Genomic DNA, 57,671 nt, shown 5'->3' with positions numbered 1-57,671 from the left:
CTGTATTTTCTGCGGCGTTATCCTCTGTCCGATCACTGTCTGCACTGCCTGAAGCTTTTTGGTTTTTTTTGTCACGCTTTTCCTGTCTACGCTTTTTCCTGCGTTTTGCCATCTTTTTCACAAGTAATACAATCAGCAGTATTCCCACAGCTACTCCGATGATGCCAATTACGATCATCCGGGTATGGCTGCCTTCTGCCTCCGCGATGCGGAAGCTGCCGGGTACCTCCATGGTGAACTGTCTGTAGCTGCCGATCACCGTAGATTCCACTTCTTGGTATTCGCCATCCTGGTCTACCCAAACTACAGTATTGTCGGCATCCTCACAGTAGACACGTAAGCTTGCTTCTCCGGTATAGTCCGGTGCGTCTTCTTTCATGGAGTTGGTCATGGAGACCTTGTATGTGTCACCCTCTATCTGCAGATGCAATGCAGCATTCGGATAGAAGTTACCCTCTGCCATGACCAGAGGTTTGTTGGCATCATTTTTCTCTGCGGAAGCAATGGATGCGATCCACTCCTGATACTCCGCTTCCAGTACGCGATTGCCGGTAATGTAACTAAAATCATAATCCGGCCATACACCGTAATAGCCTTCCTTCTCCGGTACTTCCGGAATCTGATCTGCAGACAGATGGTCTCCATAATTACATTTATAGGAAGCCACTTCCTCGCCATCTGCCAGGAAAGTAATCGTAAACTGCGAAAAAGCTTCCGGAACTCCATCCTTTGCGCAAAGTTCCTGATAGGACAACGGTGTTGCTCCGCCCTGGTAACCGATGCCGTCTACACCGCCGACACCGCCTTCTACATAATAATTGCCGTACAGGCTGCCGTCATCACTAACTTTACCTGCAATGCTGCCCTGATTTTCTCCGGACATATCCAGATCATTGTATGCATAACTGTAAAAAATATCGCAGCCTTCTCCGGCGATACCGCCGATATTATTTTTACCGGTGATCCTGCCCATGCTATAGCAGCTGCGGATCGCATAGCTGGCAGATCCGGCAATACCACCCACATCACTGCCTCCGGTACTTTCGATGGGTGCATAGGATTCACAGGAGATAATTGCTCCGTATTCCGCCTTGCCGACGATACCTCCCACGTTATCTTTTTTACCGGTGATATCACCGAAATTGCGACTGTCTCTTACGACTGCCTTGATGGTCTGCTCCACATCGAAGCTCTCCGTTCCGGTCAAGGTAATGTCATCCTCCGGGTCAAAATCATATTCCGTTGCCACCTGTCCGACGATACCGCCGACATTGGTATCCGCCTCTACCGTACCACGATTTACACACAGTGTGACTTTACCTTTTTGGAAGCTGGAGGTGTCATATAATGCTTCTTCGGTTCTCTCAGGTTCTGCCTCACCAGCCTCAGCATCAGGATCTCCGGGGTTCACTTCCCCCTTGCTGGCGGATTCATCCGAAGTATCCTCCACAGAAATCCCCTCGTATCGGAAGAGATCATCGCGGATCTCGCTGACCAGTTTCCGCAATACCCTCGCCTGATCCATCAGCTCATCCATATGTGCGCTGGTATTGTCTGACCCTGCCTGTAATACATCTCCCAACTGACCCAGCTGGTCAAAGGCTTTATCCAGGCTCTGCTTCAGTGTATCCAGATTATTCTTAATACCACCACTGCGGTCCGTGGATGCACTAACCATATTATCCAGATGCTTCGTGGCATTTTCACCAAACTTTTTCAGAGCTGTTTTATAACTCTCTGTATCATCCGGTACAGAGATCGTAATATCACCTCCGCTCAGATCATTGCCGCTCAGCGTGATATCGTGTCTGTTGCCGTTATTTTTATCGTTCTCTGCCTGTTTGTTCAGGTCATTATTCAAAACCTTCAGGTCATTGCTGACACCGTTCAGTTCCTGATTATAAATATACCACAAGTCATTCGTGGTTCCGGTAAGGGAATTTCCCGCGCTATTGGCATCCTTCAGATTCGTACTGATACTTTTGGTCAGCGCAGATGCCTGTCTGCTGTAATTGCTGAAATCTTTCTGTGTCGCATCCAGCATATCCAGGAACTTATCTGTCTCTGTGTCCAGTTCTTTCAGTTTATCACTAAGATACTGGATCTCCAGAAAAGGCTCCATCTGGCCTACGATGCCGCCGACATCTTTTCTGCCCTGTACGAAACCTGTATTGGTGCAATTCTGCAGATAACCCTGATGCAGCCTGCCGACGATACCACCGGTGTTGTAACCCACATGCTGGTAACCAATGGCTCCTGAATTGGAGCAGTAATAGATCTTACCATCAGAGATGCCTGCGATACCGCCGGTATCCGTATGAGCAGCCACATTGGAAGTACTGTTGATCTGCTCCAGATTGTCCATGGTAATATCATCCAGTTCATAAGTCACTTCTGTGCTGTAGGTATTGATGCTGCCACTGTTGCTGCAGTTATTTAAGATTCCGTGATTGTTACCGACAATACCGCCTGCAGAATGGTTGCCAATAACATTTGCATTGGATTCACATCTGCGGATCTCGCCGGTCTCTTCATTCACACCCGCAATGCCACCGACTTCATTATCACCGATCACATTACCGGAAAACTTACAATTCTCAATGCTGCCGTAATTCACCCCGACGATACCGCCGACCTGATTCTGGCTTCCTGAGGGAGATATTTCTCCGCTCACCGTGAGATTACGTACTTTGGCGCCTTCCTGCACATAACGGAAAAGACCTGCCGCAGAACCATTCCCCGTAAGCTTTACATTGGAGATCGTAAAACTATTACCATCAAAAATTCCCGCAAATGTTGGGATACTGAATTCACTTTCCATACTCAGAACGATGTCGTTGCGCAGCACTACTTTGATACCTCTGGACCAGCTGTCCAGCACACATTTCTCCGCAAGCCTGCGCAGATCCTCCTCCGTGCTGATCTCTACAATTGCATAATCCTGCTCCTGCGCGGTGCTGCTATAACCGCTGCCGCCCTTATATTGTTCATAGGTTAACGTCTCTTCCGCATAAGCGGTTGCCGGTGTCTGCAGCAGTAATGCTGCTCCCAGCAGGAAACATAATAATCTCTTACTGTTCATCTTCTGTTCCCTCGCTTTCTGCTGTATGATTTGTACCTGACTCATCCCCCTGCTCCAGGGTCACGACATCCTTGGGGCGCACCACTGCTCCCATCTCACCGTCGATGACACCGATGAAATCACCTTCCAGCACACCATTGACATAACCCTTGATATGACCGTTCATCCGGATCCTTCCGGCAGAAGGCAGCGGCTTCGCCAGATCACGCTTTAAGGTAAATGCCGTCTTCTGAATAATGATATCTCCGATCAGCAGCGTCTGGGGCAATGCCAGCAGCACCAGTAAAATAGATGTCAGGGTACCACGTCCCAGCGCCAGTCCGATCGCTGCTACCGCTGCGTTGGAAGATACATAACTGATAATGAATCCGGCAGCCACCAGCATGGAACCACTGGTAACAATCGTGGGGAACGCCTGGTTCAGTGCCTCAATGGCAGCTTCTTTGATCGGCATGTACGTCTTCAGATCCATATAACGGCTGGTGATAACGATAGCGTAGTCGATCGTCGCGCCCATCTGGATCGCGGATACTACCAGATATCCCAGGAAGTATACATTTTCACTCAACAGATATGGCAGTGAGAAGTTCATCCAGATACTACCCTGAATCGTTACTACCAATAGTACCGGCAAGCCGGCAGACTGGAAAGTGAACAACAGGATGATCATAACGAACAATGCCGTCAGTACAGTGATGATCGTATTATCTGTTGCGAAGGAATCCCCCAGATCCTTATCACTGGTGGCATTTCCGACTAACAGGATATCATCTATATTATAGAACTTCGCCACGGTATTGCGTATCTGATCCAGTGCAGCGCTGGTCTCTTCTCCTTCATAAGGTACATTCAGTTCCAGAACGAAACGAGAATTATCTTCTCCCAACAACTGATCCTTTGCAATCATGATCTTGGAATGTGCGTCCGATAAAGTCTCCTCCAGATCATCATCCAGCGTGATGTTGCCGCTTTCTTTCTGATCATAAATGAACAGGAACATATCGATAAAAGGCACTTCGTAATCGTTGACACCGCTGACCAGAGCCCCGTAATCACTCTGATCCAGGGCATATGCCGAATACAGCATATCCGCCACTTCCACATCCAGATCGATCAACTCTGCAAATTGTCTGGGATTCAGTTTGTCGGTCAGCATGTAACCATCCATAGCTTCAATATTGCCAAGTCCCTGAACGGATTTCACCACATCTAACTTTTCCAGTGCCTTCAGGGTCTGTGCCTCTTTTTCATAATCACCGTTGGGCACAATGACCGCCAGCTGATTCACCATGTCAAATTCCTTATTGACCATGCTGACTGAGAATTTATTCTCGCTCATACTGCTGGATTCCAGTGTATTTACATCATATACATAATTCGCCTTGTTGGACAGAAAAAATGCTGCAATAACACCCACGATCAGTACCGGAGGTACAATGTAACGGGTAGCCACACAGAATTTTCCCACTGCCGTGATCTTCGGTACGAAGCTCTTATGATGCGTGTTGTCAATTGCCTTAGAAAAGGTAAGCAGCAGTCCCGGCATCAGGAAGAATACCGCTACCATACTGAAAATAATGGATTTCGCCAGGATAATACCCATATCGTAACCAATTCTGAACTGCATGAACATCATGGCTACCATACCTGAGATCGTGGTCAGGGAGCTGGAAGAAATCTCCGGGATTGCCTTACTCAAAGCCACTATTACAGCCTCTCTGGCATCCTTGTCCTCATGCTCCTCCATAAAACGGTGTGCCAAAATGATGGCATAGTCTACTGCCAGACCTAACTGCAGCACCACTGCGATAGAGTTCGTCACAAAGCTGATAGTACCGAACCAGTAGTTCGTTCCTTTATTTAAAATAGCTGCCACGATAAATGTGGTCAGATATACCGGGATCTCCGCGTAAGTTGTGGAAGTAAATAGCAGCACGGCTACGATAACCACAGCTGCCAGAAGCAGAATAACGATCATATCATTATTCAGGTCATCCGCATCACGCTCTTCCTGACCGATATCTGAAGAATAATAAACATCATAATCAGACAGGGCATCCAGTACCTCAGTCAGATGCTGCTGTGTGGCTTCCGTATCCGCTTCCTCATCAAAAGTGACAGACAATAAAGCCTCCATGTCATGATAATGGTCCTCAGTGTCATCGAAATCCAGCATACTGACACCATCCATTTTTTCCACCTGATCCGCCAGCTTCTGTGCCTCATCAAAAGTCTCATTACAGATCAGGATCCGGGCGGAACCGTAGGTCGTAAACTCCGAATCCATCAGATCCAGTCCCCTTCTGGTCTCTGTCGTATCCGGCAGATATGTGGTCAGGTCATTATTTACTTTGACCTTATTCATGGATAATACGCAAAATATGCATAAAACAATAAAGATCAGATAGAATCCTTTTCGTTTATCTACGATAAGCGTGGCAAGCTTCATCATAAAGGAGTTATCTTTTTTGTCTTTTTCTGTGTTGTCTGCTGCCATAGTTTCCTCCTGCTGTATCTCTTTTTGTACCCTTATTTTATGTATCTGTTTTGTATGTTTCTAGTTTAAAATGTTTTTCCTGGTCTGTAAAGCATTACTACAAAAATGAGAAAATGTATTACTGTCATTTAATGAACTCGTGTTGATTTTCTAACACAAGCAAAATATAATAATGAGAAAGAAAAAGCAAGCTACAAATTGTGTTTATATGTCTGTTTTTGAACATTGCATTGATTTGTGTTCATTGTTTTAGAAAAAATTCAGATTTGCATTAGATACGTATTATATATTATGATCATTTCCCGGAAAGGATGGAGAATTGCCGTATGGAAAAAATGGATCGCCGCGTGCGCAAAACCCGCGCCCTGTTGCTGCAGGGATTAGTCAAAATGATGGAAAACCACGATATTCAAGATATTTCCGTCAAAGAACTCACAGAGCTGGTAGATATCAATCGCGGAACCTTCTATCTGCATTATGATGATATCTACGATATGCTCCATAAAGTGGAAGATGAAATGTTCCGGGAGTTCAATGAGATCATGGAGCAGGAACCGGTAGGTACTTCCACATTGTCCTCTGACGGTCTTCTGTTAGAGTTCTTCCGCTTCTTAGACCGCCACAGAGATCTCGCCAGAGTCATGATCGGTCCCCATGGAGATCTCACCTTCGTTAACCGCCTGAAGGACCAGATCAAAAAGCGCACTCTCCGCTTTCTGGAAAGTGCGCAATCCGATGCTAATTATGAATATCTCTGTTCCTTCATCATTACCGGTTGTGTCGGTGTCGTAGAGACCTGGCTGAAAGAGACCACTCCCCAGTCTCCGGAAGAAATGGCAGGGCTTCTGGGCACCATGCTTATGCGGCAGCTTACTTTTGTTCCGGATCCTGCATAGACTGTCCCAGCTGGGTCGGCTCCGGCATACCTACACTTAAAGAGGTCACGATATCGCCATCCAGGAAGAAAGATACGGTGTCGCCTACCTGTAGATCATCCAGTGTGGCATCCGCTCCGTCAATCGTGATGATCGTATCATCATTGACCGTAATAGTCATGGTATCACCGCTGAGGGTTAATGTCATCTCATCTAACATATCTTTCTCAGGTTTCTGACCGTCCGGGGCTTCTCCGGTAGGTTTTTCGCCGTTCGGTGCCTGAGCATCAGACTTTTCCCCACTGGGTACCTCACCAGCAGGTGCTTCTCCATTAGGAGTGCCTCCGTTGCCGTCAAGAGCCTGACCGTCAGGCTTTTCACCACTGGGTGCCTCACCATCTGGGGCCTCCGGCTTCTCTGCCAGCGCAATGGAGATCACATTGCCGTCAATAGCAGTGATCTGACCGAGATAAGATTCCACCTTCTCTTCACCTGATTCTGTTGCCGTACTTTGCTCCACCGTGCTCTGTTCCGTCGTGCTCTCCGGCGCGATCGTCTCCTTCTGTTCTGCTGATTCACTTGCTGCGCTCTCCGTGCCCGCAGATGTCGTTCCTCCGCATGCTGTAAATCCGGTCATCATCATGGCAGCAGTCAACACTGCGCACATTACTTTTGTATTCACCTGGGGTAAATTCCATCTTCTCATCTTCTCATTCCTCCTGTTCCATTCATTCCTTGAAAAAACTTGTGAATATTTACTTCCCCTTATCTGCCTCTTATGATAAAGGTCATCTGCGAAGGAATTGTGAGAAAAATGTGGTGATTCTGTGAATTTTTCAGGTATGACATTTCTGTCATGTGTACTATGTTGGAAGTGTCAGCTTACGTGTCGATTCTTCCGTTTTGTTGTAAATATCGAAGAAATGCAGTACAGCCTTCCAGGACATCATTGTAGGTCGTCCCAAACTCTCCCGTGTACCACGGATCCGAAATGTCCCGCTCCGAACCGGCATAGGATAAGAGCATGGCTACTTTCCCATCCGGATCTCCGCCGAACATCCGTAGCATGTTACGGATATTTGCACTGTCCATACCGATCAGATAATCATATTCCGCATAATCTGCCTTCGTTACCTGCCTGGCCCGCTTCCCCTCGCAGGAAATCCCGTGTCTGGCAAGCTCTGCCTTCGCCGGCGGATAGACCGGGTTCCCGATGCCATTCCAAATCTCCTCCGTGCTGGTGGCAGCGGAAGCAATCTGGAAGTGATCAGCGAGATTCGCGTCGGATACCAATTTTTTCATAACAAATTCTGCCATGGGGGAACGACAGATGTTGCCGTGGCAGATGAAAAGCACTCTAATCATAAAATTCTCCTGTTCTGAAATGCCCTGTAATGCCGAGTTTTGCGTTGGTTTATCGGCTTTTCCGGGCATCATCTTTTTTCTTGTTTATAACTACACTTTTTGCAAAATAATGCAAAACGGAGCAATTCAATGCCTTGTGTAGTAGTCAAATCGTAGTCAGTTAAGGGGGTTCAGACTACGGATAGGGGTGTGCATTATTTAACAAAAGGGTGTGCTGAAATCAACACACCTTATTTTTATCATTTCTTGTTCTCACAATAAATTATGAATGTTCTCTTTGATATCATTAATAACAGCATAATTATCATGAACGAAAAAATATATACACATATAGTTAAAATTAGTTTTGCTTTCTCGTCACCCGTAATAATAATTGCTATCGAAAGAATAGATGCAATCAAGGAAAGAATATTTGATGTCATAATAGAAACAAATGTTTCACCGACTACCTGTTTTTCAATTTCATTATCACAATCAAGTTTTCCAACCAAAATAGCTGCAAAGCCAAATAATACAGTGAATACAAATGCAAATACTGTTGTCAAAACCCCTGCTAGTGTATCGTCAATTATACTTCCGAATCCAAACGTAATAATGACTGATAAAACAATCGGGAAAAATATAAAACAAACAATATCCCAAACCGATATCTTATCTGTCTTTGCGTTTTTGAAAACTTGTAATTGTTTTATTAATACTGACAATATCCTTACTTTCTTATTTCCAAAGAGCATCATACACACAATTACCATAGCCATCACAATTAATATAATCTTACTTGGCATACTACACCTCCTCAGATTCTATTATATCCTTATAATAGTCGTCAGCCAATTTTGTAAGTTCTCCTACAAAATCATGTGAAAACCTACAGGCCTCATGAAGGGCATTTGATATATCATGAGCTCCCATAATACTTTCAAACTCATTCCACTTTACCTTTTTATAACGATTTCCAAGTCGAAGTTTAATCTCCGCATCATTATAATCATCGGAATCCTTTAACTCCGCTTTAATTTGAGCAAACGCCTCCGCCTGATCTATTTTACCTGCTTGCATATTCTTAAATACACCTAGTATTTTTTTGTTTTCACTAGCCTCAAGATTTAGTCCCAAATCTCGGATAATATTTTTCTTTTTTGATCCTTTTATATTGTCCGCAACATCAGAAGATTTATCATGCTTAACAAACTGTAATGTGATTTTTGTTGCTGTTGCATCCTTGAGCCCATCTGCCATTGGAATAATCAATTCCATTTCCAGTTTCAAACCTTCCGATTTGATAGCTTTATTAGCAGTTTCTAAAAACACGCTCTTACATCCAGAACCATTTTGTCTATGAAAAATAGCATATAGACCATCTTGGCTCTCATAAATAAAAACATGATGCTCATATAGTGCTGCAGAATCAGAACCAAAATCATACTTTTTCCCAGAGTTTCTTTTTACTACTGTGACAGGTTTTCCTTGCTTTCCAGCACTAGGAACAAGATGCCACATTTTTAACCCCTTTTTTTCTTTTTCTGATATTTTATCTTCATCTAAAATAATTGCTCTATCTGTATTCTCACCAATTGCCAAATTTTTCGTATATGTTTGATAAACATCAATAAAATCGGAAAAAGAATATTCCGGATCTTTTCCCTCTTTTATAGCTTCCCTCTGTTTTTCAAGTAAAGGATTATTTCTCTGAAGATAACTAAATTTACATTTATACGCTGTAAGAGTCTCAATCTTTGCCATTTCATCAACCTTCCTAATGTGTTTTTTACTTATTTTCTTCTCTTGTCTCGCTGTTCTCTATTTCCTTAAGAGAATGTCCATCTTCATCCTTCCAGCTTGTCAAACCATTTGCGCTCTTGCCAATCACAAACATAGCAGCATATGATGGACTGGAAAACAAAACATCTTCTTGAAGAACGCCCTCAACAATACTTACCTTTCGTCTCTGCTCTTTAAGTACTGTTGGAATTGTATCATCATCTTCCACAGCAATGCGACTACCTTGTAGCACAACAAAGCCCTCAGAAGTGCGTATTCCATCTGCTTCAACTTTACCCAATCCTTTGATAGTTCTTTCCAAATGCAGATTCAAATCCTCCAAGTTCTTTTTTCCTCTACTATCGTTAGCAAAAGTTACAGGCTTATTTAATGGTTCAAGAACCTTATATCCTAAAGCACTGATAAGCGTTTTTACATTATCCACAAACTCTTCCATAACAGCAATCTGTGATTCCTTCATAACCGTATTCTTATATGTATTCTTTGTAAGTACGGTATACCTTTTGCATACTCTTGCAATCTCAACAAAACGATTTTCAAGATATCGAATCAGTGCTTTGTTTAAATCTCTGCCAATGAATATTACGGCAGTTGTCCAATAATACTTTTCTTTTTCAGCCTGATAATCTCTAAGATGCTGAACTAATCTTTCTTTTACATTCTCAGCTTCTCCAATATAAACTGAATCAGAGCCATCATCTTCCTTGCAAAAAAGGAAATAAACACCTGCTTGTGTGATATCTTCTCTGTTACATGAAGCTACCTCAATCCTAGGTATCTTTATTGCCTTGCCATTCCAGTTTGATAACTCTGCTGTTATCAAACTATCTGCACTTCCATTTACAAGAAATAATTCTATTGATTTACCATATGACATTTTGTTCATCCTCACATTTGTTAAATTTCAATTTCATCTCGCAGATAAAATAATGTAAGCCTATACTAATTTTATCGGCAATTTTACTATCAACAAACACATCGTTGTATATTCTAAAATCCAAAGGTACCTAGGACTCGCTCAAATGCCAATAACAACTCATAGTATTATTTCTCATACTTTATCGTTCAAAAATGGTTATAAAATCCTCAAGTTATATTATATCAGCCAAGGCATATTTTTACCAGTCAAAAAGGCACCCAAGCTATAAGCCTGAGTGCCACAAATCTATATCAATATTCTATTATCAAACCACCTTGAACATATTCTGTTTCAAAGGCTTATCGTCCTTGTCCGAAAGTCCCATCTCTTTTCTTGCATTTTCCAAGAGCCAGATAATTAAGAGCCTCGGCACATTCAGATGCAGAAAACGCTGTCTCAGAACCCATCTTCTTTGCAAGTTCGGACAGCGTTTTCATTGTATTTACAGATTGCCCGTCAACCGTTGACATGGAATCTTTTGTAATTCCCATTGTTGCCTGCACCTGTGACATGGCAGACTCAAAATTGGCTGCCGTAGTAACTGATGCAGTTCCTAGCGCAGTAACCCCGGCTGTAACGGGTAAAAGTTTCTGTCCGGCAGAAGAAATGTTATCTCCTGTGGTCTTTAACTTTTCTCCGGCTGATGCTATCTTCTGAACTGCGGTTGCTGACTGGTTTGCCTGTGTTTCAAGATTTTTTAAGTCCTGTTCCGTTTCTACGATTTCTCTCTGAAGGGCATCGTACTGTTCTTGGGAGATTTCTCCATTGGCAAGTGCTGTGTTAGCCTGTTCTGCTGCAGTTTTTAATGTTGCCAGTTTTTCTTTGGTTTCACTGACAGCCTCTGCAAGCAGCTTATGTTTCTGTGCTAAAAGTTCCGTATTACCAGGATCCAGTTTCAGCAGTTTATTTACATCCTTAAGCTGTGACTGGGTAGACTTAATCTGTCCGTTCACACCCTTAAGGGCATTCTGCAATTTGGTTGTATCTCCACCAATCTCTACGATAATACCCTGTATTCTGCTTGCCATAGGTTTCCTCCTCTCTCCTAAATTTAGGCATAAAAAATGCCCGGATTTCTCCGAGCATGAAAAAAGCACCAACTCTATATGCGAATTGATGCTTATTAGTTAAAATATAATATCTGTTCTGTCTATAAGTGAAATAATATTTTGCGGTTTCATGTAATAATCTATGTGTTCCGGCTTAGATATTTCTACATCACTTAATAGTCTGTGAATATAATTTTCTTTTCTTTTATCTGATGAAGTAAGTTTACTCTCATCTAACGGAGGAATTTCCATTTTGTTAGCTTCGGAAAATGTTTTCATTATCTCAATCCAAACACTACTTGATAACAATATTGCAAATGAATCTTCTATCCAATACTCGATTTTTGTTTTTCGAAGATTTCGTCCTATCTCTTTTACAGCAAAATATGGTGCAATGTCTTCTATGCCAATCCATATATCAGCGAAACAATAATCATAAACTCCATCTTCAATATTGCGAAGATACTCAACTGCATCAGCTTTTACAATCGTAATTTTATCTTTGTTTTCGAACTGAGACAAAATACATTTTTCAAATAAATCAATTACACTCTGCTCCAATTCAATTATGGTAATTGACTCAACATCTTCTTTTATGGATGCCATATAAGCAAAATATCCCATTCCACATCCAAGAGTAAGTACTTTTCCTTTTGCATTTTTTATTGGTTTCTCCATTGTAAACACTTCATTAGGCGACACCGACATCCAAGTGCTATTGATACTTTTTTGGAAGATAACTGGATACTTAAACTCTTCTGTAAAGCAACTTACTCGTGGTATGTCAACGCAAAGTTCATCAATTCGCTTTGGAATATTATAAATATCCAATTCATAAGGACTCAAATCATGATATCTCAATTCATAATCGCCATTTGATTGATTAGCAAAATCAATGTTTTTTATATACGAATTTTTATTAAATTCTGCTACATCAAACACTTTACTCTCTGCTGCAATCCATTTCATAAAGAATTCCATTACTTCTGGTTGAGGCTCTAGGTATGGTCCAACCATTGCTTCTATCATAAGCAACATCATCACTCTATCAACAGAATACTCCGGCATTTCCTTTTGTATCACTATAGCTTCTTTCCTTAGTGCATCTGGATCCTCTGGAACAATTGAATTTGCTGCAATGTTATTTGTAATAATCACATTAACCATAGATGATACTTCTTTTATCTGCATTATCTGCATAAGTTTCTCAGCTATTCGTCTTGTATTTGAAACTTTCAAGCAATCAACTCCTAACAGTTTTTTTCTATTTTACCATTAGGAGTCTTAGTTTTCCATCAAAATCTATCGAAGTCTTCCTGTGTTGCCAGTTCCTTATATCCCTTATAATCATCATTCCCGTGCCTTAAACCTGTTATGGCACATTAAGATTGTTCTGCGATACTTGTCATTAGAATGTTCCGGTTTTGCTCCGTAGAATGCTCCACACTTGCTTCTTAAATTCTTCAAAATTAATATTGGCACCATTTTTTGTTATTCGCATCCATTCAGCATTATCTTGTGAAGACAAATCCACTAGCAACTGTTTTATATTAGTAAAATCCTCTCTTTCATCATCATTATACTTATTATCATCAATTTGCTCTGTTGTAGAAGACTTTACTATATTTGTCTTAAAACCTGAACGTGCTTTTGAATATGATATGCCATAATGCCTAATATCTTCTAAATCATTATTAATGGTTTCTCTATTATTATTTTTATTAGAATAAATCCCCTTTTTCTCTCCTGTTTTTAGTGACTCTCTTTGATGAAAACCTAATTTATGGTTATCTTGATCTCCGTAATATATTCTGAAATCATCATCTTCAATTTTATACTCAATATAATCAAACGGGGTAACAGCTCCCAAATTCAAAAACTCACTTATTGTATCTAAAATTGTAGTTTTTCCAGTACCATTTTCTCCTGCTAAAATTATTGTATTATATATTTTCCCATTATCCTTTGTAAAATCTAGTTCAAGATTTCCCAACACAGAATGATTTTTCCATTTAATTTTTGATATCATATTTTTCCTCCTAAAATTAGTCTTTCTGAAAATCATAATAAATATGTTTTTTATCCGCATACCGTATTATTTCACTGCTCATATATTGATTACATTTATTGCCTATAATTATTCTTGATGTTGTCATCCCGAACTCTGTAAGTGGTTTGGCAATTCCTTTATACCCCCTTCGCTCCTTTATATTGTATTCAACACGTCCTCCGTTAAACTCTGCAAGATCATACGGACAATATAATATTCTTACCTCTTTCTCCCGAGTCGAGTCGAGTCTAGCATTCAAATTATATGAATTTTTAACAACCCAAGGAATAATGGATAATGCCATCCCCTCATTTTTTATTGCCTCAATAATCATCTGCGTAAAATCAATTGCGCTTTTATCACAATACTCAACCGGATACAAAAAGTCATAATCTCCAACATTATATTCTACGCAAACACCATTGCCTCCAGCTGCATACTCTCTCCACATATAATCTTCATATGAATATGTAAGAGAAAAAACGTCATACATCTCTGTGAGATAATTAGTGATTAACTTTATGTAATCTTTACTGCAACCCGTTTTGCTAACAACTTCCTCTATTTTGTAATTAATTTGGAACTCAGTGTCATCATTTAGTGTCTTATAAAATGAAAACCATATCTTCTCTTCTTTTAATGTTTTTAACTTCATCTCACCATGTTCTTTAAATGATATAAATTTGTAAACCTTATTATCTTTTAGAAGCGTTTTTAAGTATTCTATTTTGTATGATGTGGCCAAATCTAGCTTATTTTTTAAATTTCCCATACGTGACAAATATTCATCATAAAATCCTATGTCATACATATAATCCCTCATTTCAATAAAATTAAACACATCTATTATATCGTCATTTCTACCACTTTTCCATAATAAAAACGCCCCAGCCTATGCCAGAGCGTCATCGTTCTACCATATTAAATCGCCTTAAACATCCTCTGCAACACCGGCTTCTCCCCTTGCGTCCGTTCCAGTTCCTTTCTGGCATTCTGCAGGTCCTCCAGCCGCTTCAATTCATCCTCTGCATCCTCAAGGCCCAGATGCGTATTTTTTATTTGTGCTTTTTATTTCCGCTACCAGTTCTTCATACTTACGTTCGTCAATGATATATTTCCGTTTAATCAATATATAAGCAGCTCCTATAGAAATTACCGGAACAGCTACAATTCCAAGACGCAGTATAAATCTTTGTCCGGCATCTGCTGTCTGGATAAATTTATCTGCCTGTACAATTACATTTTCCGAAGTAAGTTCTCCTGTACCAGCTTTTATTTCTAATCCGGATATTTTCTGACTGAATGCATAGATATTGCTTATAATCAGTATTAACGCAACAACCGCCTGATCAACCGCACTGGCCAGCTTTGTTGCAAAAGATCTTACTGCTGAGATAATACTGTCATGTCGTTCATGAAACCGGACTTCATCATACTCTATGGTATTATTTAACATGACAATCATCGTCATATTGAATGCTCCCTGCGAAAAGAAGATTAGAAAACCGATGACATTCAGTAAAACAACACTTTTGGGTAAAATGTAGCCTACACTCATAAAAAGCATATACCCAATGACTGTAATGATGGTAGCTGCAGTTATAATCTGATTTCGTGTGAATTTTGAGGAAAGCCACGCAAAAGATGCCTCTGATATCAGCGTTCCTAATCCATACATAATTGTAAACCAAAATACAAGGCTGCCACCTACAGAATATCCAAATTCAAAATAAAAGAAATTCATTCCAATCATAATCAGAAGACCATTTCCGATTTGGAATAATAAACATGCAATTCCAATCACTATCAACTGATCATTTCTCAGGAATATATGAAACATATCTTTTAATGACAGTGTTCTCTTCTTTTCCGGTCGTTTTCTCTCTTTTACTCCAAACATTGTAAGTAGCTGGAAACCAATAAAACAAAAAGCAATCACAATCGCAGCCGTCCGATATGCCATAATCGCATTTCCAGCTACCATATCAGGGAGCAGACCTGCAACAGAAAACTGTCCGATACAGATAAAAATTCCCTGTACGGTTACCAGCCAGTTCCGTTCTCCCGGATCTGATGTAAGACTCGGCAGCATTCCCCAATAGGCAATATCATTCATTGTGTAAGTCATTCCCCATAAAAGATATCCCACTCCAAAAAATGCAACAAATCCCCATCCTTCCGGCCTTACTGTAAACAAGCAGATAATTATCAGGCTGTTTAAAATTACTCCTATAAAAATCCAAGGTTTAAATTTTCCGGCTTTCAAATGCGAATTTTCAATAATAATTCCCATCATTGGATCATTAATGGCATCCCACAGCAGACACACTACCATAATTGCTGATATTACTGCATATTGGGCAACTGTCAGTTTCATCGTATATTGAATATATGTAAGAAGAAACATAGAGACGAGTGCATACGCCATATCTCTTCCGGTTGCTCCTATACAATAGCTCCATTTTGTGCGTTTATCCAATTTATTGTTTTCCATATACGACTCCCCTCTCTCTATTTCTTCAGCAGTCTTTTAAAAGCCTGCAAATATTTTTTATTTGCATTGTAAACTAACATATCGATTAACTTCGGAGTTGCAATTCCACCACTGGTTGCAATCAGTCCTTCCAGATTTCCTTCTTCGACTCCCATTTTTACCATTTTAAAGGCCGGGTCCCGCTCTGATTTTCCCCGAAGTATAATCTTAAGTCCGATATGTACGACTCCACGAACAAATTTTCCAAACATTGAGACATTTACCACATCCTGATAGGAATCGTAAACCGTATACTCTCCACGCTTTTTTTCTTTGTCATGTTTCGGTTCACCGCCTAATAGCTGATAAAATTGTTCTGCACTGATTTCCATTCCATGTGGCTGCTCTCTAAAATAATCCGGAAACAGTTCTCTTTCATTTCTAAAATAACTATTTCCTACTACTTCCATATTCGCCTTTAATTGCAAATCATGTACCGATGCTCCGATACAGATCTGATATTTGCCGCTTAACATGGAAAAGGCTTTTTTCTCTACATCATAGACGGAAAAACTTCTTTCATCCAGCTCTAGTATAACTTCTTTTTCTTCTCCCGGATGCAGATATATTTTTTGAAATCCCTTTAGTTCTATATGGCTTCTGATAACATCTGATTCAATCGGGCAGATATATAACTGTGCTATTTCTGCTCCACTCACTTTTCCGATATTTTTAATTTTAAAACGAATTTGTATCTTTCCACCACTATATACTTCCGGTACATTCAATTCCGAATAGGAAAAAGAAGTATAGGAAAGTCCATAACCAAACGGATATTTTACCGGAACATGGAATGTCTCATAGTAACGATAACCTACAAAAATGCTTTCCCTGTATTCTACATCATCATTCGGAGGTGCAAAATATCTCCATGCCGGAGTATCTTTTTCTGAAAACGGAATTGTCTCTGCCAATTTACCGGATGGATTCACCTCTCCACTGATTAAGTCAGCAACAGATTCCCCTACAGCCTGTCCTCCGAGGTACATGTGAAGAATTGCTCCTACATTCTTTTCAAAACTAAAATCCATAGGCGCACCACCGAAACTAATTGCTGCAATATGATCTTTTCCGACAGTTTCTGCAATTTCAGCCAACAGCTCTTCCTGATTTTGAGGGATTTTAAGATTTTTCCTGTCGTATCCTTCTCCTTCGTAAGATTCTGTAAGACCGATAAAATATAGAATCACACAATCCTTTTTTCTATATTCCTGTTTCAGTTTTTCTATCGTATCCTGTAGTTGCTTTTCTCCTAATTCTTCCTTTTCATTCTGATATCCCTGTATATAAGTTACCTGATATCCTTTTTCACGTATTGCTTCAATCGCATTTGTCATCTTCGTCGGCTGGATATGACTGCTCCCACCTCCCTGAAATCGCATCTGCCTGGCAAGCTCTCCAATAATGATTACCTTCTTCTCTTTTCCAATTGGCAAAACACTATTATTTTTCAAAAGCACTGCACTTTCATTTTCTAGTTTACGTGCCACCTGATTCTGTTCTTCCATATCTACCTCATAATTTTCTTCTATATTTTTATGAAGTGATACAAAATTCTGCAGAACATTCTTAGTCCAGTTATCCAGTTCCTGATCCGTAATCCGGCCATCCTTATACGCTTCTTTTAACACATCTGTGTGGAAGCCTTTCGGATCTGGCATTTCCAGTGTCAGACCATTTTTCATACAGCTTACAATATCATTTGCTGCTCCCCAATCCGACACCACACCACCTTGATATTTCCATTCTTTTCTCAGAACATCTGTCAGTAAGTATTTATTTCTTGCTCCAAATTCGCCATTAATCCTGTTGTATGAAGCCATTACAGAAGTCGGTTTTGCTTTTTTCACAACTTCTTCAAAAGCCGACAGATATATTTCCCTAAGAGTTCTTTCATCAATCTGGCTATTGGATGTCATTCGTCTTGTTTCCTGTGAATTAACAGCATAATGCTTTAAGCTCGTACCTATTCCAAGACTCTGTACACCTTCGATGTATCCCGTTGCCAGCTTTCCTGTCAAATACGGATCTTCACTGAAATATTCAAAATTTCTTCCGCATAAAGGAGAACGCTTGATATTGATTCCGCAGCCTAGCACAATGGATATCTGCTCTTTTTTTGCTTCTTTCGCAATCGCTTCACCCATCTTTTTAACAATAGCAGGATTCCAACTGCAGGCTATTGCACTTGCAGTTGGAAAACAGGTTGCTGGCTTACTGGTTTCAATATCCCCAACCTTTTCCTGCTCCAGTTTTCGAATCCCATGTGGTCCGTCTGTCATCATAATAGAGGGGATTTTTCCATTACAGTCATAAGTATGCCAGTCACCAACACCGCCTAAAAGCCGGATTTTTTCATCTATTGTTAACTGTTCACATATTTTATCAATGTTCATGGTTTATCCCCTCTTTCAAAGTCCATATCTAATGCCAATATTCTGTCGAAGTTGTTATCCATTGTGATTCATCTCTGCTCTACTTTAAATCGTGTCCTATCTGACAATGTCGTATTTCGAACAATTGCATTAAAAGTGTTATATGTGAGATACTTGCTATCCTGGTCAAAAAGAATATATTCTCCCAAGTCAGATGCTTTAAAGTAGAATGTCATTCCACTATCGGCTGTATCTGCCTGCGCTTCATATCCAGCTTCATATCCAGCTTTATTTCCAAGCAAGTATTTCCCATTACTGATAGACTTGATTTTAAAATAATGGTTGGCCAGTGAATAAATACTTTGTTCCGAAGAACTTTCTGTTGCTGCATAACAATTACTTGGATATGCAAAACCACCGACAGAAGTTCCAACTAACAACATTGCCAGTAAAAAATTACTTCTTTTCGTTTCATAGCATCTATCTCCTCTCTTTTAATCTCTTAATTGCATTTTATCTATTTCCGCCATATAATTATATTGATTTATCGTGTTTTATGTCAATTTATCGTGTTTTTGACAGGAGGAATTACCTATGTATAAAATGAAGTCAGACATCAATTTTTCACTCACACATGAAATGTTGGAAAATGCAGAAAATGAACGGATACATACATCTTATGCACAGGAAAAGGCAATTCTCGAATGTGTTTCAAACGGAGATATTCATGCATTGGAGAATACCTATTATTCACTCCCAACAACTGTTTACGGAAAGATGACCTCTTCCAATTCCAAATTAAAATTACTTTTTTATGCAAGTATTGCTAATACAACTTTAGTTACCAGATATGCCATCGAAGGAGGACTTAATGAGGAAACTGCTTTTTCCTTAAGTGATGTATATATACGAAAAATGGAACAATGTACCGATGTTGACGCTTTAATGAAATTAAATGAACAGATGGCTATTGAATTTACACTTCGTGTTGCTGAGGCAAAAAAGGCGCAAAAAAACTACTATTCACCAGCTATTTCTCGCGTCATTGATTATATCTATCATGTAAAAAATAAAACTTTAACCTTAAATCAACTGGCATCTTTAGTTAATTTAACACCTAAATATCTGTCTGCCCTGTTCCATAAAGAAACCGGACAGCCGCTTACTGTTTTTATCCATAAAGTTCTTATCGAAAAGGCAAAGAATTTGCTGGCACATTCTGACTACAGTCTGGGCGAAATCAGTACTTACTTGAATTTTTCATCTCAAAGTTATTTTATTTCTATTTTTAAGCGATACACTGGTATAACCCCTGGACAATATCGTAAACTGCACCGCAAGATTAGTTGGTAAAGTAAAGAATAAAATAAGAATATCGATGATTAAACGTTACTATCGCCAAAACTTTTCTCATCTTGGAGATAAAAGAACTCCGATGCACTCAACAGGCTAAAGCCCATAAAAAAAACCACCCTTCGTAGTAGATTACTACTAACGAAAAGTGGCTGTTTATTTGCCTTTATTCACTCTTCAGTTCAACCCTTAGTAGCCTAAACCGTGGTATTTATGCGTTTTCCCGCCATAATATGCTGTACTCTGACCCACTTTGCCAAACCCTGCATTATAGTAAAACTGGAGTTCCGTGGCAGATGAAAAGTATCCAATGAGGTCATAAAATCACGCTTTCTGTTTAGGTACAAACTCAATCTTAAGCGCCATTCCCATACCATCCGCTAATCTCTTAAGCAAATTAACAGAAGGATTTCGTGTTCCATTCTCAAGCTTGCTGATATCTGCCTGATTAATACCAGTACGTTCTGCAAGCTCCTTCTGTGTCATATTCTGAGAAGTACGAGCATCCACGATAGCTCTTATGACATCCATCTCAGGCTGAATAGCTTCATATTCTTTTCTGAACTCATCATCTTTTAGCTGCTTAGAAAGCATGTCATCAAATGTTCTCATCCTTCATCGCCCTTTCTATGAAATCTTTTCTTCTATCCTTTGCAATCTGAATCTCCTCTTTAGGAGTTTTCTGTGTCTTTTTAACAAAGCCATTCGTCAGTATTATTTTTCCCTCATAATAGAAAAAATATAAGACTCTGGTAATATCACTTCCAAATTTACAACGCAATTCAAATATTCCATCATCCAGATGTTTACTGTAAGGTTCTCTAAGCATATTTCCCTTTTCTTGTAATATACCCAGCAAGCCAAATATTTTAGCTCGCATCGTAGGATTAACAGAATCAAGAAATTCCTCTACTGGAACTTCGCCGTTATCATTTTCATATGCTATCAGTTTAAATTCTGTCATATAATCTCCTTTGTGAATATTATATGGTATATATGCCATAATGTCAATTATACATTTAACATAATCATACCGATCTATTTCTCTAAAAAACGTGTAGTAAGTGTGTAGTAGAGCACTTTTCTAGCCAAGGAATGGCTTAAATTCAGAGATACGCAAACCGGTGCTTTGCCGTCAATGCGTCACGCTTTACAGCGTCATTTATCAACACCTTTGCACGTTCAAAATCAAACGGATTTTTCCGAAGCAAATCATTGTCCACAGCCATTGTAAAAGCAGTTCTTACTACATCTGTCTTTTCTTTGATGATTGCAGTGATTCTATTCTCTTCCATCGTCTGTTCCTCCATAATATTCTCTTTTATGCGGTTCCATAAAATTTAAGCCGCAGCTCTCGCCACGGCTTCATCACATTTAATATATGTCTCTTTCATATTCTTTGTAAATCAGTTGGATACAATCCGCATAAATTCTCTGATTACTGCCACTGGCTAAATTATTAAAGAAACCTGACGGAATCACTTTAAAAACACAATACATCTACTTTTTCACCTCTATTCGGATAGCTTCTTCCACTTATGAAAAAATACATACTTACTACCCAAGATACCAACCTTAGCTTCCACACCATTGGATAACATCAGAAATAATTTACAGTTTACTATTCTACTCAAAATGTATCTCTTCCTGACTAGACGCATATATATCCAACTGGTTTTGAACATCTATCCTATTAACAATCCAACCACGCAGGATACAAGCTTTAACAAAATCCTCTATTCTGTTAATACCGTTTACTTCTTTTAAAGTAACAACAATGCCGAAATTTAACGGAGACCTCATTTGTGTACTAAGTCTTTCCTTAGATGTTACAGAAAGTCCCCACAAACGGTCATCATATGATTTCACTGGTTTATTATTGTTCTTAACTATTCGAGATATGAACTTTGTATTGTCCCATTTACGAAATTCTTTTCTTGACTGCCTCTCGTCCATCCTACTGTCAGCATCATCCTGTACATTATCATTGATATCACTGATTTTTCCTTTATCATCAATGATTCTGCCAAACTTCAAAGACAACTCTCTATCTGTATAATCCACTCCCTGAGTTCTAGAACATTCCGGAAAATAACATAGTGTTGCCCTTGCAATATAAGGGTACTTATTATCATCATCTTTCGGAACCGGAATCGCATAGTTAGCTGTGCGGTAAGAATCCGATGTTCCATAAACAACGAATCGAATTTCGTCGCTCTCAGTTTCTACTATCTTTCTGATATCAATCGGTACTACTCCATATCCCATAATGGACTTGTTATTTTCCGACTTAGCCTTATAATCCCACGCAGCCGCAGAATCAATTATTAATGCCTTGGCAACCTCCTTTGGCATACCCATCACATCTATCAAATAGCACATTTTTCTGCTGACCCAAGGCGCAGCAAAAGATGTACCGTATACTTCTTCTGTGCCATAAGATGTATATGTAGTAATTCTGTCGTCGTAATCTCCGCCATAATAAGAGACATCAGGCTTATTATAAAAAGAAAGAATATTTCCCTTTCTAGAGTATCCTGCCGGTTGCCCATCTCTCCTAACAGAATTTACTACAAGAGAGTTAAGTGAATCCGCAGGTGCTCCAACTTTTAAAAGTCCTTCCCGTATTTCACGGTTATCATTTGTTCCAGCAATCACAAAAATAACATTCTTTTTTGCCTGTATTTCATCTAAAGCTGCAGCATCAAATGATACAAAATTCTTTGAAACCTCATCATCTGTTCCTAATGATAGATTCCAAACATGAATGTCTGGATTTTCATTCACGATATCCTTGATTTTTTTAACAAGTCGAATTGTGGATATCCTGCTAGAGCATACGCCAAAATGACGAACTCTAAATCTGCCGCACCCATCATCAAGCCACGGATTCATCCTGGGGCCATCAACAATAATCGAAGTGACTTCCGTTCCGTGGTCTCTTAAATTTAAATCATTCTGATATTTCTCTAAATCACTTATGTAATCTTTGTTGTCTACCCACTTACTAAAATACACACTTTCATCAAAAAATGTATCTATAACGCCAATCACCGGCTCATTTTGCGGATCAGGAATATCATGCTCCTCCCTGCTTTTCGGTGATATATCCTCTAATGTAATTGAAGATATATCCGTTGAAATCATGGAAATCATATATGGAATCTTGTCGTTTATGATTTCAAACAAATCTCTTGTGACTGAAATAGTATCGTCTCCGTATGCCGTATATGGCAATTGAGTATCATCTACTCTCAGTTTTTCAAGCAAAAGTGATAAAGACAACTCAGACTTGTAAAAAGTAATCAAAAATTTATCTCTATTAGGAATTGATGTAACACGAGGAACATCGAACTTTTCTACAACAGAACAATCTATAATCAGATCTCGAAGTTTTCCTTTTCCAATCGAAAATCCTTCATAATCAATATTACTGTTAGGTTCCGTAAAGTTCATAGGCGTAGCTTTCCCACCTAATCTTTTAAGTAGAAATTCCTTGGCTATCTGTAACTCTTCTATAGTTTTATGGATTGTTTTTTCATCAACATAGTGCGTAATAATATGGTTTTCTTCTCCCTCAGGTGCATCCGAAAACCTGGCCCCTACCACGGTGTCATTTGTAGAATGCTTATTTGGTTTTAATAATTCCCTTACGCGATTGGACTTTGCAATAATGTCGTTATACCAAACGTCAATCATCACATCATTAGTAATACGTGGATTATCTTTATAATATCTGAGAACCGCCCGTAAACTATCAATAAGTTCGTCTATTTTTTCAGTTGAAGTTTCTGCTTTAGCACGCAAGTTTCTCGCTCCAGGCTTCTGATTATTCTTTTCTCCCGTGAATCTAAGCTTTACTTGAAGTAACGGATTCATTTTAACTCTCCTTCAGTTTCCGTGATACGCTGCTCTTTGGAATACGTGATAATATCTCTATTTCTCTTGTTGTATACCCTTCATCGTTAAGTCTTTGTATGTCAATTTTCTTATTATCATTTAGTGCAAAATATATCTTTCTCAAATAATCATACTCATTTGCTTCACTCGAAAAAGCTACCGAAGTTTTAATAATCTGTTTTAAGTCCCCTGGAAAAGGTATACTTTCCATGTTCTTAAGAATTTTATTAAAGAGACGCATATCCTGTTTTGAGTTAGCATTCTTTTTTAGTGTCGAAGAGAGAATTGCATCAGCTATTTCAATCAGGTCTTCCTTTGAATATCTATCGAAAGATACTGTGGCATCAAATCTCCGGACAATTGCCTTATCAAAGTTGCTAAATAAATTAGTAGTAGCAATTATAACGGCATTTTCATTTAATCTATCCAATTCCTTTATAAAGGCAGAAGTAACTCTTCCCATCTCCCTCAAGTCATTGGCATTAACCCGATCTAGCACCAATGCATCAATCTCATCCATCAATATGATTATTTTTCCAAATGCAAGATGATTAATCTCATCAAACAAATTTGCTACATTTTTAGCTGTTTCTCCAAGCCGGCTATCTATGAGCTGTTCAAAGTCGACTCTCAAAAGATCTCTTCCTAAAATACGTGCTATTTGATATGCGGATTCCGTCTTACCTGTTCCCGGGGCTCCAAAAAACAAGAATTTAGTTAAATCTGCTTTTTGACTAATTGCTCTGGTTATTCCCAAGATATCTTCTTCGATAATCTCCGGTAACAATAAAGATGTATTTGTATAATCGACTTTTGTTAAATAGTGTAGATTCTTGTATGAACTCTGCGGCACATAATAATTTGCGTTGGACACTAACTCCATGAGATAGTTTGCCATTGCAGAATCCCCGCTCTGATCAAACTCTTTTGCTATCTCTGCAACTTCAGATATAAAAGCCTCCTCATTCTTTTCAACATGATATCTAACCAAGTTCATAATACTTTGCTTTTTCATTGTTTTATTCCTCTCAATCGGATGCTCATATACTTCAATATTATTATATCAATCAGTGGGACAATGTCAATGTATTTGGGACAAATATTTGGATTTTATTTCATCTAGAAGCTTCTCTAAATTATTATAATAAAGCGCAGAAAGGATCATGCATTCTGCACGATCCTTATCTGTTATCTAAAAATATTATAAATATTTTTTAAACGCCTCCTTCATTTTCATGCAGGCATCCATAATATACTCAAACTGTTGTGACCAGTCATTCCGGTCATCCAAATTCACTTCTCAGATCTGTGATTTCTTTTATTTTACCTAATTGAATCAATGTATTCCCTTCCCTTCCTCTTCATCCCCGGGCCATCTCCAGTAATTTCTGATAATTATCCACCACATCGTATGTTACATTCTCACCACTGATGGCTTTAAAATGCTCCTTTGCACAGTTAATCTTCGCCTGCTCGATTCCGCGAAGTCCTCCGGTGTCTGCGGAACCTTTTGTCTCAGCGACAAAATAAATGTGTTTTACGGTTCCTTTCTTAAATGCAATTGCCCAGTCCGGTGTATAATTTCCAACAGGCGTTGAAATGTAAAACCTTCTCGGAAGTTTTACATATACCGCAACTTCCTGTGATGCTTCCAATTCCTCGACAAATCTTCGTTCATTTTCAGAATCATATACCACATGATCGTATACATGCTTTTCTGTCTTCATTGCATTAACATCAAGTTTTCCTTTTATTACCGCATTTTCCAAAATCTCTGTGTCATACTTGTCATCTAAAATATGATATGTGATATGCTCTATAATCACGGCTGCCTTTTCATCATTAATAATTTCCGCTGCCTGAATAATAAATTCCTCCGGATTATCTTGAAACTGTTTAAATACGGTTTCCTTCATTCCTGTCAGAATATGAATGATCGTTTTTCTGGTAAGTTCTGTTTCATCAACTAGCTTACCAATGAGGTCATACTTTACACTGGTATTGACGGGCATCGGATGTTCGTCATAGCTTTCCGACTCCTTCTTTTTAAATGCGGTTCCCTCAATCAGTTCTTCCTTTGACCGAATCTCTGTCATTACTCCATACTCCAGTCTGAAGAAGATTTTTGGAACATGTAGTTTCAAATTTAGCGCGGCAATTGCTTTCCGTACCAGTTCCTCAGTATCAAAATCCACTGCATAGGCCGTCCGGATATTAATCTGTTCCCACAAATTTTTAAATTCCAACATGGCAAGTTTCTCTGCATCCAATCGAAGTTCAACATCATATCTTCTGGCATTTTCGGGTCGCATCCGGGTCGCATCATAAATACAATTTAAAATATTCAGAAAGTCCCTTCGATATGAATCTAATGCTATTCCAAAACTGACCTTACCATCCTCCTTATCTCTATAAAATATCTCTGTCAAATGGTCATTTTCATCCAGATACCCTAATCTAGTCATATAATAAATAATTCTTCTTGCCATCGAGGCATCTACAATTTCCTCATTTCCGTCTTTATCATGCACTAGCGCATTTTCAAATAAATCTACTGTGACCTGTCTGGGTCTGTCGCTTACAGCTTCGGCAATTTCGGTCTGCAATCCCTTGGCAAACTGATCGTAACTCTCACTTGCAATAATTGTCAGAACATTAACATTATGCACATCTGCTCTCAGTGCATTTTCGTCCATTCGTTCGCCATCTTCATTGACGCAGAGGCGCATGCCTCGACCTACTTCCTGTCTCTTGCGGATGTCACTGCTGCTCTGCTTTAATGTGCATATCTGAAATACATTCGGATTGTCCCATCCCTCTTTCAAAGCAGAATGAGAAAAAATAAATCTCACCGGAGATTTTCCAGGATCCCGTTCCAACAAAAGCTCCTTATTTTTCATAATCAGATCATATGCATCCGCATCATCCGATATTGCGTCAACACGTCCCAACTTACTGTTGACCATATGTCCTTTTCTGTCAACAGAAAAATAGCCAGCATGGGTTTTCTCTGCGTGGATACTCTGCAGATATCTCCCATATTCCCTTTCTCCTTCTCGCAGTTGAAGATTTTTAACAACGTCCACATACTCTTGCTCAAACATATCCGCAAAGATACCGTTTTGTGGTCTACCTGCCTCATCATATTTTCTGTAATGATCTACCTCATCAATAAAAAAGAGCGATAGTACTTTGATTCCTTTATAAAATAGCTGTCGTTCTCTTTCAATATGTGAAAGAATAGTTTCCCGAATCTGAATCCTCCTGAACTGTTCCTCACTGACTCTGCCAATTACATCTCCGGCATATAGTTTGATTCCATTAAGGAATTCAATGGAGTCGTCTCTTCCGTCAATATTTTTTACAATAAAATTGTTATGATATTCCTCCAGTTCACCGGATGCAGTGTACAAATTCAAACCGATTCCGGCACGTTTAGAAACTGTTTTAAGGCCAGCGGTTCCTTTTACATGAAATTGTATAGTCGCAGTAGGATCAGTATCAGACAGGTTGATTCCCTCCAGGTAAACATAACTGTCTGTTGCGTTCGTACCTGTCTCCTGAATTCCCTTTACTGCAATTTTCTTCACCAACTTTTTATTGTACGCTTCCATCGCATCCAATCGGTAGACCATGTTATAAATACTATCCTTTTTATGCGTAGCAGAATAGCGAAGCATCATCAGTGGGTGAAACTCTTTCAAGTTCTTTTTCGTCTGTTTTCCCTCTACGGATTGTGGTTCATCAATAACCACAATCGGATGGGTTGCTGCAATAATATCAATTGGTCTTCTGGATCTGAATTCATCCAGCTTCATATGAATTCTTCTGGCATCCCTGCCTTTAGCATTGAACGCCTGAGAATTGATAATCATAACATTTATGGAGTTGTCCGATGCAAATCTGTCAATTTCGGTAAGTTTGGAAGAATTATAAATAAAATAATTAATTTTTCTGCCATATTCCTCTGCGAAATGCTCCTGCGTTACCTGAAATGTTTTATATACTCCTTCCCGAATCGCAATACTGGGAACAACAATAATAAATTTACTCCAGCCATAGTGCTTATTCAGTTCATACATCGTTTTGATATATGTGTAGGTCTTACCGACACCGGTCTCCATCTCGATGGTCAGATTGTATTTGCCTTCCAGTTTTTCGGAAGGAGCAATCTGATTGTCTCTTTGAATTGTCCGTATATGATCCAAAATCATCTGATCATCCAGTTCCGGTATTACAGGCTGGTTTCCCCAGCCTGTAAAGTCACCATTACTCATCATCGATATCTGGTAATCCCCAACACCTCTATCCATCTTATAAGAAGAAGTTAAGTATGGCTGTCCTGCAAAAACATCTACTACAGCTTTTGCGGCATCCACTTGGAACTTCTGATGTTTAAATTGTAGCTTCATCAGCTTCTCCTCTCTAGATTACTTTTATCTCTGTATTCGGTGATAATAACTTGAAGATTTCACCAACATTTATTTTAGCTGGGCTTCCGGCAAAACTGCTGTCTCTGAGCACCACTCGTTTGGGTCTCTTTTGGGCAATTTCCCGGATCACCGACTCAGAAATATCCTTCTGAAAACATGCCATCAATTCTCCATGATTATAATCATGCACCGCGTATCCATCTATGCACTCCGTACTGTACGGCAATGAGAGTGGCTGCCCCCAGTCAAGCAGACATCCAAACAAAAGATCCAAATCATTTCTGTCAGATTTTACATTTTCTTCCAACATAGCAAGCAGATCCTGCGAATATTCCACAGGACTGTAATATACATCCTTCATATTAGAATCATCCAGTGCAAATACGCGGAACCCAAAGTCATACTGTATCTCCGGATGATCCCCCTTTATTTTTTCAGAAGCTCTTCGTATTCTTTCCTTTCCGATTTCGCATATAGTGGTATATCCTGCCTTAAATGCTTCACTTGTTTCCTCACATTTGTCAGGAACCTGCACCAAAATATATTTGAGATGAATATTCTTATCAATCTCAGTCTGCATTACAGCCTGTGCTGTTGTTGCTGAACCTGAGAAAAAGTCCATAACCGTATCTCCATCCTGCGCAATCATGTTGATAAAGTACTGAATCACATTTACTGGCTTTACGTTTTCAAAAACTCTGACCCCATCAAATAAATCCTGAACACACTGTGTTCCCACATTATAGATACTCATCTGCTCCTTTGGAATCAAGGTAGACGGTGCCCCCATAGCATTTCCAAGATATTTTTTGATATAAATGTTCCAATGCGCCTGATTACCACTACTGTCCAACAATGGTCCCGTAGTAGTTCTCTTAAATGTAACCATTCCCTCCTGCAATGCCTGTTCAAATCTTTCCCTGACATATCTGTAAATGTAACCATCCTTTGGATGCACCTTCTCACCATCCGGACATTCTATCTCATATTTTTGGTTTTCATTTGAAGACTTATTTTTGAAAACAAAATCCTTGTCTCTGTATATCTGCCCCTTTTCGTCCTTTTGCTGATACGTTTTGATTGCATCACCGGATAACGGTGCATAGAAGGTGGAAACCTGCGTCTTGTCCTTTGCATAGCAATAAATATATTCATGAGTCTTGCTGGCAAATTTGGGTCGGATTCCGCCCGCAGTAGAGCAATTCCAAATAAAACAATTGATAAAATTTCGTTCTCCAAAAATTTCATCACATATCTTTTTCATATTTTCCTGTTCATTATCATCAATACTGATAAAAATAACTCCATCTGAAATAAGCAAATTTCTAGCCAACAGTAATCTTTCATAAATCATACTGCACCAAAGCGAATGAAATCTTCCACCAGTATCCAAATTCCTAAACATTCTGTTTCCGCTATCATCTACTGCCCCAAGTTCTTTTTCATACTCATCCGCATCTGTATCGAATTTGTCCAAATAAATGAAGTCATTACCGGTATTATAAGGCGGATCAATATAGATTACTTTTACTGCATTTAAATAGCTTGCCTGCAGTACCTTAAGAACCTCCAGATTCTCCCCTTCGATATACAGATTCTGTGTGGTATCCCACTCAGAAGAATCTGCCACGATAGGGCGCAGTGTTTTGCTGATAGGAGTATTTGCCTCTATTACAGCTTCTTTTTTTCCAACCCAGGTAAATTCATATTTTTCATCACCAAGCACATGATCTCCCAAAAGTAGTGACAAAGCCTCCATATCTATCCCACGGATTATTTCACCTGATTCATTCCTTCCTTCTTTCACACAGGAAGGAAACAATTCTTCTATTTTCTGAATATTTGTCTTGAATCCGTCTATGGATTTCATCCTAGCTTTCTCCATCATAATCTCCTCTGTTATCAAAACAGTTCAGGCATCTTTTTGTGTAGCGTCCATTTTGTCTTGCCTGTTCCTCCGATGTAAATACTTTAAGTTCTTCCCACTTCACATTCCGAATATATTTACAGTCTGTTTTGCAATGATAAAAATTTGTTGTTGTATATGGACTCGCATACACTTCCAAACCATCTTCAAAAAGTTCCGGTAGAGTGTCTATTCCCTCTACTTCCGATAACTTTTTGGTAAAGTATAAGGCGTTTTCAGATTTGCCACGCTTCGGCATCCTTTTTAATCGTACCTCATAGTCTAACAGGTGCTCTTTCCCAAGCCATCCTATGATAAATCCTCTTTTTGCCATCAGATCCAAATATACGCGTATAAAAACATCACAACACTGATGAATCACCTCCAGCTCCAATACCATTTTTCTTAATTTTTCCCCTGTAAAAGGATTCAAAGAATTCTCCTGCTGTTTTGCGAGCTGACAGTAATCTTCCATAGAATAATCTCTAGAAGAAACACTTCTTGTAAAATATGGATAGCAGAAAATATCATCCTTGCTTTTTATCTCATTTATAAGTTTTCGAACTTCTTTGCCATCTTCATAATTACCGCTAAACCCTGAATTTCTCTTCAAATCCTCCCTTATCTGGGTAGATTTCACCTCTGCTATCTTTACATTTGCATCCTTGCACAGTCGTCTTGTGTGTTCGCTCAAATGCACAAATTTATTCGGTGTATTGTTAATATCTCTTTGTATGGATGCAACAATAGGCTTAATATCTACGGTTCCTTTTTTCCAAATCAAGAAATCAAACGGAGCATGCTTTTCAAAATCATCATTTCTGATGTCATCATAGGATTTCATAGCTATTTTATCTTCAAGGAATTGTAAAAAAAACTGTTCCACAATCTCTTCTGCAACTTTTCCCTGCCTGGTATTGCTGCCTCTTTCCTCATCCCTCCGGTCCGGTTGCCAGGTTTCCTCCGTATGCTCCACTATTTGTTCTACTATACTATCATCCATTCTCAGATCACCGTAATACGCTCCGGCAATATGATCAAACAAAGTAATCTGCATTCTTTTGCTCTCTCCATTTTAGTTCTCAGTTGTTTCTCTTCAAATCATTTTCTCATTTTGTTTCACAAATTTCAACAAAAAACACCTCTTACCATTCCTTCATCTCCATGAACTCCCTCAAATCCACCGCATGCCCATCTCTTGTAGTCCAGATTCCTCTCAATCTCGCCCATATAGCATTCCATGGTCTTGTCCACCATGGTCTGGTCGCTTCCCTGCTGAAACTGATCCACAGACAGACATAGGTGAAATATCTCTGAACAAGTCTTACATCCTCTATTTCCCTATTATAACACAGACCGCACATCCATAAAAGACGTGCGGCCTGTTCTATGTTATAATCCCCTTTTACCCGTATGTTTTTGGTACTTCATGTATCATTTATATTATCATATGTAATTTTGTTAGTTATGTCAATGGTATTCTGCCAGGCTTCACATAATTTTTGCAGGGACCATGCCGCATTCGCAGGACTGGTGGAGGGCAGCACCGTGGCTTCCTTCCCTGTAAGCGGCAGCTGGTACTTCCGGTACAGTTCTCCCGCCTTATTCCCATTGGCATAGATTCCCGTGATCTTCGATTCCGCAAGCATGTGTCGGATATCCGTCGGTTCCACATTCCGGATACTGCTGTCGCTGGAGCCCTTAATGTCACAGCTCTGAATGACATCCCAGATGGCTATATGATGTGCAAGAAGCATCGCCTTTTTCTCTTCAATGGTCTCCGGCACCGGTTCCCCGCACAGATCCGCCACAACTTTCCAGAAACGGTTCTGTTTATGCCCATAATAAAAATGATTTTCTCTGGATTTCACCGAGGGCAGTGTCCCCAGGATCAGCACCTTGGAATCTGCATCATACACCGGTGCAAAAGTATGCTCAATATGTTCATATTCCATATTCTTTCGCTCTTTTCATCTCTGACTCATCCTAATCTCCATTCCGCAGACGTTTCCTTCCGTCGGAGGAATCGCAAATCAAATTTCAAATTTGATTCTGCGATAAGGGCCGCTTTCTGCTCCTATCTGTCGTGCTCCAGTCTCCACCGGATACACCTGGTAAGGTAATCCACATACTCCTCGTTCTTGCACATTTCCTTGCCGGGCGTATCGGAAATCTTCGCCACATCCATGCCGTTGCAGGCTGTCGTCTTCATGACGATATTTAAAGGCTCCTCACAGGTATCGTTGGCGATATAAGTGCCGATCCCGAACGCCACCGTCACACGATCCTTGAAAGTCTTTCGCAGCCTATCTGCCCGTTCAAAATCCAGGCTGTCACTGAACAACAGGGTCTTGCGCTTTGGATCGATCCCCAGGGTCTCATAATGGGCGATCATCTTCTCGCCCCAGGCAAAGGGATCCCCGCTGTCATGCCGCACTCCGGAAAACAGGGTGGAATAGGTCAGCTGAAAATCTTTCAGGAAACAATCTGTGGTGATGGTGTCTGTCAGGGCGATGCCGTTTAATACACCATACTCCTTCACCCAGGCATCCAGGGCATACCAGTTGGAATACGCCGGATTGTGCTTGTGATTGCCCTGCCCGGTACACATGATCCATTCATGCGCCATGGTTCCCACCGGTGTCACATTCCATTTTTTTGCCAGATAGACATTGGAAGTACCGATGCAGGCAGAGTCTTTATAGTCCTTATTGTGTGCCACCAGCTTCTGCACCGCCAGTTCCTGTGCTTCCGCGGACAGGCGGCGCCGCAGACCAAATTCACTGAAATTACCAAGACAATAGGTCCCATCTACAAGTTTCTGAATCTTATCCACCAGCCGCTCCCGGAAGGAAGCATACAGCCTGTCATAATCATAATTCATTCGGAAAAATACTTCGTTAACGATAGCCAGCGTCGGTATCTCATACATGGAAGTGTTTAACCAGGAGCCTTTCGTCTCGATGGTCAGACCGCAGGCTGCATCTGTTCCGATCTCGAAATCTTCATATCTGGGCTGCCACAGGCGCAGGAAATCCACATAGGAACCTTTGATCCATTTTACATTTTCCAGATAATTCAATTCTTCCTCCGTAAAACGTAAGTCACAATACGCCCGGATCTGCGCCTTGATCTCTTCCACCATCTCCGTTGTAAAAAATACATCTGTATTCCTACATTTAAATGTCCAGGTAGTCTTATAAGCGCTGAACTGGTGGTAAATGCACTGTCCCATGGAGAACTTATACATATCGTTTTCCAGTAAACTGTTGATGATCTGTGGTAATATCATGATTTTTCCTCTTTCTCTCTTAGCTTCACAGCTGTGTAAATAGGATATGTTCTCTAAATGACATCCACCTGGATCGGTCCCATGGCAGCAATAGCAGTCCGGTGGGTCTGCGGGGTCACACAGGCACAGGCGTTCTCGATAACACACACTCTTGCTTCCGGTACAAATGCCTTTGCCATTACCACATTGCTTAACACACAGATTCCGGTGCAGAACCCGGTAAAATCCACTTCCATGGGATATTCACCCTCTGCTGCCTCTCCTGCAGCCGTCACCTCTGCCCAGATGGTTTTCAATAGCTTTCCGAATTCCGGACTGCCAAAGGTCGGCTTTTTCACCGTGATCACATTTTCCGGTGCATAATGTTCCTGTACCGCCTTTACAATATCCGAATGAATCTTATACCCTTCTGTGCCCTCCTGTCCATGCAGCACAGGCAGTCTTTTTCCTTCCTGGGTGTCCAGATAATCTGCCGTATGGGTATCCTTGGTGATGATCACTTTATAGTATTCCCCTCTTTCGGCTGCGGCAACGATATTTTTTACTGCTGCCTCGCACTCCTTGTTGCCCAGTGCTCCTGTGATGAATTCGTTCTGTGCATCCGTGATCACTAATACTTTCTTTGTCATGTTCCCTCTCCTCTAGCCGCTTTTATATAATGATGTCTGGGGCAAAAGCCCTCGACTTTGCACAAAAAGCAGGCAACCGCGTCCTGCGACTACCTGCTTCTCTTACTTACAGAAATAATTTCTTCACTTTTTCCGCGTCAAATACGACTTCTGTTAGTCCGTCCACTTCAATCTGATACAGCGCGTTGGCTGCCAGATGCTCCGCCGCCTGCTCGAGGTCACGGATACCGCTGGTGTTGGAATAGATCTCCACCACGGCCTCCAGTCCCTCTTCAGTGATAGTGCACTCGTTTGCCTGCAGTCCGATGCGTTTCAGTACCTTTGGCAATGCGAATCTGGAGAAAATGATCTTCTTCTCCTCCGGGGTATAATCCGGAATATCGATCACTGCAAAACGTGACATTAACGGGGCACTGATCTGATCCTTATCGTTAGCCGTGGCAATCGGATAAACACCGAATGTGGGCACAGTACATTCCATATAGTTGTCCGTGAATCCCAGATTATCCAGCAAGGTAAGCAGTACATCCGCCGGATTGCCGTTACCTTTGCCGCTGGCTGCTTTGTCCAGCTCGTTGATGATAAATACCAGATTGGATTCGCCAGCCATGGAAAAAGCTTCCATGATGATACCTGGTTTGGCATTGGCGTAGATTCTGGAGCTTCCGGTCAGCTGCTCCGGATCGTTGATGGAACTCATATCCAGTGTAGTCCAGGGAAGCTTTAAAATCCTTGCCACCGCATAAGCAATCTGGGATTTACCGGTTCCCGCCGGTCCCACCAGAAGCAGACCATAGGCCGGTAAAGTGTGGGTACGGTTGATCTGGATAATGGTCTCCATGATACGCTGTTTGACCCTCTCCATGCCGTACAATTCCTCATCCAGGATCCGTCTGGCTTCCACGGGATCAATAGCCTCAAAATAATTGCCCTTCCACTGAATGTTCATCATGATGGACAACGCTCTCTGGGCATGCCTTCTCTCCTCGGGAGATACCTCGTGGGATCTTGCCACTGCCAGGTTTCTTCTCGCCCACAGGCGGATATTTTCCGGCATGGTCTTTCCGGCACAGGTCATGAAATCGGAGATACTCTGAAGACTGGTAAGCTTCATATCATCGCCGTCTTCCCCTTCGTCCTCGCCCTGTTCTTCTTCCGCGGGAGCACTGCTTAAAAACAGCCTCTCCATCATGAATTGTAAGAATCCATCCTCCGCCGACAGCTTGGTACCGCCGCCGAATGCGGTCTCACGGATCTTGTATACCGCATAGCCGTCACTTCTGTTTTCTCCGGAGAGACGCACGTTAATGTGGTTCTCACCAAGCCAGCGGATCAGACTGACAAAACGGGCATCAATCTGCAAAATATCGGCATAAGAGCTGCTGCCTTCCTCTTTAAATTCAAAATTGGTCCGTTTGCTCTGATTACCGAATACACCCACGGCATGATGTTTCCATTTTTCACTGCTGTTATCCAGAATCAAAATCGGTTTCTCCGCAGAGGCTGATCCCTCATTAGAAGAAAACGTTGTATAGGTGCATATAGGATCCTGTTTCTTTTCATTTTCCGGTGTACTGCTGAAATCAAATACCGGCATGCTTAACCTCCTTTTTTCTCGCCTGAATCTTCTCTTCATCGATCAGTTTGAACTGTTTTACGAGATTGGTCATATTCTCAGACTGAGCCAAAAGTTCCTCACTGGTAGCAGACAGCTCTTCTGCTGCAGCCGAATTGGACTGTACGATCTCGGAGATCTGGTTCACACCGCTCTCCGCCTGATTCATGGCATCCGCCTGGGTAGCTGCGATCTGGGTCAGTTCCTCGGAATCCTGTGCGATCTTGCGGACACCATCCACGATAGTGCTTAAGGTCTGGGATGCATGATCCACAGCTTCATTGCCGGCATGGATCTCCTCCAGCGTACCGCCGATCAGATTTCTGGTATTGACTGCGGACTGGGCACTCTGCTCTGCCAGCTTACCGATCTGGTCTGCCACAACAGCAAAGCCTCTGCCTGCTTCTCCGGCTCTGGCTGCTTCGATCGAAGCATTCAGGGACAGCAGATTGGTCTGGCTGGCAATATCTTCGATCTCGCCGATGATGTTGCTGATCTTCTCGGAAGTCTCGTTGATCCGGCCCATAATTTCCATCAGATGATTCATCTCGGTACGGCCTTCATCCGCCTTAGCGGAGTATTCCTGTGCCTGTCTGCTGGAATTCTTCGTATGCTCTGCAGTATTGTCTACCATAGAAGCAATATTGCTAATCGTCGCCTGCAGCTGCTCTACAGCGCCTGCCTGTTCGGTTGCACCCTCAGCCAGAGACTGTGCTGCATCTGCCAGACTTCCGGCACCCATGGATACCTGTCCGGATACTTCATTAACATTGTACAGCGCTTCATTCATCTTATACTTAATATCTCTCAGCGCTTCTTTCAGTTCATCCAGATCGCCCACATAGAGATCGGGATAACGGAACTTCACTGTCCAGTCGCCGTTTGCCATAGCATTTAATGCCTGGTTGATATCCTCGATGATCATTCGGAGGTTGGTCGCCATTGCTGTAGCCGCACGGTTCATCACTGCCATTTCATCCTCTGTCTTCACTTCGGGGAAATCAGATGTCAGATCACCTGCTGCGAAGCCATCCAGTCTGTCTGCCAGTGCTTTCAGCGGTCCGGCGATTCCTCTGGCAATTCTTTTTCCCGTCTTTTCAGATCCTGCAAAGCCTACTCCGATGATCAGAAGGATTACGATAAAAATAACCACACGGAAGACATTCAGCTTGGCTTCCATGGCATTTCCGTTCGTTACACTGCTGTCCAACAGGCTCGTCATATCTGCATATACCTGCTGGAACACGGGATCCATCTGGTCGCCTGCCATCTGCTGTGCCTGCAGCCGCTTAGCGGGATCGGAAGATGTACCCAGTTCCAGTATCTGTGCCTCGATCTGCAGGTAAGAAGCTACGCCGTCCTTGATCTGTTGGTAAGTGGCTCTTCCCTCATCCGTGATCATATCATCTTCCAGGGCACTGATATAGGTATCCAGCTGTTCCGCTGTCAAGTCATGGGCATTTTTTGCTGTGGCGACCAGGGTATCGTCATCATAGCCGATAGCAGCACGGGTCTCGCTCCGCATCTCTGCGATGACGATCATCGCCTTACCGATGTCACCCTGTGCGAAACCGTAATGGCGCAGCGCATAAGAATACTGGTAACTGACGATTCCCATGGCAACACAGGCAATAACACCTGTCGCACTTAATAATAAAGCGATTCTGCGAAATACACTCAGTAACCGTTTTTCGATAGGAAGCTTATTTAACTTATCCGATTTGTTCATTCCAATGTTCCATCCTTTCCGTAAACTGTGAATAAAAATCTGTTGTCCCCTCATACGGCAATAAGTAAAACAGACGCAACAGCAGCAGATTTTCCTCCCGCTGTTTCCCTTCGTCTTCTCCTGCAACTCTATCTGTCATGGCAGATAACAGATCATGCCATTGCAGCTTGAATTGCTCATTTCTCTTCAATTCCGGTGTATCGATCCACTTGCTGACCTTCACCTTACTGCGGTTCTCCTTCGCACATTCTCCGGTCTGAAGGAAATAAAACAGTCCCCCGTTCTCATAATGTCTTCCTAAAGGAAATAAGCGACAGATTCCGGGGCGGTACGGGTGAATGCTGCATCGTCCCTCCACATCCAGATATGCACAGGCTTCCCTGGTTCCCTGCATTTTCAGATTCGGTAAGATCACACCGTCCACCACGTTGAGCTCCACCGACGTCGCTAATAGCTCCTGCATACTTTTTCCAATTCCCGTAGTCAGCCGATAGACATCATAGGGATCTAAAATGATGGAACTTCCCATGCCGCGACAGCACTGCGAACAGCCTTCACAGCCACCGCAGTCTGCCTTTACCATATCATTCGCTTTGTATAAATGACCGTCGGAGATCTCCGCAAGACTTATATTCTGCCTCATATCTTCACCATCAGCCTCTCTGTGCCTTGCGATCCATAATCTCCTTCAGGCTCTCCGTGTAAGGTGCTCTCGCTACACCGTACTCCGTTACAATACCGGCAATCAGTTCATGATCCGTCACATCGAATGCCGGATTGTAGACCTTTACACCCTCCGGAGCCATGCGTTCCTTATACCACATCTCAGTAACCTCTTCCGCCTTACGCTGTTCGATGCAGATATCTGCACCGGTGGCAGTCGCCATATCAATAGTGGAAGTAGGTGCACAGATGTATACCGGCACATTGTACTGTTTTGCCACTGCTGCCACCACGCTGGTACCGATCTTGTTCGCAGTATCTCCGTTAGCTGCCACTCTGTCACAACCTACGAATACTGCCTGTACCCAGCCCTTGGACATGACAGAAGCGGACATATTGTCACAGATCAGTGTCACATCCACACCTGCGGAATGCAATTCAAATGCTGTCAGTCTGGCTCCCTGTAAAAGGGGTCTGGTCTCATCCGCAAATACATGGAAGTGATAGCCCTTCTCCTGCCCGAGATAAATCGGTGCCGTAGCGGTACCGTATTTTACCGTTGCAAGTTGTCCTGCATTACAGTGGGTCAGAATACCATCTCCCGGTTTTACCAGCTCCAGTCCGAATTCTCCGATTTTTCGACATACTTCCACATCTTCCGCCCGAATCTGCAGTGCCTCGTTATGCAGGATTTCCTTCACTTTTGCTACTGTCTTGTGCTCATCTCTGCCAGCCTTTACAGCTACGGCATCCATGCGCTTCAGCGCCCAGGACAGATTAACTGCGGTGGGTCTGGAAGAATCCAGATATTCCTTATATTCTGTAAATTTCTGATAAAACTCCTCGAAGTCTTCCGTCTCGATGCGGTTTGCCAGCAGGTAGATGCCCAATGCCGCCGCTACGCCGATGGCAGGTGCTCCCCGGACCTTCAGCAGATAGATGGCATCCCACATCTCCTGTGCGGTATGTAATGCGATCAGTTCAATCTTGCCCGGAAGCAGGGTCTGATCTATGATGATCACCGCATCCTGTGCTTCGTCCAGTGCTACGGTATCGTAATCGAGGATTGTTTTCTGGTTTTCCATGCGTACTCCTTTATCTTCAGCATTCTTTTGATACATTTCATGCATTAATTGTCGTGTCTGATAATATCTGCGAACTCCGCTTTCGCTGCTTTCGCAAGGTCGTCCGGCTTCAATTGGATCTGAGACCCGATCCTGCCGCCGCTGACATAGATTTGTTCCTGCGTCTTCGCACTTTCATCAATTCTGGTCACATACTGTTTTTTCATGCCGATGGCTGTGCAGCCACCGCGGATGTAGCCGGTGATGGCATTGATGTCTTTTACATGGATCATCTCCACGCTTTTTTCTCCGACGGATTTCGCTGCTTTTTTCATATCCAGTTCCTCCGCGATGGGGATGACGAATACAAAATAGTTCTTACTGCTGCCCACGGTGACCAGCGTCTTGTAGACCTGCTCATAGGGCAGGGACAGCTTGTCTGCTATCTGAAGCCCGTCCACGAATTCCTCGCACTCATAGGTGTGATGGGTATAAGGAATCTTCAGAGATTCCAGAATACGCATGGCGTTGGTTTTTACTTCTTTTTGTTTTGCCATAATTTTTCATCTCTCATTCTTGTTAACCCTGGTATCATTTTATTTTACTATGCAATTCTTACGTGCGCAAGCGTGCAAGATAAGAATCTTTTATTACTTTTTCGCAAAAAACTCCGCCCGGCTCCCGGGCAAGCCGAGGGACAAGGCGGAGTTTTGATATATTATTCTTCGGAATTAGTTCGCTGCCTTCTCAGCCTTTGCAGCCTTCAGCTGCTCAGTCAGAGCGGGAACGATCTTGTTCAGGTCTCCTACAATACCGTAGTCAGCTACATCGAAGATAGGAGCAGTCTCATCTTTGTTGATGGCAACAATAAGATCAGATTCTTCCATACCTGCTACGTGCTGAATAGCACCGGAGATACCGATTGCGAAGTAGATCTGGGGACGAACGGTCTTACCGGTCTGTCCAACCTGCAGATCCTTGGGCTTCCAGCCGTTATCTACAACTGCACGGGAGCAGGATACGGTACCGCCCAGAACCTCTGCCAGATCCTCCAGGATCTTGAAGTTCTCTGCACTGCCAACTCCACGGCCGCCGGATACCAAGATCTTGGCATCCATGATATCAACAGTATCGGATACTGCCTTAACAACTTCCTTGATGGTTACATATTTGTTGTTCGGAGTAAATCCGGGATTGTACTCCTCGATCACAGCCTTTGCACCTGCGATAGGAGCGATCTTCTGCATAACGCCGGGACGAACAGTTGCCATCTGCGGTCTGTTGTCAGGACATGCGATGGTAGCAATGGTGTTACCACCGAATGCAGGACGGGTCATCAGCAGCTGGTTGTGCTTCTGCTCCTGTCCGGGGATAGCAACGAGAGGGAAATCACCGATTTCCAGTACAGTACAGTCTGCAGTCAGACCGGTCTGAACTCTTGCGGAAACGGTAGGTCCCAGGTCACGTCCGATAGCGGTTGCACCTACCAGAACGATCTCAGGCTTATACTTCTCAATAACAGATGCCAGTGCATGTGCATAAGGCTCGGTTCTGTAAGTCTCCAGTTCGGGATCATCTACGAGGATCACCTTATCTGCACCATACTCAGCCAGCTTATCAGCCAGTCCTTTTACGTTATAACCGATCAGAACCGCGGTTACCTCGGTCTCCAGCTTTGCAGCCAGCTCTTTACCTTTGCCGAGCAGTTCTAATGCGATACCACTGATCTCATTGTCTACCTGCTGGGCGAACACATATACACCCTTGTATTCTTCAATATTATTGGTTACCATGGTTTGCCTCCTATATTAGATGATGTGCTTTTCTTTGAATTTAGCAACAATGTAAGCTGCTCCGTCTTCAGGGGAATCGGGAACGATCTTCTCGCCTGCGCCCTTACGAACCTTATCGGATGCCTTTGCGATCTTGGTAGGAGATCCCTTCAGACCAAGGTTGCTGTCATCAACATCTTTCAGATCAGCTCTGCCCCAGGTAGTAATCTCTGCCTTGCATGCATCGAAGATTCCGCCGGGAGTCATGTAACGGGGCTTATTCAGCTCGGATAATGCAGTGATCAGGCAGGGCATCTTAGCTTCTACTACATGATATCTGTCATCATACTGTCTCTGAACGATCACCTTGTCTCCGTCTACCTTGATGTCCTGTGCATAAGAGATTACGGGAAGTCCAAGATGTTCAGCGATCTGAGGACCAACCTGTGCAGTATCGCCGTCGATTGCCTGACGTCCGGTAATGATCAGATCATAATCGATATTTCTCAGTGCACCTGCGATGGTAGTGGAAGTAGCCCAGGTATCAGCACCGCCCAGTACTCTGTCGGTAACCAGGATTGCATTGTCAGCGCCCATAGCCAGTGCCTCACGAAGAGCATCTGCTGCCTTGGGAAGACCCATGGTCAGTACGGTAACTTCTGCGCCGAACTCATCCTTCAGCTTCAGTGCAGCTTCCAGACCAGCCTTATCATCGGGATTCATGATAGCAAGCATTGCGCCTCTGTCAAGAGTTCCGTCAGGATTGAATTTAACACCGCCCTTGGTATCGGGCACCTGCTTAATACAAACAACAATCTTCATTGTATTTTCTCCTTACTTTTCTAATTATTCATTCAACAACGCTTACTTCAACAGATCTGCAGAGATAACCATTCTCTGAACTTCAGAAGTACCCTCGTAGATCTCGGTGATCTTAGCGTCACGCATCATACGCTCTACTTCGTACTCTCTGATATAACCATAACCACCGTGGAGCTGGACAGCCTTGGTAGTAACTTCCATAGCAACCTCGGCAGCATACAGCTTAGCCATAGCAGCTTCTACGGAGTAAGAGATCTTAGGATTGGTCTTGTACTCATCTTTCTTGCGTGCAGCCTTGTATACCAGCATCTTGGCAGCCTCAACCTTGGTAGCCATATCAGCCAGCTGGAACTGTGTATTCTGGAATCCGGAAATAGACTTTCCAAACTGCTTTCTCTCCTTGGTGTAAGCAACGGTTCTCTCCAGAGCGCCCTCTGCAATACCCAGAGCCTGGGAAGCAATACCGATACGTCCGCCATCCAGAGTGTGCATTGCGATCTTGAAGCCTGCGCCCTGCTTGCCCAGCATGTTCTCCTTAGGGATACGGCAGTCGGTGAAGATCAGCTCGTAAGTGGAAGAACCCTTGATACCCATCTTCTTTTCCTTGGTACCGAAGGTAAATCCGGGAGTTCCCTTCTCAACGATAAAGGAAGAGATCTCCTTCATCTTTCTGCCTCTCTTCTCTACGATACCGGTAACTGCGATCACGATATATACATCTGCTTCTTTACCATTGGTGATGAAGCACTTGGAACCATTGATGACCCACTCATCGCCATCTAATACAGCCTTGGTCTGCTGACCCTGGGCATCGGTACCTGCACCGGGCTCGGTCAGACCGAAAGCACCGATCTTGCGGCCGCTTGCCAGATCAGGAACGTATTTCTGCTTCTGCTCTTCGGTACCGAAGGTCATGATAGGATCGATACACAGAGAGGTATGTGCGGAAACGATAACGCCAGTCGTTGCGCAAACCTTGGAAAGCTCCTCTACACACATAGCGTAGGTCAGAGTATCACAGCCCTGTCCACCATACTCCTTGGGAACGGGAATTCCCATGAAGCCGTACTTAGCCATCTTCTCAACGGTCTCTCTGGGGAAGGTTTCGGTCTCGTCAACTTCCTGTGCAAGAGGTTTTACTTCGTTCTCGGCGAACTCTTTGAACAGCTGTCTCGCCATCTCATGCTCTTTGGATAATGTAAAATCCATGATGTTAATCCTCCATTGTTATTTATACTTGGTTGTAATTATCATGATGTCGGGGTTAAAAACCCCGACTTTGATGCCTACGAATTGTTTATACTTTACTGTGCATCCACAGGAGTCTTGGTGCGGTCTGCATTGTATACATAGAAGCCCTTGCCGGTCTTCACACCAAGGTTACCGCCACGTACCATCTTACGGATCAGAGGACATGCACGATACTTGCTGTCACCGGTCTCTTTGTAGAGAACATCCATGATAGCAAGGCAGATATCCAGACCTACGAAATCACCCAGCTCCAGGGGTCCCATGGGATGATTAGCACCCAGCTTCATAGCAGCATCAATACCTGCGATATCGGATACACCTTCCATCTTGATGAAAGCTGCTTCGTTGATCATAGGGATCAGGATACGGTTAACCACAAAACCTGCTGCCTCGTTCACCTGTACGGGAGTCTTGCCGATCTCTTCAGCGATCTTCTTGATGGTATCCACGGTCTCTGCGGGAGTATTCACACCTGCAATTACCTCTACCAGCTTCATGCGGTCTGCGGGATTGAAGAAGTGCATACCGATCATAGGACGGGTCAGTCCATTGCCGATCTCGGTAATGGAAAGGCTGGATGTGTTGGAAGCGAATACACACTCAGGCTTGCAGATCTTGTCCAGCTCACCGAAGGTGGTCTTCTTAACTTCCATATTCTCGAATGCAGCTTCTACGATCAGATCGCAGTCTGCACACAGGTCTTCCTTCAGACCCGGAGTGATCTTAGCTACGATAGCGTCAACTGCTTCCTGAGTCATTTTTCCTTTTTCTACCAGTCTTGCATAGCCTTTAACGATCTTTGCTTTGCCGCCTTCAGCCCATTCCTGCTTGATATCGCAGAGAGCTACTTCAAATCCGTCTACCTGGGCAAATGCCTTTGCAATGCCCTGTCCCATGGTACCTGCACCGATAATACCTACTTTCATGGTAAATCCTCCTGTTTTCTATACATTCTATCATTATTTGAAAAACTATTATAACTATTTATTCTGGAAAGGCTCTTTTACTTTTTCCTTGTTCTTGTCAAGGAAGAAAGCCATGCCATACTTCTGATCTTCTGTCTCGAAGCAGTCTCCGAACAGCTTCTCTTCAATGACTACTGCCTGATCCATATCTGCATCCAGGCCATCATTAATAGCCTTCTTGCAGTTGCGTACAGCGATAGGAGCGTTCTTGGCGATGGTTGCTGCCATCTTCTGTGCTGCTGCCAGCATTACTTCCTGTGCGCTCTTTACTACGTTGCCGTCAGCATCTACCTCGGCGCTGTATACTTCATTTACCAGACCGATTCTGTAAGCGTCTGCTGCCTTGATATTTCGTGCAGTGTAGATCATCTGCTTTGCCATGCCTGCACCTACCAGACGAGCCAGTCTCTGGGTTCCACCGAAGCCGGGAGTGATTCCCAGTCCTGCTTCGGGCTGTCCGAATACTGCGTTATCGGAACAGATTCTGATGTCACAGCTCATGGAGATCTCACAACCACCACCCAGAGCGAAGCCGTTGACAGCTGCGATCACGGGAATGGGGAAAGTCTCGATCTTGCGGAACACATCGTTACCCTTCTTGCCGAATGCTTCGCCTTCAGCCTTGGTCAGGCTGCTCATCTCTCCGATATCTGCGCCTGCCACGAAGGACTTGGCACCTGCACCGGTGATCACCAGGCAGCGAACCGTTGCCAGATCTACTGCATCCAATGTAGCGTTCAGTTCATCCAACACCTGTGAATTCAGCGCGTTCAGCGCTTTCTCACGGTTAATGGTGATGGTTGCCACATTTCCATTCTGCTCATACAAAATGTAATCCATGTTTTTACCTCATTTCACATTTCTATTCGTGTTTTCAAAACCACACTAAGGCGATAGAGATTCTACCGCCCCAGCGAATATTTATAAAATTAATCCTCGATCTTAACGATGGTGGAGCAGCCCATGCCACCGCCGATGCACAGAGTAGCCAGACCGGTCTTGGCACCTCTTGCCTGCATCTCATGCAGCAGAGTTACCAGGATACGGCATCCGGAAGCTCCTACGGGATGACCCAGTGCAATAGCACCGCCGTTGGGGTTCAGCTGCTTATCTACATCAATACCCAGTTCCTTACCAACTGCTACGGACTGAGCTGCGAATGCTTCGTTAGCCTCGATGATATCGAAGTCTTCGATCTTCATACCGGTCTTAGCCATTACCTTCTTGGTAGAAGCCACAGGACCGATACCCATAACCTCAGGACGAACGCCTGCAAGAGCACCTGCTACGAAAGTAGCCATAGGCTTAACACCGAGCTCCTTAGCCTTCTCCTCGCTCATTACAACGACAGCTGCTGCACCATCGTTGATACCGGAAGCGTTACCTGCGGTAACGAATCCGCCGGGATTGATGGCACGAAGCTTAGCCAGACCTTCGATGGTAGAACCGTGACGAGGGCCTTCATCTGTATCGAAGATGATGGTCTCTTTCTTCTTCTTAACTTCCACGGGAACGATCTCTGCCTTGAAAGCACCGTTCTTCTGAGCTTCTTCTGCCTTTAACTGGCTCTTTAATGCGAACTCATCGAGTTCTTCACGGGTAAGTCCCCACTCTTCGCAGATATTGTCTGCGGTCTTAATCATATGATAATCATTGAAAGCGTCCCAAAGTGCATCTTTGATCATGGTATCTACCATGGTTGCGTTACCCATACGATAACCGTAACGTCCCTGAGGGATTGCGTAAGGAGCCATAGACATGTTCTCCATACCACCTGCTACTACGATGTCAGCGTCGCCTGCCATGATCATCTGTGCAGCCTGGTTCACACAATTCAGACCGGAACCACATACCACGTTCATGGTAACTGCGGGAACTTCAATGGGAAGTCCTGCCTTGATAGCAGCCTGACGTGCTACGTTCTGTCCCTGACCTGCCTGGATAACGCATCCCATATATACCTGGTCAACTGCTTCGGGAGCAACGCCTGCTCTCTTCAGAGCCTCCTTGATCACGATAGCGCCCAGCTCCGGTGCAGGAGTTGTGCTTAAGGTTCCGCCCATAGTACCGATCGCGGTACGGCAAGCGCCTGCTAATACAACTTTCTTTGCCATTTGTTTGTCCTCCATTTTTTTGTTTTGTTTGGTTTGCTTTCTGAAATGTTTTTAGATTGTTATTTTTTTATCATTTCACTATTCCTATTTTAACATAGCGAAATCTGTTTTGCAACGATTTTGTCAAAAAAATAACAAAATAACTGATGCAATTTTAAACAGCCTGCCGTAAGTCCGGCAGGCTGTCTGTCATTGCTTATTTAATTGTACCTTTTTACGCTGTTTTACAGCTTATACTTCCGGCTCGATCAGTCCATAGGTGTCGCCTTTTCTCTTATAAACTACGTTCACCTGATCAGTCTCTGCATTACAGAATACGAAGAAGCTGTGTCCCAACAGTTCCATCTGGATGCAGGCATCCTCAGGATACATAGGCTTGATGTCAAACTTCTTGGTACGAACGATCTTGATTTCCTCATCATCCGTATAGTCATTCTCTACATAGGCTTTGCTGAAGGAAGCAACCGCCTGCTGTTTGTCAACGATCTTGTTCTTATATTTTTTCAGCTGTCTCTCAATGATCTCTTCTACCAGATCAATAGATACATACATATCGTTGCTTACCTGCTCCGAACGGATAATGCTTCCCTTAACCGGAATGGTTACTTCAATTTTCTGACGATCCTTTTCAACGCTTAATGTTACATGTACTTCTGTATCGGGATTGAAATACTTGTCCAGCTTGCCGATCTTTTCCTCCACTGCTGCTCTTAATCCTGGTGTAACTTCGATGTTTCTGCCAACAATAATAAACTTCATGCTGATCATCCCTTCCAAGTATTTATTTACAAAGATCACAGTAGCAACCCTTGCATTTATTGTATAGTCATTATAGCATAATAGTACAACGTTTTGCAACAATTTGAAGAGTTTTTTACTTGTTTTTGACATCCTGTATGTCAACTTTAAAATCGACAAATCGCGTCATTTTCCGATTTTTATTACATCTTCACAAAACATTCGTTCCTATTTTTTCGTAAATTCCTTGCTTCGGGAATGTGATTTTTCCTGTGGATAATGTGTATAACTTGGTGTATAAGTAACTTTTATCCTATTTTAGGGCTTTTCCCTTGTGGATAACTTTCTATGTATTTTTGCTGTTATTTTGTCGTTATTACGTTTCCGCTTGTTTTTTTGTATACTTTGTATAGTTTTGTTTTGTCAATCCCTTTTTCGTCGCATAATAATATTTTGACAAATTGCACAATTCATTGTACAACTCCATACCTTTTCACCCGTCAGAGCTGGCCCTGGCGCACAAACCATAAAAGGCACTGTGTATTTTCACACAGTGCCTTTTATGGTTATATCATTAGATTAGAAGATTCTCCGAACTGCCAGTACCTTCTTGTAATCAGCATTAGAAACGATGATACCGGTCTTGGCGGTAGATGCATGAACGATCTGACCGTTACCGATATACAGCGCCACATGACCGGAGTAACAGATCAGGTCTCCTGCCTGTGCATTAGCCAGTCCATCAACTGCTGCACCCTGGCTGCGGTCTGCGGAAGAGGAATGAGGAAGGCTTACACCGAAGTTCGCATATACACTCATTACAAATCCGGAACAATCGGTACCGTTTGTCAGGCTGGATCCGCCATATACGTAAGGATTACCAACGAACTGCAATGCGTAGTCGGCAACTGCAGTACCCATCTCGCTGTCTCCGCTGGCTGCATAAGTAACTGCGGGGGCACTAGCCGAAGAACTCTTACTGCTTCCCGCTGCCTTCGCTGCAGCTGCGGCACGGGCTTTTTCTCTCTCTTGCTTCTCCTTAGCCAGACGCTTTGCTTCTTCCTCCTTGGATTCTGCTTCAACGAACTCTGTATGAAGAGAAACAAATTCTGTGGAGACCCATCCGAGGCCTTCCTCGGTATCTACCTGTACCCAGCCATCGGTCTCATCGGATACTACCAGGTCATCCTCTAAGGGAACCAGTCCTAATACAGAAGCCTCTAAGGAAGGTTCGGTACGTACTTTTAAGGTTGTGGTGTTAACAGTTGCCAGTCTTGTACCTACCTTTTTGGCAAGCTCTACTGCTTCATCGCCGGTCACACAGTACTCGGCCTTTACATAACCGGTTACGGAACCGGAAGATATCTGATACCAGCCGTTCTCTTCGGAGATGAAGAGACCTACGGAATCGTCATACAGCTTACCGACGATCTCGCCCTGCTCACTGGGCATGCTTCTTACATTTACATAATCATTTACCTGTGCAATGACCAGATTCTTAAAAGATTCTTCCTCGGATGCTTCCGGGGTGGTGTCCATCTGATCATCACGGAGTACGGTTTCAATAATACTTTCAATCTGTTTGGTATTGTTCGTACCTGCGGACAGACTCTCTAACTTATTCCCCTTTGCCAGAGTCAGTTCAATACCACCGCTGGGAAGTACCGATGAAGACGCTGCTGCATCTGCGGTGATATTCATTCCGGAAAAAGCCATAACCGCTGCCATGGTGCACACGGTAATTTTTACAGATTTATGAGCCATTCTATCCTCCTGAAACTCTTGGAGCTATCTTGTTTTCTTAACTTACTGCTTTACATTTTCAAATGATTTGTTACGAATTTGTTACATCTGTTAACAAATATATCACGCAGCCTTCCATTTGTCAATATAGTAAATTAATTGTCAACATTTCCAAAAATCCCCATTTCATGCGGGTTTGCAGAATTTTCACGTAAAAAGAGCCACCACATGGGTGACTCTTTTCTTTAATTATTTTTCGATTTTCTTTCAAATTTCTTAATGAATCTATTACTAATCTATGACTGTTTACGAAAACGGTTGCAATAGTTCCCGGCGCTGACCGCGGCATTAGCACCGTCCGCCACAGCCGTTACGACCTGGCGCAGAGGTTTCCTGCGGATGTCACCCGCCACATAGATACCTGCTCTGTCAGTCTCTCCGGTCTCACCTGCCGGAATATAACCATCCTCACCGACTGTCACCAGGCTCTGCAGTAATTCCGTGTTGGGATGGATACCAACGGCGATGAAGATTCCCGCTGCTTCCAGATTCTTCTCTTCTTCCGTCTTCACGTTTTTAATACGCAGCTTTTCCACCATATCCTCACCGCAGATCTCCGTGACCACATGGTCATAAAGGATCTCCACGTTGGGAAGGCTCTTTAATTCCTCCTGCAATATCATGGCCCCCCGCAGACTGTCTCTTCTGTGGATCAGATACACCTTTTCACAGGTTCTCGCCAGGTAGATGGCATCCTCCAGCGCCACGTCTCCGCCGCCGACCACAGCCACCGTTCTGCCCCGGAAAAAGGCTCCGTCGCAGGTAGCGCAGTAGGACACACCCATGCCGTTTAATTCTTCCTCACCGGGCACACCAAGCTTCGCATGCTCCGCACCGGTGGCAAAAATCACCGTACGGGTCTCCAGTTCCTGATCTCCCGCGTAGACGCATTTGTAATCGCCACGTTCTTCCACACTGTGCACCGTGGCTTCTAAAAATTCCGCTCCCAGCTTCTCTGCATGCTGTCTGAAAGTCATCCCCATATCGAAGCCACTGATCCCGGGAAGTCCGAGATAGTTATCCACTTCATAGGTATTGAGAATCTGTCCGCCGCTCATGGGCTTTTCTTCTATAATAAGTAGGTTCAGCCCTGCACGCTTTCCGTAGACTGCTGCGGACAGCCCCGCGGGACCGGAACCGATAATGATCAAATCGTACATAATTTTCTCTCCTTTTGTCCAGTGTAGCAGTTCCCCTATGGAAAAGCAAGTCCATCTGTGCTACACTCGTTTTACAGGTTTTTTGCATTCGGCACTGTTTTATCTCCAAAGGTTGCCGTAGAATTCAGAAAGGATACTTTACATGAATACAATAAAGAACACACCGCTTGCTCTTGTCACCGGTGCCTCCCGCGGTATCGGCAGAGCCATTGCGGAAACTCTGGCAGGTGCCGGGTACGACCTGATCCTCACCTGCAGTCACACACTCGAAAGGCTTCAGGACGTAGCTGCCTCTTTAGAAGAAAAATACGGCGTCCACTGTACTGCTTTGGCAGCGGATGCAGCGGATCCCTCTGCGATTGAAAAAATATTTGCTTCCCTGGATCATCTGGATGTTTTAGTCAATAATGCCGGAATCTCCTACATCGGCCTGCTCACAGATATGAGTATCGAAGAATGGCAGAGTGTCATAAATACGAATCTCAGCTCCTGTTTCTATACCAGTCGTCTGGCAATTCCTCTGATGCTGCAAAAGCACAGTGGACGTATCATCAATATTTCCTCCGTCTGGGGAAACGTCGGAGCTTCCATGGAAGTTGCTTATTCCGCTTCCAAGGGCGGTGTAAACAGTTTCACCAAAGCTCTGGCAAAGGAACTGGCGCCCAGCAATATCCAGGTCAACGCCATCTCCTGTGGGGTTATTGACACTGCCATGAATCATTGCTTCTCCCCGGAGGAAATGGACGCTCTCCGGGAAGAGATCCCCGCAGACCGTCTGGGACAGCCTGAGGAAGTGGGACAGCTTGTCCTCCAGCTGATCCAGGCTCCGGCCTATCTCACCGGTCAGATCCTCACCATCGACGGAGGCTGGCAATAATGCCAGCCTCCTAATATTCTTCTCTATATTTCTGCAAGATATTCTCTCATGCGCTTTCTGATATGCTCGAACTGTTTTCTCGTATAAGGATTTTTCGACTCAAAATTCATCAGCCGATCCAAGTACCCCTGTCTTTTCACAATACGGCAGCTCTCGGGATAGACCAGCTCGTACACCAGGGAAATATGTCCCACCACATTATCCACCGCTGTTTTCTTCAGGGAACGCAGTACAGCGTGCTCCTCATCAAAGCTCTGCAACACTTCCGGCGTCACTTCCCCCTGATATAATACCTCGGTGTCCACATTGTAGATCTCCTCCAGCGGGAATTCTACATTGACCTTCAAGATATCGATCTTATCCGCATCCCGTAAAATATGGCAGAACATAGCCGTCCGTTCCTCCAGTCCCTCCGGAATCCGGTAGGCGCTGTGATAAAATACCGCTGTCCACAGAAGTTCATCGCAGGAAGCATCTTCCACGAAATCCCGGATACTGATTCCGGCGTCTGCCTGAACTTCCTCGGGCAGGCTTTCTTCGCTTCCGGAAGCAAGTCCGTGTTTCTCTTCCCAGACCTTACCAAATAAAATTCTTGCTCCGTATTTCGCATGATCGATGGAATCCGCATCAGTAAAGGTTCCATATACCCGCTGCTGCTCAAACCGTCCCACATCATGGAGCAGTCCGGTCAGCCACGCAATATCCACCTCTTCCTCCGGAAGTTCAAGGGATCTGGCGATCTGTTGGCACAATCCGCAGACCCGGTAGGTGTGTTCTATTTTCAGGCGGATCATGTCCCGGCTACTGTCATAACGGTCCGTGTATTCCTGAAATGCTGCCAATGCTTTTTCTCTGTTGATCTTCATTGTTCGTTGCCTCATATCTTTTATATCATATTTTATGACTCATGACACGTTCGCCTTTTTTTAATCCATTCCTTCTTATCTGCAGGCTTCTGTCTCCGTCAGACTTTTTTCTCTGCCAGAGACAGATAGACCAGCTTGTATACCGCTACACAGATTACTGTAACTACCATCAGCAATCCCAGCTCCAATGCCCATGTAGGAATCGTGGAGGCACACACCACAGTCAGAAAGTCCACTGCAAAATGCAGTCCGAAGGCTGCTGCCAAATGCAGCTTTCTGCCTGTCTTCACCGCACTGTATACAAGAATCGACAACGCGATCTGCAGAGCGATCGCACTGATCCGCTCCACCGGTGCGAGATAGAACTGGTAAGCCGGTGTGGTCCAGAGAACAGAGAGCTGATGGTAGGTTACCTCCTGTTGTGCGGGCTCCAATGCCGTCATAGTCTTCTCCATCAGACCACCGTTGATCATGGCTGCGGTAAGGAGATTGCTCATAGAAGACATACCAAGAATCAGAAAAGCTTCAATGCCGCCATGTCCGGCGCCGTACATCAACGCATTTTCCCGGGTAAGATGTTTTTTCAGGCAGAATTTCATGGCGATCCACCGGCCACACTCCTCAAAAAGTGCTGCTGCCAGTCCACCGTAAATCGCATACAACCAGATATTATCCCGGATCACGCTTCCGGTCACCGTCAGCACGATGGCATGACAGATCTGCTCTAAGATCATGGCAAAGCCTACGAAAATTCCACAACCGATGAAGAACGCCGGCACCCATGCCTTTGTCTTCTTATAAATAAAGATACCTAAAAATATGGGTAAACCCACGGATAATAGCAGAGATATCACCATCCCCACCATGCTTGCACCACTTACGGTTCCCCAGACCATTGCTGTTTCCGTTATGCTCTCTACTGCCATATATTCTCCTATCCGGGCGCCGCGGGGCGCTCTGCGCACTTGTTATTTCACTGTCTGCTGCCGCTTATATTCACCGTTCCCTCTTGTAAGATTCTCCGAAAAAAAGTAAGAAAACCTTCCTCTACCGCCACCTGATCCACTGCCGCCTCAGGCAGATCATAGAAATATTTCCCGGTTTCGGGATCCAGGGAAATGCTGTCCAGCGGAAACCCCTCTCTGCGGATGCTGCTGTGAGGTACATCCGTCAGCCAGAATTTCTCACTTTCCATGTCAGGCTCCATCGCCTCATATACATGTTCCTCATCCTGCACATAGCAGATGGCGTTGCGGTATTTTGCCGTAAGCCTTCCATAGTGTCTGACCAGTCCGATATAGTGCTCCAGCATCTGCTCATCCGTCAGATACACACCATTCACCGTACGCACATGTACCCCGGGCTGGACCGCCTCCGGGACATCTTCAAAATACAACCCGGAATCACAGGAAAATACAGGCATACGAAAAGCTTCATAATAAGTATGCGCTTTCTGCCTGGCATTCTCCAGAGGCGTATTGCCTGTCTCCGGGACATCGGGGATCTCCACCCCCTGTGCCCGCAGATCCTGCAGACTGATCAATTCGATGCCAAGTCCGGCTATGCGGTTCTGCATGGCAGCTGCCTTTGCCGGATTGCCGGTACCGTATAACAGTTTCATAAGCAATGTCCTGCTTCCTTTCCGGTCAGATCAGCGCCGGTGTCTGTGCCAGAACAGAGATAATCGCGATCGCCGCCAAAATCACAACAACTACCACTACTGCAACAATGATCTTCTTTTTCATATATGATACCTGCTCTTTCTAATCCTTTTATGTTTTGCATCCCTTGAACTAATGATGACATATTTCAAGGACAATTTCAAGGATTATGAAAATATTCGAGATGACTCCGCTTTCTCAGCCGGCCAGGATTTTCTGAGTGCCGCATAGGAAACCAGGAAGTTGGCAAGCCAGCCGGCCGGCACGGCAAGCCAGACAAAGTCAATGCCAAAACGCGGTGCACAGATCAAAGCCACAGACAATCGGATCGCAAGGTTAACCATATTTGCAATGAGGAACGGCCGCATGATGCCGAGTCCTCGAAGAACTCCATCGGTTGCCATTTTAATTCCCATAAAGATAAAGAAGTATCCAAGCCATCTCATATAATCTTCGGACACCTGATAGGCCAGGGCTGTTCCGTCCTTTCCCAGAAACAGCGAGGAAATCTGCGTGTGCAGCGTTTCAATGACAAGGAAGGCAAGCGCCGCAAAACACACGTCCAACACCAATGCTGCATGATAACCTTTTTTGATACGCCCGTTTTTGCCTGCCCCAAGGTTCTGGGAAACATACGGCGAAACTGCATTACCGATGGACACGAATATCAGGGAAAAAACATTCTCCACCCGCATCGTCGCCGCATATCCTGCGAGAGCCTGTGTGCCGAAGGGATTTACCACTGCCTGTACGATCATCATACCGATCGACACGGTAGACTGCTGCAGAACCGAGGGCACTGCAATCCGAAGCATCGAGTGCAGCTTACGCCCGTCAAACCACTGAAACGGGCTTTGGTATCGCCGCATCCGGTAAAGAAAAATCAAAAGTGAAAAAACAGCGGAAATACCCTGGGCAATCAGAGTTGCAAGCGCTGCACCGAATACACCAAGCCCCAGACCGGCTACCATCCAAAGATCCATCACAATATTCAGGAGCGATGAAAAGATCAGCAGCCCCAGCGGAATTTTTGATTCACCGATGGAAGTGAACATGGTGGAGAGAATATTGTACATGAACAAAAACGGAAAGCCCACAAAATAGACCCGCAAGTACAGTACCGCTTCGTCCAAAATATCGGCAGGGGTCTGTAAAGCGCTCATCATCGCATGGGAAAAGCAAAAGCCAAAGATACCAAGGAGGATACTCAGAAGTAAAAAGCTGATCAGCGACGTAGACACAATGGTTTTCATTTTGCCATACTCTTTGGCGCCGAAATAGCGGCTCACAAGCACACCAGCACCGACACCGGCACCCAGTGCCACACAAATGAAGACATTCGTCAGGGCTGCACAGGCACCCACCGCTGCCAGTGCAGAAGAACCCACAAACTGACCGACGATAATGGAGTCAGCCATATTGTATACCTGCTGAAAAAAGCTGCCGAGAATCATCGGCATTGCAAAAACCGTCAGCGCTTTCAGCGATGCATCAGTAATCAAATACTCATCCTTTGACATGATCCTATTCCTCCACAGTTTCTTCAGCATTTCTTCCACGGCTTCTTCAACACGTTCATCTGCATCTTCTGGAAGTTGGATGGCATCCAGCTTTCGCGTGAAAAGTTCAATCATCGCAGGATACTGATTTGTAATTGGGTGACTAAACCGATAAAACTGCGGCACACCTTCTTTCTTTATATGCAGCAATTCCATTTCTTCAAGCTGTTTCGATGCCCTCGATATAGAAGTGGGTGTCAGTTCCAAGTCTTTCGCAGCTTGACTTGTTGATAATTCTTGTTCGCCTCCAATCTTAACTCTTTTTGAGTTAAGATACAATATTTGAGTTAAGAACAGTTGAAAATCAACATTATCAAATATTTTTTTTTACGAAAAAAAGCCCGATGCAACATGAGCATTACACCCACACTGCACCGGATATTCCATCATCAACTTTCATATGCCCTTCTTTTTCTCCGTACCAGCAGGCGACCTTTGCATCGGGCTGTACCGGACCTTCATGCAGAAATCACAGCGGTCATTTCCACGCCCCAGCGTCATGCTTCTCTCCCAGATCAGCTTCGGATGCAACCCGGTATAGCTGATGTCATCACTGTCGCAAAAGCAGCGGCACAGCTCCGGGCAGCCATATTCTGTGCAGGTGTCGTGATAGGGACATATCGAAAGCGGTGTTCAGTTCCTTTACCTGCGCGGGAAAGCGCAGTGCCGCAGTTTCCCGGAAATCACGGAAAAATAGGTTTCCTTCCTCTTCATCGTCCGTTACCCTTTCTTTTTGTATCCGCAGTCGCAGTAGGGCCCGCCGGAGGCAAGGGTGTACTGCCGCACAAAATTTGTCACGCCGCCCGCTTCGCTCATGGTGTAGTCCAGACGGCACAAAGCAGGGGTCAGGTCGTACAGCCCCAGCTCCTTCATCAGCACACAGATGCCGCACTTGGTAAAGCGTCCCTCGTAGCCGCTGCCATCCGGGTATTCGTAAAACTCCATGTTCCACGAATAGGGATTGCGGTCGGCGGCTTTCAGAGCGGCAGTGGCTTTCATGGCAGCGATATCCTTTGCGGTGAACTTGCTTTTTCCGCTCTTACGGCAGAACCACTGCATGGGCGCTGTCATCATCGCCTTTGCGTAGTAATCCGTCAGGCAGTCTACCGCCGGGCGCTGCGGCATGGAGAGAATGAACGCGCCGAGCATTGCGCAGTTGACGATGTTCATCTTGAAGCGGTCCGCTTTTTCAAACTCCGGCAGGTCTGCAATGATTGCTTTGTACTTCGGCTTTGCTTTTTTCGTGATCGCTTGTGCCGCATCGGCATCATAGCCGAACACCGCCGTCAACTGCCTTTTGAATGAGCCCGCAAACAACACCCACATTCCCATTGGCATACCCATGTATTTCATTGCACTGCCTCCTTACATTCTCCGCATTTTGCCTTCTCCTGCAGCAACACCAGCCCCAATACCAAAACCAGCAGGTGTCCGGCGGATTCCGTGCCGTGATCGATCTGATCCAGCGGCCACGGCAGAAGCGTGAAGAGATTTCCCACAATCCCCGTAAAAACGATGGGGTTGCAGAAGGATGCCAATATCCGCTGTGCTGTGTTTTTCAGCGGGAGCATCCTTTTCCAGATCATAACGAGCATCACGACGGAAAGAAGTACATCACACAGGATATATGCTGCCAGCAGCGGCGCGGCGTTGCAGTAAAACACCTTGTTGGCAATTTCAGCTGCCGCCTGCATATCGCCGTATTTCTCAAAGGTAAACTTGAAGATCAGCGCCACATTCATGAACATAGCATGAACATAGCCCCAGCAGACCGTGCCGGTGAGATAGGCGATTTGAAACAGCTTGACCCATTTCTGCTGCTTCGGTTGGGTGAGGCGTTGCTTCAAAAGCTTCCACAACTGGTGAAAACCGATGTAATAGAGTGCCGTTCCGAGAACACCGCAGATGATGCTGACCACCATGCGCCATGTTGCCATATCAAGATAGGCGACCTTGACCATCAGCCCAATGGATTCTGTGCTTTGGCTTTTCCCGGTCGCCGCAAATAAAAAGTCGCCGATCACATATAAAAGGCATCCAATCATACCTGCGATGAGTGCTCGTTTTTCTTTGCTCATTTTCATTGCTTGCCTCCAAATCCGATCTTCACGATCTGCATTTTCATCATGCCGTCACCGACCCTTGCGTGAAAAAACAAAACAGCGGGAGCATTCCGATTTCCCAATGTCTTAAACTTCATTGTCTTTCCTTTCCTCAGTGAATAAAAGCCGTCATAAGGACCGCCAACACCGCTGCTATACCTGCCATACCCACCGTGCCGAAAAGCCACTTTTTCTGCTTGTCTTTTGCAGTAATATAGGGCTTCAGATCTTCTGTTCCGGGAATCGTCCATGCGTTCGTGTGCCCCACCCAGTAGCCATCGATCAAAAAGCGGTCAATGAGATTCATAACGGACAAGATGACAAGCAGCTGCCAGAAGCCCGCCGCAAAGCCTTTCGCACCGTTTATCCCATAGACACAGACCAGCACATAACCAATATAGCCGGGAATGCAAACAGCTTTGAAAAGTTGAGAATTGCGCTTGATTTTCTCGTGTGTCGTAAGTCCCAGCTTCACGCACCGCTGCTGCACTGCCGGGCTGTAGAGATGCACCATCCCAACAGCCCCCTTGCGGATGCCCACAGCACAGACAAGAGCCAGCAAAGCCCCCAACCCAAGACCTTCCAGAATCACCTGTAAAAGCATTACTTATTCCTCCTGTATCCGTTTTCATCCCGGTATTCGGGATGTTCCTTTACGTATGGATCCTTATCGCCGCAGATGGTATAGTCGCATCGGCAGCCGTCCACGCAGGTGGTCGTCCGCACGAGCTTTGCATGGAGCAGTTCCATGGACGCATAGTCCACATTGCACAGGGCGGGCATAATGTCCGCAAATCCGAACCGCTTAGCAAATTCCGCCGCCGGACACGCCGTAAATTCATAATAGATGGGCTTGCTGTTTTCGTAAGG

General features: G+C 43.5%; 52 protein-coding genes and 1 pseudogene (1 of these 53 running past the window's edge). 3 read left to right on the top strand and 50 right to left on the bottom strand.

All coding sequences use genetic code 11. The features are described from left to right. Positions 1–3,127, bottom strand: the 5' portion of a protein-coding gene (locus ACTRDR_RS07515) for a right-handed parallel beta-helix repeat-containing protein (RefSeq protein ID WP_440526722.1). Its footprint begins 50 nt before the window's first position; the window shows 3,127 of its 3,177 coding nt (coding positions 1–3,127); its start codon is at positions 3,125–3,127; the stop codon falls past the left edge of the window. Then, positions 3,072–5,579, bottom strand: coding sequence for an efflux RND transporter permease subunit (locus ACTRDR_RS07510; protein WP_440526721.1), 2,508 nt, complete (start codon positions 5,577–5,579; stop codon positions 3,072–3,074). The genes ACTRDR_RS07515 and ACTRDR_RS07510 overlap by 56 nt, the downstream gene beginning before the upstream one ends. A gap of 326 nt (positions 5,580–5,905) precedes the next feature. Between ACTRDR_RS07510 and ACTRDR_RS07505 the strand changes: the two genes are divergently transcribed. Continuing rightward, a complete protein-coding gene (locus tag ACTRDR_RS07505) occupies positions 5,906–6,475 on the top strand; it encodes a TetR-like C-terminal domain-containing protein (protein WP_440526720.1) in 570 nt (189 codons plus the stop codon). On the opposite strand, the gene ACTRDR_RS07500 is transcribed toward ACTRDR_RS07505, so the two are convergent. The 12 genes and pseudogenes from ACTRDR_RS07500 to ACTRDR_RS07445 all read right to left on the bottom strand — a co-directional run bounded on the left by ACTRDR_RS07500 (position 6,450) and on the right by ACTRDR_RS07445 (position 18,970). Next, complete coding sequence (locus ACTRDR_RS07500; protein ID WP_440526719.1) at positions 6,450–7,160, bottom strand: hypothetical protein; 711 nt, start codon at positions 7,158–7,160, stop codon at positions 6,450–6,452. The two genes, ACTRDR_RS07505 and ACTRDR_RS07500, sit on opposite strands and share 26 nt — an antisense overlap. 176 nt (positions 7,161–7,336) lie before the next feature. Continuing rightward, positions 7,337–7,819, bottom strand: a complete 483-nt coding sequence (locus ACTRDR_RS07495) for a low molecular weight protein-tyrosine-phosphatase (protein ID WP_440526718.1) — start codon at positions 7,817–7,819, stop codon at positions 7,337–7,339. A 239-nt stretch (positions 7,820–8,058) separates the two neighbouring features. Continuing rightward, a complete protein-coding gene (locus ACTRDR_RS07490) occupies positions 8,059–8,604 on the bottom strand; it encodes a hypothetical protein (RefSeq protein WP_440526717.1) in 546 nt (181 codons plus the stop codon). Position 8,605: 1 nt separating this feature from the next. After that, a complete protein-coding gene (locus ACTRDR_RS07485; RefSeq protein ID WP_440526716.1) occupies positions 8,606–9,562 on the bottom strand; it encodes a hypothetical protein in 957 nt (318 codons plus the stop codon). Positions 9,563–9,587: 25 nt separating this feature from the next. Further along, the gene (locus ACTRDR_RS07480) at positions 9,588–10,478 is read right to left on the bottom strand and encodes a GIY-YIG nuclease family protein (protein ID WP_040332140.1); all 891 of its coding nucleotides are present in this window, start codon (positions 10,476–10,478) and stop codon (positions 9,588–9,590) included. Between the two features lie 386 nt (positions 10,479–10,864). Then, positions 10,865–11,548 (bottom strand): annotated as a pseudogene (locus tag ACTRDR_RS07475) (phage tail tape measure protein); the annotation flags it as partial. Between the two features lie 99 nt (positions 11,549–11,647). Beyond that, positions 11,648–12,808 carry a hypothetical protein gene (locus ACTRDR_RS07470; RefSeq protein ID WP_440526715.1) on the bottom strand — a complete coding sequence of 387 codons (1,161 nt, stop codon included), beginning with the start codon at positions 12,806–12,808 and terminating at the stop codon, positions 11,648–11,650. 169 nt (positions 12,809–12,977) lie between these two features. Continuing rightward, positions 12,978–13,598: an AAA family ATPase gene (locus ACTRDR_RS07465; RefSeq protein ID WP_440526714.1), complete on the bottom strand. Its 621-nt coding sequence runs from the start codon at positions 13,596–13,598 to the stop codon at positions 12,978–12,980. A 16-nt stretch (positions 13,599–13,614) separates the two neighbouring features. Further along, on the bottom strand, positions 13,615–14,430 hold the full coding sequence (locus ACTRDR_RS07460) for a hypothetical protein (RefSeq protein ID WP_440526713.1): 816 nt from the start codon (positions 14,428–14,430) through the stop codon (positions 13,615–13,617). A gap of 222 nt (positions 14,431–14,652) precedes the next feature. Beyond that, positions 14,653–16,113 (bottom strand): MFS transporter, encoded by a 1,461-nt coding sequence (locus ACTRDR_RS07455; protein ID WP_440526712.1) that lies wholly within the window; start codon positions 16,111–16,113, stop codon positions 14,653–14,655. Between the two features lie 17 nt (positions 16,114–16,130). Next, positions 16,131–18,548 carry a glycoside hydrolase family 3 C-terminal domain-containing protein gene (locus ACTRDR_RS07450; protein ID WP_440526711.1) on the bottom strand — a complete coding sequence of 806 codons (2,418 nt, stop codon included), beginning with the start codon at positions 18,546–18,548 and terminating at the stop codon, positions 16,131–16,133. 68 nt (positions 18,549–18,616) lie between these two features. Next, positions 18,617–18,970: a hypothetical protein gene (locus ACTRDR_RS07445; protein WP_440526710.1), complete on the bottom strand. Its 354-nt coding sequence runs from the start codon at positions 18,968–18,970 to the stop codon at positions 18,617–18,619. A 151-nt stretch (positions 18,971–19,121) separates the two neighbouring features. On the opposite strand from ACTRDR_RS07445, the gene ACTRDR_RS07440 reads away from it, so the two are divergent. Further along, positions 19,122–19,880 carry a helix-turn-helix domain-containing protein gene (locus ACTRDR_RS07440; protein ID WP_440526709.1) on the top strand — a complete coding sequence of 253 codons (759 nt, stop codon included), beginning with the start codon at positions 19,122–19,124 and terminating at the stop codon, positions 19,878–19,880. 324 nt (positions 19,881–20,204) lie between these two features. Here ACTRDR_RS07440 and ACTRDR_RS07435 read toward each other — a convergent pair whose 3' ends face one another. From ACTRDR_RS07435 to trxB, 27 genes are all read right to left on the bottom strand, one after another. After that, entirely contained in the window at positions 20,205–20,492 is a 288-nt protein-coding gene (locus ACTRDR_RS07435; RefSeq protein WP_022263216.1) for a helix-turn-helix domain-containing protein, read from the bottom strand. Continuing rightward, positions 20,479–20,844, bottom strand: coding sequence for a type II toxin-antitoxin system RelE/ParE family toxin (locus ACTRDR_RS07430; RefSeq protein WP_440526708.1), 366 nt, complete (start codon positions 20,842–20,844; stop codon positions 20,479–20,481). Before ACTRDR_RS07430 ends, ACTRDR_RS07435 begins: the two co-directional genes overlap by 14 nt. 142 nt (positions 20,845–20,986) lie before the next feature. After that, complete coding sequence (locus ACTRDR_RS07425) at positions 20,987–21,175, bottom strand: hypothetical protein (protein WP_440526707.1); 189 nt, start codon at positions 21,173–21,175, stop codon at positions 20,987–20,989. Between the two features lie 331 nt (positions 21,176–21,506). Beyond that, positions 21,507–23,759, bottom strand: a complete 2,253-nt coding sequence (locus tag ACTRDR_RS07420; RefSeq protein WP_440526706.1) for a S8 family peptidase — start codon at positions 23,757–23,759, stop codon at positions 21,507–21,509. 1 nt (position 23,760) lies between these two features. Further along, positions 23,761–24,795, bottom strand: coding sequence for an ATP-binding protein (locus tag ACTRDR_RS07415; protein WP_440526705.1), 1,035 nt, complete (start codon positions 24,793–24,795; stop codon positions 23,761–23,763). A gap of 186 nt (positions 24,796–24,981) precedes the next feature. After that, positions 24,982–25,077 (bottom strand): hypothetical protein, encoded by a 96-nt coding sequence (locus ACTRDR_RS07410; RefSeq protein WP_440526704.1) that lies wholly within the window; start codon positions 25,075–25,077, stop codon positions 24,982–24,984. A 64-nt stretch (positions 25,078–25,141) separates the two neighbouring features. Continuing rightward, a complete protein-coding gene (locus ACTRDR_RS07405) occupies positions 25,142–28,192 on the bottom strand; it encodes a type III restriction-modification system endonuclease (RefSeq protein ID WP_440526703.1) in 3,051 nt (1,016 codons plus the stop codon). A 13-nt stretch (positions 28,193–28,205) separates the two neighbouring features. Continuing rightward, the gene (locus ACTRDR_RS07400; protein WP_440526702.1) at positions 28,206–30,119 is read right to left on the bottom strand and encodes a site-specific DNA-methyltransferase; all 1,914 of its coding nucleotides are present in this window, start codon (positions 30,117–30,119) and stop codon (positions 28,206–28,208) included. Continuing rightward, a complete protein-coding gene (locus ACTRDR_RS07395; protein ID WP_440526701.1) occupies positions 30,085–31,176 on the bottom strand; it encodes a hypothetical protein in 1,092 nt (363 codons plus the stop codon). The genes ACTRDR_RS07400 and ACTRDR_RS07395 overlap by 35 nt, the downstream gene beginning before the upstream one ends. Positions 31,177–31,247: 71 nt before the next feature. Next, positions 31,248–31,409 (bottom strand): hypothetical protein, encoded by a 162-nt coding sequence (locus tag ACTRDR_RS07390; protein ID WP_440526700.1) that lies wholly within the window; start codon positions 31,407–31,409, stop codon positions 31,248–31,250. 137 nt (positions 31,410–31,546) lie between these two features. Next, positions 31,547–32,074: a DNA-deoxyinosine glycosylase gene (locus ACTRDR_RS07385; protein WP_440526699.1), complete on the bottom strand. Its 528-nt coding sequence runs from the start codon at positions 32,072–32,074 to the stop codon at positions 31,547–31,549. Between the two features lie 122 nt (positions 32,075–32,196). Further along, positions 32,197–33,411 (bottom strand): nicotinate phosphoribosyltransferase, encoded by a 1,215-nt coding sequence (gene pncB / locus ACTRDR_RS07380; RefSeq protein WP_440526698.1) that lies wholly within the window; start codon positions 33,409–33,411, stop codon positions 32,197–32,199. Positions 33,412–33,464: 53 nt separating this feature from the next. Then, positions 33,465–34,040 (bottom strand): cysteine hydrolase family protein, encoded by a 576-nt coding sequence (locus ACTRDR_RS07375; RefSeq protein WP_440526697.1) that lies wholly within the window; start codon positions 34,038–34,040, stop codon positions 33,465–33,467. Between the two features lie 106 nt (positions 34,041–34,146). Then, positions 34,147–35,637: an AAA family ATPase gene (locus ACTRDR_RS07370; RefSeq protein WP_440526696.1), complete on the bottom strand. Its 1,491-nt coding sequence runs from the start codon at positions 35,635–35,637 to the stop codon at positions 34,147–34,149. Further along, on the bottom strand, positions 35,624–37,384 hold the full coding sequence (locus ACTRDR_RS07365; protein ID WP_440526695.1) for a methyl-accepting chemotaxis protein: 1,761 nt from the start codon (positions 37,382–37,384) through the stop codon (positions 35,624–35,626). Before ACTRDR_RS07365 ends, ACTRDR_RS07370 begins: the two co-directional genes overlap by 14 nt. Beyond that, entirely contained in the window at positions 37,368–38,027 is a 660-nt protein-coding gene (locus tag ACTRDR_RS07360; RefSeq protein WP_440526694.1) for a YkgJ family cysteine cluster protein, read from the bottom strand. The genes ACTRDR_RS07365 and ACTRDR_RS07360 overlap by 17 nt, the downstream gene beginning before the upstream one ends. A gap of 10 nt (positions 38,028–38,037) precedes the next feature. Continuing rightward, positions 38,038–39,132: an S-methyl-5-thioribose-1-phosphate isomerase gene (gene mtnA, locus ACTRDR_RS07355; protein WP_440526693.1), complete on the bottom strand. Its 1,095-nt coding sequence runs from the start codon at positions 39,130–39,132 to the stop codon at positions 38,038–38,040. A 44-nt stretch (positions 39,133–39,176) separates the two neighbouring features. Then, positions 39,177–39,668 (bottom strand): Cys-tRNA(Pro) deacylase, encoded by a 492-nt coding sequence (gene ybaK / locus ACTRDR_RS07350; RefSeq protein ID WP_176864183.1) that lies wholly within the window; start codon positions 39,666–39,668, stop codon positions 39,177–39,179. Positions 39,669–39,842: 174 nt separating this feature from the next. Further along, positions 39,843–40,904, bottom strand: coding sequence for an electron transfer flavoprotein subunit alpha/FixB family protein (locus ACTRDR_RS07345; protein WP_118693249.1), 1,062 nt, complete (start codon positions 40,902–40,904; stop codon positions 39,843–39,845). Between the two features lie 15 nt (positions 40,905–40,919). Then, the gene (locus ACTRDR_RS07340; RefSeq protein ID WP_440526692.1) at positions 40,920–41,705 is read right to left on the bottom strand and encodes an electron transfer flavoprotein subunit beta/FixA family protein; all 786 of its coding nucleotides are present in this window, start codon (positions 41,703–41,705) and stop codon (positions 40,920–40,922) included. 42 nt (positions 41,706–41,747) lie between these two features. Further along, positions 41,748–42,914 (bottom strand): acyl-CoA dehydrogenase, encoded by a 1,167-nt coding sequence (locus tag ACTRDR_RS07335; RefSeq protein WP_154496784.1) that lies wholly within the window; start codon positions 42,912–42,914, stop codon positions 41,748–41,750. A gap of 95 nt (positions 42,915–43,009) precedes the next feature. Then, positions 43,010–43,882 carry a 3-hydroxyacyl-CoA dehydrogenase family protein gene (locus tag ACTRDR_RS07330; RefSeq protein WP_440526691.1) on the bottom strand — a complete coding sequence of 291 codons (873 nt, stop codon included), beginning with the start codon at positions 43,880–43,882 and terminating at the stop codon, positions 43,010–43,012. Positions 43,883–43,936: 54 nt separating this feature from the next. After that, positions 43,937–44,761, bottom strand: coding sequence for an enoyl-CoA hydratase-related protein (locus tag ACTRDR_RS07325; protein WP_440526690.1), 825 nt, complete (start codon positions 44,759–44,761; stop codon positions 43,937–43,939). Positions 44,762–44,850: 89 nt separating this feature from the next. Beyond that, positions 44,851–46,035 (bottom strand): acetyl-CoA C-acetyltransferase, encoded by a 1,185-nt coding sequence (locus tag ACTRDR_RS07320; RefSeq protein ID WP_440526689.1) that lies wholly within the window; start codon positions 46,033–46,035, stop codon positions 44,851–44,853. 231 nt (positions 46,036–46,266) lie between these two features. Further along, positions 46,267–46,794 carry a ribosome hibernation-promoting factor, HPF/YfiA family gene (gene hpf / locus ACTRDR_RS07315; protein ID WP_176864175.1) on the bottom strand — a complete coding sequence of 176 codons (528 nt, stop codon included), beginning with the start codon at positions 46,792–46,794 and terminating at the stop codon, positions 46,267–46,269. 558 nt (positions 46,795–47,352) lie between these two features. Further along, complete coding sequence (locus ACTRDR_RS07310) at positions 47,353–48,537, bottom strand: SH3 domain-containing protein (protein ID WP_176864173.1); 1,185 nt, start codon at positions 48,535–48,537, stop codon at positions 47,353–47,355. Between the two features lie 275 nt (positions 48,538–48,812). Further along, positions 48,813–49,736, bottom strand: coding sequence for a thioredoxin-disulfide reductase (gene trxB, locus ACTRDR_RS07305; protein WP_440526688.1), 924 nt, complete (start codon positions 49,734–49,736; stop codon positions 48,813–48,815). A 142-nt stretch (positions 49,737–49,878) separates the two neighbouring features. On the opposite strand from trxB, the gene ymfI reads away from it, so the two are divergent. Further along, positions 49,879–50,613 carry an elongation factor P 5-aminopentanone reductase gene (ymfI, locus tag ACTRDR_RS07300; protein WP_440526687.1) on the top strand — a complete coding sequence of 245 codons (735 nt, stop codon included), beginning with the start codon at positions 49,879–49,881 and terminating at the stop codon, positions 50,611–50,613. 23 nt (positions 50,614–50,636) lie between these two features. On the opposite strand, the gene ACTRDR_RS07295 is transcribed toward ymfI, so the two are convergent. From ACTRDR_RS07295 to ACTRDR_RS07255, 9 genes are all read right to left on the bottom strand, one after another. Next, positions 50,637–51,479 carry an HD domain-containing protein gene (locus tag ACTRDR_RS07295; RefSeq protein ID WP_440526686.1) on the bottom strand — a complete coding sequence of 281 codons (843 nt, stop codon included), beginning with the start codon at positions 51,477–51,479 and terminating at the stop codon, positions 50,637–50,639. Between the two features lie 98 nt (positions 51,480–51,577). Then, on the bottom strand, positions 51,578–52,405 hold the full coding sequence (locus tag ACTRDR_RS07290; RefSeq protein ID WP_440526685.1) for a YhfC family intramembrane metalloprotease: 828 nt from the start codon (positions 52,403–52,405) through the stop codon (positions 51,578–51,580). 47 nt (positions 52,406–52,452) lie between these two features. Further along, the gene (locus ACTRDR_RS07285) at positions 52,453–53,100 is read right to left on the bottom strand and encodes a non-canonical purine NTP pyrophosphatase (RefSeq protein WP_440526684.1); all 648 of its coding nucleotides are present in this window, start codon (positions 53,098–53,100) and stop codon (positions 52,453–52,455) included. A gap of 207 nt (positions 53,101–53,307) precedes the next feature. Further along, complete coding sequence (locus ACTRDR_RS07280; protein ID WP_440526729.1) at positions 53,308–54,660, bottom strand: MATE family efflux transporter; 1,353 nt, start codon at positions 54,658–54,660, stop codon at positions 53,308–53,310. A gap of 435 nt (positions 54,661–55,095) precedes the next feature. Next, on the bottom strand, positions 55,096–55,320 hold the full coding sequence (locus ACTRDR_RS07275; RefSeq protein ID WP_440526728.1) for an L-2-amino-thiazoline-4-carboxylic acid hydrolase: 225 nt from the start codon (positions 55,318–55,320) through the stop codon (positions 55,096–55,098). A 99-nt stretch (positions 55,321–55,419) separates the two neighbouring features. Then, on the bottom strand, positions 55,420–56,052 hold the full coding sequence (locus ACTRDR_RS07270) for an L-2-amino-thiazoline-4-carboxylic acid hydrolase (protein ID WP_440526683.1): 633 nt from the start codon (positions 56,050–56,052) through the stop codon (positions 55,420–55,422). Beyond that, entirely contained in the window at positions 56,049–56,783 is a 735-nt protein-coding gene (locus ACTRDR_RS07265) for a DUF6796 family protein (protein WP_440526682.1), read from the bottom strand. Before ACTRDR_RS07265 ends, ACTRDR_RS07270 begins: the two co-directional genes overlap by 4 nt. Before the next feature lie 130 nt (positions 56,784–56,913). Beyond that, positions 56,914–57,405 (bottom strand): hypothetical protein, encoded by a 492-nt coding sequence (locus ACTRDR_RS07260; protein ID WP_118504823.1) that lies wholly within the window; start codon positions 57,403–57,405, stop codon positions 56,914–56,916. Next, positions 57,405–57,671 (bottom strand): L-2-amino-thiazoline-4-carboxylic acid hydrolase (locus ACTRDR_RS07255; RefSeq protein WP_440526681.1); only part of this gene is annotated, 267 nt, incomplete at its 5' end. The genes ACTRDR_RS07255 and ACTRDR_RS07260, both read right to left, overlap by 1 nt.

Source organism: Simiaoa sp., assembly GCF_051972595.1.
Lineage (GTDB): Bacteria > Bacillota > Clostridia > Lachnospirales > Lachnospiraceae > Acetatifactor > Acetatifactor hominis.
This window is presented reverse-complemented; position numbering and strand designations above follow the sequence as displayed.

Coding starts and splice junctions, on each gene's coding strand:
- ACTRDR_RS07510 (WP_440526721.1), bottom strand. CDS start 5,579: ATGGCAGCAGACAACACAGAAAAAGACAAAAAAGATAACTCCTTTATG.
- ACTRDR_RS07505 (WP_440526720.1), top strand. CDS start 5,906: ATGGAAAAAATGGATCGCCGCGTGCGCAAAACCCGCGCCCTGTTGCTG.
- ACTRDR_RS07500 (WP_440526719.1), bottom strand. CDS start 7,160: ATGAGAAGATGGAATTTACCCCAGGTGAATACAAAAGTAATGTGCGCA.
- ACTRDR_RS07495 (WP_440526718.1), bottom strand. CDS start 7,819: ATGATTAGAGTGCTTTTCATCTGCCACGGCAACATCTGTCGTTCCCCC.
- ACTRDR_RS07490 (WP_440526717.1), bottom strand. CDS start 8,604: ATGCCAAGTAAGATTATATTAATTGTGATGGCTATGGTAATTGTGTGT.
- ACTRDR_RS07485 (WP_440526716.1), bottom strand. CDS start 9,562: ATGGCAAAGATTGAGACTCTTACAGCGTATAAATGTAAATTTAGTTAT.
- ACTRDR_RS07480 (WP_040332140.1), bottom strand. CDS start 10,478: ATGTCATATGGTAAATCAATAGAATTATTTCTTGTAAATGGAAGTGCA.
- ACTRDR_RS07465 (WP_440526714.1), bottom strand. CDS start 13,598: ATGATATCAAAAATTAAATGGAAAAATCATTCTGTGTTGGGAAATCTT.
- ACTRDR_RS07460 (WP_440526713.1), bottom strand. CDS start 14,430: ATGTATGACATAGGATTTTATGATGAATATTTGTCACGTATGGGAAAT.
- ACTRDR_RS07455 (WP_440526712.1), bottom strand. CDS start 16,113: ATGGAAAACAATAAATTGGATAAACGCACAAAATGGAGCTATTGTATA.
- ACTRDR_RS07450 (WP_440526711.1), bottom strand. CDS start 18,548: ATGAACATTGATAAAATATGTGAACAGTTAACAATAGATGAAAAAATC.
- ACTRDR_RS07445 (WP_440526710.1), bottom strand. CDS start 18,970: ATGTTGTTAGTTGGAACTTCTGTCGGTGGTTTTGCATATCCAAGTAAT.
- ACTRDR_RS07440 (WP_440526709.1), top strand. CDS start 19,122: ATGTATAAAATGAAGTCAGACATCAATTTTTCACTCACACATGAAATG.
- ACTRDR_RS07435 (WP_022263216.1), bottom strand. CDS start 20,492: ATGAGAACATTTGATGACATGCTTTCTAAGCAGCTAAAAGATGATGAG.
- ACTRDR_RS07430 (WP_440526708.1), bottom strand. CDS start 20,844: ATGACAGAATTTAAACTGATAGCATATGAAAATGATAACGGCGAAGTT.
- ACTRDR_RS07425 (WP_440526707.1), bottom strand. CDS start 21,175: ATGGAAGAGAATAGAATCACTGCAATCATCAAAGAAAAGACAGATGTA.
- ACTRDR_RS07420 (WP_440526706.1), bottom strand. CDS start 23,759: ATGAATCCGTTACTTCAAGTAAAGCTTAGATTCACGGGAGAAAAGAAT.
- ACTRDR_RS07415 (WP_440526705.1), bottom strand. CDS start 24,795: ATGAAAAAGCAAAGTATTATGAACTTGGTTAGATATCATGTTGAAAAG.
- ACTRDR_RS07405 (WP_440526703.1), bottom strand. CDS start 28,192: ATGAAGCTACAATTTAAACATCAGAAGTTCCAAGTGGATGCCGCAAAA.
- ACTRDR_RS07395 (WP_440526701.1), bottom strand. CDS start 31,176: ATGCAGATTACTTTGTTTGATCATATTGCCGGAGCGTATTACGGTGAT.
- ACTRDR_RS07385 (WP_440526699.1), bottom strand. CDS start 32,074: ATGGAATATGAACATATTGAGCATACTTTTGCACCGGTGTATGATGCA.
- pncB (WP_440526698.1), bottom strand. CDS start 33,411: ATGATATTACCACAGATCATCAACAGTTTACTGGAAAACGATATGTAT.
- ACTRDR_RS07375 (WP_440526697.1), bottom strand. CDS start 34,040: ATGACAAAGAAAGTATTAGTGATCACGGATGCACAGAACGAATTCATC.
- ACTRDR_RS07370 (WP_440526696.1), bottom strand. CDS start 35,637: ATGCCGGTATTTGATTTCAGCAGTACACCGGAAAATGAAAAGAAACAG.
- ACTRDR_RS07365 (WP_440526695.1), bottom strand. CDS start 37,384: ATGAACAAATCGGATAAGTTAAATAAGCTTCCTATCGAAAAACGGTTA.
- ACTRDR_RS07360 (WP_440526694.1), bottom strand. CDS start 38,027: ATGAGGCAGAATATAAGTCTTGCGGAGATCTCCGACGGTCATTTATAC.
- mtnA (WP_440526693.1), bottom strand. CDS start 39,132: ATGGAAAACCAGAAAACAATCCTCGATTACGATACCGTAGCACTGGAC.
- ybaK (WP_176864183.1), bottom strand. CDS start 39,668: ATGGCAAAACAAAAAGAAGTAAAAACCAACGCCATGCGTATTCTGGAA.
- ACTRDR_RS07345 (WP_118693249.1), bottom strand. CDS start 40,904: ATGGTAACCAATAATATTGAAGAATACAAGGGTGTATATGTGTTCGCC.
- ACTRDR_RS07340 (WP_440526692.1), bottom strand. CDS start 41,705: ATGAAGATTGTTGTTTGTATTAAGCAGGTGCCCGATACCAAGGGCGGT.
- ACTRDR_RS07335 (WP_154496784.1), bottom strand. CDS start 42,914: ATGGATTTTACATTATCCAAAGAGCATGAGATGGCGAGACAGCTGTTC.
- ACTRDR_RS07330 (WP_440526691.1), bottom strand. CDS start 43,882: ATGAAAGTAGGTATTATCGGTGCAGGTACCATGGGACAGGGCATTGCA.
- ACTRDR_RS07325 (WP_440526690.1), bottom strand. CDS start 44,761: ATGGATTACATTTTGTATGAGCAGAATGGAAATGTGGCAACCATCACC.
- ACTRDR_RS07320 (WP_440526689.1), bottom strand. CDS start 46,035: ATGGCAAAGAAAGTTGTATTAGCAGGCGCTTGCCGTACCGCGATCGGT.
- hpf (WP_176864175.1), bottom strand. CDS start 46,794: ATGAAGTTTATTATTGTTGGCAGAAACATCGAAGTTACACCAGGATTA.
- ACTRDR_RS07310 (WP_176864173.1), bottom strand. CDS start 48,537: ATGGCTCATAAATCTGTAAAAATTACCGTGTGCACCATGGCAGCGGTT.
- trxB (WP_440526688.1), bottom strand. CDS start 49,736: ATGTACGATTTGATCATTATCGGTTCCGGTCCCGCGGGGCTGTCCGCA.
- ymfI (WP_440526687.1), top strand. CDS start 49,879: ATGAATACAATAAAGAACACACCGCTTGCTCTTGTCACCGGTGCCTCC.
- ACTRDR_RS07295 (WP_440526686.1), bottom strand. CDS start 51,479: ATGAAGATCAACAGAGAAAAAGCATTGGCAGCATTTCAGGAATACACG.
- ACTRDR_RS07290 (WP_440526685.1), bottom strand. CDS start 52,405: ATGGCAGTAGAGAGCATAACGGAAACAGCAATGGTCTGGGGAACCGTA.
- ACTRDR_RS07285 (WP_440526684.1), bottom strand. CDS start 53,100: ATGAAACTGTTATACGGTACCGGCAATCCGGCAAAGGCAGCTGCCATG.
- ACTRDR_RS07280 (WP_440526729.1), bottom strand. CDS start 54,660: ATGTCAAAGGATGAGTATTTGATTACTGATGCATCGCTGAAAGCGCTG.
- ACTRDR_RS07270 (WP_440526683.1), bottom strand. CDS start 56,052: ATGAAATACATGGGTATGCCAATGGGAATGTGGGTGTTGTTTGCGGGC.
- ACTRDR_RS07265 (WP_440526682.1), bottom strand. CDS start 56,783: ATGAAAATGAGCAAAGAAAAACGAGCACTCATCGCAGGTATGATTGGA.
- ACTRDR_RS07260 (WP_118504823.1), bottom strand. CDS start 57,405: ATGCTTTTACAGGTGATTCTGGAAGGTCTTGGGTTGGGGGCTTTGCTG.